The 55059-nt window shown below is 62.8% G+C and carries 56 protein-coding genes (2 of these 56 running past the window's edge); 28 read left to right on the forward strand and 28 right to left on the reverse strand.

Features of this window, described 5'->3' with window-relative positions; all coding sequences use genetic code 11:
- From cobJ to ACTJJN_RS01910, 4 genes are all read left to right on the forward strand, one after another.
- A protein-coding gene (gene cobJ / locus ACTJJN_RS01895) for a precorrin-3B C(17)-methyltransferase (RefSeq protein ID WP_440780840.1) crosses the window boundary here: on the forward strand, nucleotides 1-222 show its 3' end. It extends 1476 nt beyond the left edge of the window; the window shows 222 of its 1698 coding nt (coding positions 1477-1698); its start codon lies off the left edge, out of view; it ends in the stop codon at nucleotides 220-222.
- A 118-nt stretch (nucleotides 223-340) separates the two neighbouring features.
- Nucleotides 341-1024 (forward strand): hypothetical protein, encoded by a 684-nt coding sequence (locus ACTJJN_RS01900; protein ID WP_003249674.1) that lies wholly within the window; start codon nucleotides 341-343, stop codon nucleotides 1022-1024.
- A gap of 51 nt (nucleotides 1025-1075) precedes the next feature.
- Complete coding sequence (locus tag ACTJJN_RS01905; RefSeq protein WP_440780842.1) at nucleotides 1076-1765, forward strand: hypothetical protein; 690 nt, start codon at nucleotides 1076-1078, stop codon at nucleotides 1763-1765.
- The gene (locus tag ACTJJN_RS01910) at nucleotides 1758-2414 is read left to right on the forward strand and encodes a hypothetical protein (protein ID WP_014861021.1); all 657 of its coding nucleotides are present in this window, start codon (nucleotides 1758-1760) and stop codon (nucleotides 2412-2414) included. Before ACTJJN_RS01905 ends, ACTJJN_RS01910 begins: the two co-directional genes overlap by 8 nt.
- Before the next feature lie 10 nt (nucleotides 2415-2424).
- On the opposite strand, the gene ACTJJN_RS01915 is transcribed toward ACTJJN_RS01910, so the two are convergent.
- The 9 genes from ACTJJN_RS01915 to ACTJJN_RS01955 form a co-directional block, all read right to left on the reverse strand.
- Complete coding sequence (locus ACTJJN_RS01915; RefSeq protein WP_014592545.1) at nucleotides 2425-3021, reverse strand: MarC family protein; 597 nt, start codon at nucleotides 3019-3021, stop codon at nucleotides 2425-2427.
- Between the two features lie 75 nt (nucleotides 3022-3096).
- Nucleotides 3097-5868 carry a hybrid sensor histidine kinase/response regulator gene (locus tag ACTJJN_RS01920; protein ID WP_012053819.1) on the reverse strand — a complete coding sequence of 924 codons (2772 nt, stop codon included), beginning with the start codon at nucleotides 5866-5868 and terminating at the stop codon, nucleotides 3097-3099.
- Nucleotides 5869-6006: 138 nt separating this feature from the next.
- Nucleotides 6007-7299, reverse strand: a complete 1293-nt coding sequence (gene purD / locus ACTJJN_RS01925) for a phosphoribosylamine--glycine ligase (protein ID WP_012053818.1) — start codon at nucleotides 7297-7299, stop codon at nucleotides 6007-6009.
- Between the two features lie 146 nt (nucleotides 7300-7445).
- Nucleotides 7446-9053: a bifunctional phosphoribosylaminoimidazolecarboxamide formyltransferase/IMP cyclohydrolase gene (gene purH, locus ACTJJN_RS01930; RefSeq protein ID WP_003249687.1), complete on the reverse strand. Its 1608-nt coding sequence runs from the start codon at nucleotides 9051-9053 to the stop codon at nucleotides 7446-7448.
- Nucleotides 9054-9134: 81 nt separating this feature from the next.
- Entirely contained in the window at nucleotides 9135-9455 is a 321-nt protein-coding gene (fis, locus tag ACTJJN_RS01935; protein WP_003249693.1) for a DNA-binding transcriptional regulator Fis, read from the reverse strand.
- Entirely contained in the window at nucleotides 9452-10465 is a 1014-nt protein-coding gene (gene dusB, locus ACTJJN_RS01940; RefSeq protein ID WP_392492713.1) for a tRNA dihydrouridine synthase DusB, read from the reverse strand. The genes fis and dusB overlap by 4 nt, the downstream gene beginning before the upstream one ends.
- Nucleotides 10466-10672: 207 nt before the next feature.
- Complete coding sequence (locus ACTJJN_RS01945; RefSeq protein ID WP_440780845.1) at nucleotides 10673-12028, reverse strand: DUF3426 domain-containing protein; 1356 nt, start codon at nucleotides 12026-12028, stop codon at nucleotides 10673-10675.
- A 42-nt stretch (nucleotides 12029-12070) separates the two neighbouring features.
- Entirely contained in the window at nucleotides 12071-12949 is an 879-nt protein-coding gene (gene prmA, locus ACTJJN_RS01950) for a 50S ribosomal protein L11 methyltransferase (RefSeq protein ID WP_003249700.1), read from the reverse strand.
- A 116-nt stretch (nucleotides 12950-13065) separates the two neighbouring features.
- The gene (locus ACTJJN_RS01955) at nucleotides 13066-13521 is read right to left on the reverse strand and encodes a MaoC family dehydratase (protein WP_392492710.1); all 456 of its coding nucleotides are present in this window, start codon (nucleotides 13519-13521) and stop codon (nucleotides 13066-13068) included.
- 143 nt (nucleotides 13522-13664) lie between these two features.
- Between ACTJJN_RS01955 and ACTJJN_RS01960 the strand changes: the two genes are divergently transcribed.
- From ACTJJN_RS01960 to ACTJJN_RS01970, 3 genes are read left to right on the forward strand one after another with little or no spacing between them, the layout of a single operon-like run.
- On the forward strand, nucleotides 13665-14027 hold the full coding sequence (locus ACTJJN_RS01960; protein ID WP_012053815.1) for a CidA/LrgA family protein: 363 nt from the start codon (nucleotides 13665-13667) through the stop codon (nucleotides 14025-14027).
- Nucleotides 14024-14740, forward strand: a complete 717-nt coding sequence (locus tag ACTJJN_RS01965) for an LrgB family protein (protein WP_004576852.1) — start codon at nucleotides 14024-14026, stop codon at nucleotides 14738-14740. The genes ACTJJN_RS01960 and ACTJJN_RS01965 overlap by 4 nt, the downstream gene beginning before the upstream one ends.
- A 9-nt stretch (nucleotides 14741-14749) precedes the next feature.
- A complete protein-coding gene (locus ACTJJN_RS01970) occupies nucleotides 14750-15340 on the forward strand; it encodes an LON peptidase substrate-binding domain-containing protein (protein WP_003249708.1) in 591 nt (196 codons plus the stop codon).
- A gap of 111 nt (nucleotides 15341-15451) precedes the next feature.
- On the opposite strand, the gene ACTJJN_RS01975 is transcribed toward ACTJJN_RS01970, so the two are convergent.
- Nucleotides 15452-16768 (reverse strand): bifunctional DedA family/phosphatase PAP2 family protein, encoded by a 1317-nt coding sequence (locus ACTJJN_RS01975; RefSeq protein WP_440780847.1) that lies wholly within the window; start codon nucleotides 16766-16768, stop codon nucleotides 15452-15454.
- Nucleotides 16769-16770: 2 nt separating this feature from the next.
- Nucleotides 16771-17439 (reverse strand): DNA-3-methyladenine glycosylase, encoded by a 669-nt coding sequence (locus ACTJJN_RS01980; protein ID WP_010955424.1) that lies wholly within the window; start codon nucleotides 17437-17439, stop codon nucleotides 16771-16773.
- A gap of 254 nt (nucleotides 17440-17693) precedes the next feature.
- Between ACTJJN_RS01980 and ACTJJN_RS01985 the strand changes: the two genes are divergently transcribed.
- The 13 genes from ACTJJN_RS01985 (at nucleotide 17694) to ACTJJN_RS02045 (ending at nucleotide 30077) form a co-directional block, all read left to right on the forward strand.
- A complete protein-coding gene (locus tag ACTJJN_RS01985) occupies nucleotides 17694-18965 on the forward strand; it encodes a glutamate-5-semialdehyde dehydrogenase (protein ID WP_014754574.1) in 1272 nt (423 codons plus the stop codon).
- Nucleotides 18934-19626 (forward strand): nicotinate-nucleotide adenylyltransferase, encoded by a 693-nt coding sequence (gene nadD, locus ACTJJN_RS01990; RefSeq protein ID WP_010955423.1) that lies wholly within the window; start codon nucleotides 18934-18936, stop codon nucleotides 19624-19626. Before ACTJJN_RS01985 ends, nadD begins: the two co-directional genes overlap by 32 nt.
- A 43-nt stretch (nucleotides 19627-19669) precedes the next feature.
- Nucleotides 19670-20089 (forward strand): ribosome silencing factor, encoded by a 420-nt coding sequence (gene rsfS / locus ACTJJN_RS01995; RefSeq protein ID WP_009685825.1) that lies wholly within the window; start codon nucleotides 19670-19672, stop codon nucleotides 20087-20089.
- 10 nt (nucleotides 20090-20099) lie between these two features.
- Complete coding sequence (gene rlmH / locus ACTJJN_RS02000) at nucleotides 20100-20567, forward strand: 23S rRNA (pseudouridine(1915)-N(3))-methyltransferase RlmH (RefSeq protein ID WP_003249722.1); 468 nt, start codon at nucleotides 20100-20102, stop codon at nucleotides 20565-20567.
- Between the two features lie 16 nt (nucleotides 20568-20583).
- The gene (gene mrdA, locus ACTJJN_RS02005; protein ID WP_003249725.1) at nucleotides 20584-22473 is read left to right on the forward strand and encodes a penicillin-binding protein 2; all 1890 of its coding nucleotides are present in this window, start codon (nucleotides 20584-20586) and stop codon (nucleotides 22471-22473) included.
- Nucleotides 22474-22511: 38 nt separating this feature from the next.
- A complete protein-coding gene (gene rodA, locus ACTJJN_RS02010) occupies nucleotides 22512-23615 on the forward strand; it encodes a rod shape-determining protein RodA (RefSeq protein WP_003249727.1) in 1104 nt (367 codons plus the stop codon).
- A 17-nt stretch (nucleotides 23616-23632) separates the two neighbouring features.
- Entirely contained in the window at nucleotides 23633-24643 is a 1011-nt protein-coding gene (mltB, locus tag ACTJJN_RS02015) for a lytic murein transglycosylase B (RefSeq protein ID WP_003249729.1), read from the forward strand.
- Nucleotides 24643-25644: a septal ring lytic transglycosylase RlpA family protein gene (locus tag ACTJJN_RS02020; RefSeq protein WP_003249731.1), complete on the forward strand. Its 1002-nt coding sequence runs from the start codon at nucleotides 24643-24645 to the stop codon at nucleotides 25642-25644. Before mltB ends, ACTJJN_RS02020 begins: the two co-directional genes overlap by 1 nt.
- A 220-nt stretch (nucleotides 25645-25864) precedes the next feature.
- Nucleotides 25865-27025: a D-alanyl-D-alanine carboxypeptidase family protein gene (locus ACTJJN_RS02025; RefSeq protein ID WP_003249733.1), complete on the forward strand. Its 1161-nt coding sequence runs from the start codon at nucleotides 25865-25867 to the stop codon at nucleotides 27023-27025.
- 73 nt (nucleotides 27026-27098) lie between these two features.
- The gene (locus tag ACTJJN_RS02030) at nucleotides 27099-27374 is read left to right on the forward strand and encodes a DUF493 domain-containing protein (protein WP_003249736.1); all 276 of its coding nucleotides are present in this window, start codon (nucleotides 27099-27101) and stop codon (nucleotides 27372-27374) included.
- Nucleotides 27374-28021 carry a lipoyl(octanoyl) transferase LipB gene (gene lipB / locus ACTJJN_RS02035; RefSeq protein ID WP_003249738.1) on the forward strand — a complete coding sequence of 216 codons (648 nt, stop codon included), beginning with the start codon at nucleotides 27374-27376 and terminating at the stop codon, nucleotides 28019-28021. The genes ACTJJN_RS02030 and lipB overlap by 1 nt, the downstream gene beginning before the upstream one ends.
- Nucleotides 28022-28023: 2 nt before the next feature.
- The gene (lipA, locus tag ACTJJN_RS02040; RefSeq protein WP_003249742.1) at nucleotides 28024-29040 is read left to right on the forward strand and encodes a lipoyl synthase; all 1017 of its coding nucleotides are present in this window, start codon (nucleotides 28024-28026) and stop codon (nucleotides 29038-29040) included.
- A gap of 98 nt (nucleotides 29041-29138) precedes the next feature.
- Nucleotides 29139-30077 (forward strand): S66 peptidase family protein, encoded by a 939-nt coding sequence (locus tag ACTJJN_RS02045; RefSeq protein WP_088513259.1) that lies wholly within the window; start codon nucleotides 29139-29141, stop codon nucleotides 30075-30077.
- A 33-nt stretch (nucleotides 30078-30110) separates the two neighbouring features.
- On the opposite strand, the gene ACTJJN_RS02050 is transcribed toward ACTJJN_RS02045, so the two are convergent.
- From ACTJJN_RS02050 to leuS, 5 genes are all read right to left on the reverse strand, one after another.
- Nucleotides 30111-31427, reverse strand: a complete 1317-nt coding sequence (locus tag ACTJJN_RS02050) for a lytic murein transglycosylase (RefSeq protein WP_221099792.1) — start codon at nucleotides 31425-31427, stop codon at nucleotides 30111-30113.
- 60 nt (nucleotides 31428-31487) lie between these two features.
- A complete protein-coding gene (gene arfA / locus ACTJJN_RS02055; protein ID WP_003249747.1) occupies nucleotides 31488-31652 on the reverse strand; it encodes an alternative ribosome rescue factor ArfA in 165 nt (54 codons plus the stop codon).
- A gap of 217 nt (nucleotides 31653-31869) precedes the next feature.
- On the reverse strand, nucleotides 31870-32907 hold the full coding sequence (holA, locus tag ACTJJN_RS02060; RefSeq protein WP_003249749.1) for a DNA polymerase III subunit delta: 1038 nt from the start codon (nucleotides 32905-32907) through the stop codon (nucleotides 31870-31872).
- Between the two features lie 39 nt (nucleotides 32908-32946).
- Nucleotides 32947-33552, reverse strand: coding sequence for an LPS-assembly lipoprotein LptE (locus ACTJJN_RS02065; protein WP_012053804.1), 606 nt, complete (start codon nucleotides 33550-33552; stop codon nucleotides 32947-32949).
- Nucleotides 33553-33613: 61 nt separating this feature from the next.
- Entirely contained in the window at nucleotides 33614-36220 is a 2607-nt protein-coding gene (leuS, locus tag ACTJJN_RS02070; RefSeq protein WP_221099790.1) for a leucine--tRNA ligase, read from the reverse strand.
- A gap of 227 nt (nucleotides 36221-36447) precedes the next feature.
- Between leuS and ACTJJN_RS02075 the strand changes: the two genes are divergently transcribed.
- Nucleotides 36448-36762, forward strand: a complete 315-nt coding sequence (locus ACTJJN_RS02075; protein WP_012053802.1) for a hypothetical protein — start codon at nucleotides 36448-36450, stop codon at nucleotides 36760-36762.
- 134 nt (nucleotides 36763-36896) lie between these two features.
- Complete coding sequence (locus ACTJJN_RS02080) at nucleotides 36897-37658, forward strand: YdcF family protein (protein WP_017147976.1); 762 nt, start codon at nucleotides 36897-36899, stop codon at nucleotides 37656-37658.
- 145 nt (nucleotides 37659-37803) lie between these two features.
- On the opposite strand, the gene lnt is transcribed toward ACTJJN_RS02080, so the two are convergent.
- Genes lnt through ACTJJN_RS02100 form a run of 4 tightly spaced genes read right to left on the reverse strand, consistent with a single transcriptional unit; the run spans nucleotide 37804 to nucleotide 41659 of the window.
- The gene (gene lnt / locus ACTJJN_RS02085) at nucleotides 37804-39321 is read right to left on the reverse strand and encodes an apolipoprotein N-acyltransferase (RefSeq protein ID WP_003249759.1); all 1518 of its coding nucleotides are present in this window, start codon (nucleotides 39319-39321) and stop codon (nucleotides 37804-37806) included.
- An 8-nt stretch (nucleotides 39322-39329) separates the two neighbouring features.
- Nucleotides 39330-40169 carry an HlyC/CorC family transporter gene (locus ACTJJN_RS02090; protein WP_003249762.1) on the reverse strand — a complete coding sequence of 280 codons (840 nt, stop codon included), beginning with the start codon at nucleotides 40167-40169 and terminating at the stop codon, nucleotides 39330-39332.
- Between the two features lie 25 nt (nucleotides 40170-40194).
- Entirely contained in the window at nucleotides 40195-40668 is a 474-nt protein-coding gene (gene ybeY / locus ACTJJN_RS02095; protein ID WP_003249763.1) for an rRNA maturation RNase YbeY, read from the reverse strand.
- On the reverse strand, nucleotides 40661-41659 hold the full coding sequence (locus ACTJJN_RS02100) for a PhoH family protein (RefSeq protein ID WP_004576915.1): 999 nt from the start codon (nucleotides 41657-41659) through the stop codon (nucleotides 40661-40663). Before ACTJJN_RS02100 ends, ybeY begins: the two co-directional genes overlap by 8 nt.
- A gap of 232 nt (nucleotides 41660-41891) precedes the next feature.
- On the opposite strand from ACTJJN_RS02100, the gene ACTJJN_RS02105 reads away from it, so the two are divergent.
- Nucleotides 41892-42218 (forward strand): DUF1820 family protein, encoded by a 327-nt coding sequence (locus tag ACTJJN_RS02105; protein ID WP_003249769.1) that lies wholly within the window; start codon nucleotides 41892-41894, stop codon nucleotides 42216-42218.
- A 3-nt stretch (nucleotides 42219-42221) separates the two neighbouring features.
- On the opposite strand, the gene ACTJJN_RS02110 is transcribed toward ACTJJN_RS02105, so the two are convergent.
- The 4 genes from ACTJJN_RS02110 to ACTJJN_RS02125 all read right to left on the reverse strand — a co-directional run bounded on the left by ACTJJN_RS02110 (nucleotide 42222) and on the right by ACTJJN_RS02125 (nucleotide 45746).
- Nucleotides 42222-42767, reverse strand: coding sequence for a tetratricopeptide repeat protein (locus ACTJJN_RS02110; protein ID WP_004576914.1), 546 nt, complete (start codon nucleotides 42765-42767; stop codon nucleotides 42222-42224).
- A 244-nt stretch (nucleotides 42768-43011) separates the two neighbouring features.
- Entirely contained in the window at nucleotides 43012-44295 is a 1284-nt protein-coding gene (gene hemL / locus ACTJJN_RS02115) for a glutamate-1-semialdehyde 2,1-aminomutase (RefSeq protein ID WP_440780855.1), read from the reverse strand.
- 16 nt (nucleotides 44296-44311) lie between these two features.
- Nucleotides 44312-44935, reverse strand: a complete 624-nt coding sequence (gene thiE, locus ACTJJN_RS02120) for a thiamine phosphate synthase (protein ID WP_004576913.1) — start codon at nucleotides 44933-44935, stop codon at nucleotides 44312-44314.
- 13 nt (nucleotides 44936-44948) lie between these two features.
- Nucleotides 44949-45746 carry a hydroxymethylpyrimidine/phosphomethylpyrimidine kinase gene (locus tag ACTJJN_RS02125; RefSeq protein WP_440780858.1) on the reverse strand — a complete coding sequence of 266 codons (798 nt, stop codon included), beginning with the start codon at nucleotides 45744-45746 and terminating at the stop codon, nucleotides 44949-44951.
- 265 nt (nucleotides 45747-46011) lie between these two features.
- Here ACTJJN_RS02125 and ACTJJN_RS02130 point away from each other — a divergent pair, with 265 nt between their 5' ends.
- Nucleotides 46012-48000 (forward strand): sensor histidine kinase, encoded by a 1989-nt coding sequence (locus ACTJJN_RS02130; protein WP_221099787.1) that lies wholly within the window; start codon nucleotides 46012-46014, stop codon nucleotides 47998-48000.
- A 142-nt stretch (nucleotides 48001-48142) separates the two neighbouring features.
- On the opposite strand, the gene ACTJJN_RS02135 is transcribed toward ACTJJN_RS02130, so the two are convergent.
- Nucleotides 48143-48268 (reverse strand): diguanylate phosphodiesterase, encoded by a 126-nt coding sequence (locus tag ACTJJN_RS02135; RefSeq protein WP_196250024.1) that lies wholly within the window; start codon nucleotides 48266-48268, stop codon nucleotides 48143-48145.
- Nucleotides 48269-48343: 75 nt separating this feature from the next.
- Between ACTJJN_RS02135 and ACTJJN_RS02140 the strand changes: the two genes are divergently transcribed.
- From ACTJJN_RS02140 to ACTJJN_RS02150, 3 genes are all read left to right on the forward strand, one after another.
- Entirely contained in the window at nucleotides 48344-49996 is a 1653-nt protein-coding gene (locus tag ACTJJN_RS02140) for an acyl-CoA dehydrogenase family protein (RefSeq protein ID WP_088513256.1), read from the forward strand.
- Nucleotides 49997-50101: 105 nt separating this feature from the next.
- Nucleotides 50102-51565 (forward strand): AMP nucleosidase, encoded by a 1464-nt coding sequence (amn, locus tag ACTJJN_RS02145; RefSeq protein WP_003249782.1) that lies wholly within the window; start codon nucleotides 50102-50104, stop codon nucleotides 51563-51565.
- A gap of 6 nt (nucleotides 51566-51571) precedes the next feature.
- Nucleotides 51572-52204 carry a pseudouridine synthase gene (locus ACTJJN_RS02150; RefSeq protein WP_012053794.1) on the forward strand — a complete coding sequence of 211 codons (633 nt, stop codon included), beginning with the start codon at nucleotides 51572-51574 and terminating at the stop codon, nucleotides 52202-52204.
- Between the two features lie 77 nt (nucleotides 52205-52281).
- Here the strand turns inward: ACTJJN_RS02150 and ACTJJN_RS02155 are convergent, their stop codons facing one another.
- Together ACTJJN_RS02155 and ACTJJN_RS02160 are read right to left on the reverse strand one after the other, a co-directional pair.
- Nucleotides 52282-52485 carry a DUF2788 domain-containing protein gene (locus ACTJJN_RS02155; protein ID WP_003249787.1) on the reverse strand — a complete coding sequence of 68 codons (204 nt, stop codon included), beginning with the start codon at nucleotides 52483-52485 and terminating at the stop codon, nucleotides 52282-52284.
- A 54-nt stretch (nucleotides 52486-52539) separates the two neighbouring features.
- Entirely contained in the window at nucleotides 52540-53016 is a 477-nt protein-coding gene (locus ACTJJN_RS02160; RefSeq protein ID WP_003249795.1) for an Lrp/AsnC family transcriptional regulator, read from the reverse strand.
- 395 nt (nucleotides 53017-53411) lie between these two features.
- Here ACTJJN_RS02160 and ACTJJN_RS02165 point away from each other — a divergent pair, with 395 nt between their 5' ends.
- Nucleotides 53412-54248, forward strand: coding sequence for a DUF6515 family protein (locus ACTJJN_RS02165; RefSeq protein ID WP_440780862.1), 837 nt, complete (start codon nucleotides 53412-53414; stop codon nucleotides 54246-54248).
- Nucleotides 54249-54405: 157 nt separating this feature from the next.
- On the opposite strand, the gene ACTJJN_RS02170 is transcribed toward ACTJJN_RS02165, so the two are convergent.
- Nucleotides 54406-55059 carry the 3' portion of a cation diffusion facilitator family transporter gene (locus ACTJJN_RS02170; RefSeq protein ID WP_003249799.1) on the reverse strand. It continues 219 nt past the right edge of the window, so 654 of the gene's 873 nt are visible here — the last part of the coding sequence; its start codon lies off the right edge, out of view — the gene reads right to left on this strand; it ends in the stop codon at nucleotides 54406-54408.

Below are 55059 nucleotides of genomic sequence, written 5' to 3' on the forward strand. Positions count from 1 at the left end.
GTTGTGCGCCGCCACCGTGACGGGAACACGCCTGTAGTCCTTGGCCGTGACATCGGTAGGCCGGGGCAGACGCTGAAGGTAGTCGCCTTGGCCGAACTGCTGCCAGAAATGGTCGACATGCGCACCATGGTGCTGGTTGGGTCTTCCACTACCTGCACTTTCGACCGCGCAGCGGGTGGGGTTTGGGTCTATACCCCGCGCTGGTATGGCGCAAAGCCGTAAGCGGCGGCAGCGTGGGCAGATGAGGAACTGCTTCGTGGCAGATTGAGGTAAAGGTCACAGGTAGGTTTGCGGCTGGAGCTATTTGGCTCCAACCGTACCCTTCCTGGAGACCTTTCCCATGACGACCGATAAAGAGAAGCTGCAGCTTCAGGTTCTGCCGGACAAGAATCTGTTCGTGTTCCCCGACCTGATGGGTGAGCAAAACCGCGATGCTGCAAAGGCTTGTCATGCCCTGGCCACGCAAGGTGCCAACAAGCAGCATGACCCTATCCGTGAAACGCAACTCTGGTTCAAACACTACATTTACCTGATGTCCAAGATGGGCTGGGCGCCGACCAATGTCGATGTACAGCAGGTCACTGAACGCAATATGCGCCTTGAGATCAGCAACTTGCTGGGCAAGGGCCTGCAGGCGGCATATGGCGTTTTCACTGGCGATGTGGCAACCGCCCTGGACAATCTCGGCAAAACGGTTGTTTCAGCCTTGGCCGCCAGCACCAAAAACGTCGAGTTGCTCGACCGCAAGTCGGTCGAAGATGACCGAACCGGGCTGAGCCTTGCCAAGTGCGAGCAAACGGACGGCGGCCAAGTGGCGATGCTGGTCAGTGCGATCCAGACCGACGCCAAGCCTGACAAGGCTGCCAACTATCTGCTGGTCAAGTGGGAAAGCAACGGTACTTCCAACTTTGCTTGTGGTGCGGTGTTGAATTTCGATAAGCGCCAATACGACAAAGTTCGCGCCATTGTAGAAACCAAACTTGACGACAATGCCCTGCAGGTCCTGCTGGCACTGGAACTCTGACGATGAAGTTGGCCTGTCGACACGGCGTCGACGGGCCTGGAGGGCATACTGATGCACGCCAATTACACGTTGTGGTTGAACGGCAACAGCCTGGTATTGATCGACAACAATGTCAGTGCTTCACGAGCAGAAGCACTGTTGGATGTTCAGCTGGCAGCCTACCTGACCGCTAGCAAGGGTCACGCCCTTCAGGACGCTGAGTGGCACAAGGAATATCTGCGAATTCAGGGTAACTTCGGCTGCACTGTCGCGACCTTGCATTCCGGCGCTGTGCCTGCTGCACCCGCAGTGGCCTGTGAACCGTGGAGCATGTTGCGGGCCAAGCTCTTGGCAGGTGTGCCCAGCGCCCTGCAGGGGCCGGTAGCCACATGCCTCGACGCCTATTCCGCCCAACCCGACGGTGCCATAGAACAGTTGTTATGGGCCGAATGTGTTCGGCCCCCGGACGATAAAGGCATGAGCCATGTACGTATGGAGTTGCGCCTGATACTGGCCGATTCAGGCGTCATCAGTACCGAGTTGGGCTTTAGCACAGCAGAGCATCTGGCGATGGATTGGCTGTGGCAGCCGCTGAATCTTTCAAGTGCCCAGGCCGCTCAGCAGTTCGATGCCAATTATTTCACCCATGAAAAAGTGATCAGTTCGATAGGTCCGGGCTTGCATGACGCTATCAAGGTCAAGCAATTGCAGTACCGCAGCCAGGTCAAACTTGCGACAACATCAGGAGTCGAAAATGAGTGAGATCAATCAAGGTGCCGCCAGTGGCAAACTCGTCCACAGCAGCCTGCTGTCATTCTTGCCAGGTGTTAGCCGCGAAGCCCGTGACGACATCCTGTTGGCCAATGCGTTTGCCCAGCAAGTAGCCTGGGGGGACTTCAACGAAGGCCTGGAGCCGGACTGGTTCAGGAACTACTGGCGTAACCTTGCGTTTCTGGGCTTTGATGGCAAGCTCGCGCCCACGGCGACTCGACCGGGGCCGGACAGGGCCAGCCTTGCCGATCAGGCGCTTGCCCAGATTCGCCAGAAAGGCTCCGCCGGCCATTATCAATCTGCGCAGTCGTCGCTTCAGGCGCTGCGCAATGACAGCCAGGCACTGACCGCGTTTGAATCCAGGGCAGTCTCCAAAGCGGTCGGGCGCTTTCAGTTGCTGCCTTGCTCACAGCAGTCGAGCGGCTTCATCGACATGGTGTTGGTTCACATGGAAATGTCGATGAAAAAGACCTCCAAGGGCTTCTTGTTCATGCAGTTGAACAGTGAAGTAAAACTCCTGGACATGCGAGTCGAAGTGATCCACTTCAACTTGCAGGGGTTCCGCGAAGACTACCGCAAGCGGGCCCAGGCCAGTGTCGACAAGCAAAATGGCAAGGCTATCCTTGAGCTGCAGTTGTAGGCTCTGCACCCTAGGGCAGCAGGTAACCGCGAATCCCAGTAAAGATGATCTGTGCTGCCAGGGCACAGACGAATAGCCCCATCAGGCGGCTGACGATTTGCAAACCCTGGTCACCGAGCAGGCGCTCGATACCGTGCGATAGATACAGCACCAGCCCTACGGTAAAGCTGGCCAGGGCAATGCTGACGATGGCCAGCAGTTTTTCATCCCAGTGCGGCTGGCTCACCCCCATCACCAACAGGGCACCGATGGTACCGGGGCCAACGGTCAGCGGAATGGTCAGCGGTACGATGGTCACATCCTGCTGCACGTTGTCGGCCTGTACCGCCGGCTTGCCCTGGGCCATGCCCAGGGCTGAAATGAACAGCACGCTGCCGGCACCGATGCGGAAGGCATCGGCGGTGATGCCGAAAATGCCGAAGATCGCGCGCCCGAACAGGTACAGCATCACGCTGGCGACCAAGGCTGCGAACGCGACCTTCCAGGCCAGTTGCTTGCGCTCCTTGCTGGAGTGGCCGCGGGTCAGGCTGATGAAACACGACAGCACGAAGAACGGGCTGTAGAGCACGAGCATTTTCAGGTAGACGCTGAACAACTCATGGAGCATGAGCAGTGTTCCTTGGGTGTATGCCGGCGCGGCCTTGTGTCGCGAGGCCGCTCCTGCAAGAGCATTGGATATCGGTCAGGACGTATGTGCCGGGTCCACCTTGGCTTCCCGGTGATTGGCCCAGTATTGAATCAGCTCGCGCAACTGCGACAACTCCACTGGCTTGGCCATGTGTCCGTCCATGCCTGCCAGCCGCGCGCGTTCCTTGTGTTCGGCCAGGATGTGCGCAGTCAGTGCCACTACCGGCGTGCGCTGGCGCTGGTTGTCAGCTTCCCAGGCACGCAACTGCTGAGTGGCCGAGAAGCCGTCCAGTATCGGCATCTCGCAGTCCATCAACACCAGGTCATAATGCTGCGCTTTCATCGCCTGCAAGGCCTCTTCGCCATTGCAGGCGGTATCGGGCTTGAGGTTGAGCTTGCCAAGCATGCTGCGGATCACCTTGGTCGAGATGCTGTTGTCTTCGGCGACCAGCACGCGGAAGTCGCCTGGCAGGTCCAGCGCCTGCGGGATGCCAGGCAGGCTGGCAGGTATCGCCTGTTCGCGGCCGCGCTGGGCCAGCTCCTCGGCCAGGGTGGTCTTCAACGTATAACCGGCCACCGGCTTGGCCAGTATTCGCTTGACCCCTGCGTTGCGCGCGATGACTTTGCTCGGCGCATTGCTGATGCCGGTGAGCATCACCACCAGAATGTCGTGGTTCAGGCTCGGGTCTTCCTTGATCTTGGCGGCCAGCTGCATGCCGGTCATGCCGGGCATGTTCTGGTCCAGCAGCACCGCGTCGAAGTAGTCGCGCAGGTGCGCCTTGGTGCGCAAAAGGGCCAGAGCCTCCTTGCCCGACGGCACCGCGCTGACGTTCATGCCCCAGGCGCTGCACTGCTGTACAAGCACCTTGCGGCACGTGTCGTTGTCGTCCACTACCAGCACGCGGGCATCGCGCAGCGGGCTGTCGAGGTCCGCCGGTGGCTGTTCCAGGCGTGAAGGGTCCAGCGGCAAGGTCAGCCACAGGGTGTTGCCCATGCCGGTGTTGCTCTTGATGCCGAACTCGCCCTGCATCAGACCGATCAACTGTTTGGCGATGACCAGCCCCAGGTGGCCGCCCAGCTTGTTGCTGGAAAGGAAGTGGTGGCTGTGCAACTCGGCCTGCAGCAAGGCTTCACGGTCGGCAGCGGGCAACGGTTCACCGCTGTCCTGCACGGCGATACGCAGGCGTGGCACCTCGCCGCGTTGATCCAGCGCCACCACCAGCAGGATCTCGCCCTGGTCGGTATTTTTCAGGGCGTTTTCCAGCAGGCTCGACAAGGCCTGGCGCAGGCGCGTCGGGTCTCCGCTGATAACCCGCGGTACTTGTGGCTGGGTGAAGCTGATCAGCTCGATGTTCTGTTGCTCGGCCTTGGCGCGGAAGATGTTCAGGCAATCCTCGATCAGCGCGTTAAGGTCGAACTGCACATCATCCAGCTCGATTTGCCGGGATTCCAGCTTGGAAATGTCCAGAATTTCGTTGATCAGCGTCAGCAGCTCGTTGCCGGCGCTGTGGATGGTCTGCACATAATCACGTTGCTTCACCGACAGCGGTGTGCCCAGCAGCAGTTCAGTCATGCCTAGCACGCCGTTCATCGGGGTGCGGATTTCGTGGCTGATCTTGGCCAGGAACTCGGCTTTGGCGTTGATTTCCGCATCGCTGGCGGCCAGTGCACGGCTGGCGCTGAAACGCTCCTCGCTTATGCGCCGCAGCCGTTCACTGACCGCCAGGTTGAGCAGCAGGCCACTGACCACGGTCAGGCCCAGCAGGATACACAGCAGCCAGGGTGTCGAGGTGCGTGTCAGACCCAGCAGGGCTGGCAGCAGTACCAGGCCTCCGAGGTTGAACACCACCATGGCCAGGCTGAACAGGCGTCCGGGTGCATAACCCTTGAACCAGTGGTAGCTGCTGACCAGCAGCATGCTCACGCTGCCCAGCGCCATCAGGGCGTAGGTCATCAGGTTCAGTGGCAGAGTATCGACGAACAGCAGCACCAGGCCACTGAGCCCGACAATCAGCATCTCACCTTGCAGCAGGCGGTTAAGCCGTGGCGAATTGCACGGCGAAAAGAAATGTTGGGTGAAGTACAACCCGGACAGGCCGGCCAGGACCAGCGTCAGATAGGCGGCAGGCGTTTGCGCACTGTGCCACACATGCCACCAAGGGCCGCTGAGGTTCAACAGGATCAGGCCGCTGAGCAGCATCAGGCCGTGGTACAGCGCCAGGATCAGGGTGGTGCTGGAGCGGGTGTAGAGGAAGCGGATCAGGTTGTGCATGATCAGCATGATCAGGCCGCCGAACAGCATGCCAAACAGCAGCGGCTGGCGTTGATCCGAGGCTGCCTCGGCCGCAGGCTCAAGGCTGATGGCCGGACGCAGCTGGTGCTCTGAGACCAGGCGCAAGTAGATGTCCAGCGGTTGCCTGCTGTTGGGCAGGGGCAATACATGGTCGCTGCCACGCAGGGTCGGGCTGGCATTGCCGGCCTGGCGCCCGTGGTGCAGCTGACGCAGAAGTTGTTCGCCTTCGAGGGCGTAGAGGTCCAGGCCAGAAAGGTCCGGGGCAAATACCCGCAGCAGCTGCTCCTGGTCACCTGGTGCCAGACGATAGTGCAGCCACAAGGCCTGTCCAGCCGGGGCAGCATCAAGGTCGGCGAGAGGCAGTGGGCTGAACTGGTTGCGATAGCGCTCGGAGCGCACATCGCTCAGTTGCAGGTTGGCCTGTTCGTCGAGCAGAACGGTCCAGCCTCCGTCATGTTCGGCCGCAGCCGGAATCATGCAGAGCAGGGTCAGCAAGCTGACGATCAGAGCTGAGGCAATCCGAAGCCGACGCACTACGAAATCCCTTCTTGGCCGATGTGCCGGGTACTCACTATGCGCGGCGCGCCAAGTCGAAGGCAAGGCCCATTCCGGGCCCTGTCGACGAGCCGGATGCCGCAGGCTGAAACCGCTACGGCATACCGGTAGTACTTACTACTGGTGCTCACCGCGCTCGCGGGCGATGGCCCGATAGCCGATGTCGGAACGGTAGAAGCTGCCGTTCCAGCTGACTTCCTTGGCCAGGCGATAAGCCTGCTGCTGCGCGTCGGCAACGGTGCTGCCCATGGCGGTGGCACACAGCACGCGCCCGCCGTTGGTGGTTACCTTGCCATCCTTGAGCGCAGTACCGGCATGGAATACCTTGCCTTCGATCTTGGCGGCAGCGTCCAGGCCGTTGATCACGTCGCCCTTGGCGTAGTCGCCCGGGTAACCGCCCGCTGCCAGGACCACGCCCAGGCTCGGGCGCGGGTCCCACTGCGCTTCGACCTTGTCCAGTGCCTTGGCGAATGCAGCTTCCACCAGCAGTACCAGGCTCGACTCCAGGCGCAGCATGACCGGCTGGGTTTCCGGGTCGCCGAAGCGGCAGTTGAACTCGATGACCTTGGGGTTGCCCGCCTTGTCGATCATCAGGCCGGCGTAGAGGAAGCCGGTGTAGACGTTGCCTTCCTCGGCCATGCCGCGCACGGTTGGCCAGATCACCTGGTCCATCACGCGCTGGTGCACGTCGGCGGTAACCACCGGGGCAGGGGAGTAGGCGCCCATGCCGCCCGTGTTCGGGCCGGTATCCTGGTCGCCGACGCGCTTGTGGTCCTGGCTGGTGGCCATGGGCAGCACATTGTGGCCGTCGACCATGACAATGAAGCTGGCTTCTTCGCCGTCGAGAAACTCTTCGATCACGACACGCGAACCTGCTTCACCGAAGGCGTTGCCAGCCAGCATGTCACGCACGGCGGCTTCGGCTTCTTCCAGCGTCATGGCGACGATCACGCCCTTGCCGGCCGCCAGGCCATCGGCCTTGATCACGATTGGCGCGCCTTTTTCCTGCAGATAGGCCAGCGCTGGCTCGATCTCGGTGAAATTCTGGTAGTCGGCGGTCGGGATCTTGTGACGTGCCAGGAAATCCTTGGTGAAGGCCTTGGAGCCTTCCAGCTGGGCCGCGCCCTTGGTTGGGCCGAAGCAGTCCAGGCCGCGGCTGCGGAACAGGTCGACCACGCCGATAACCAGCGGTGCTTCCGGGCCGACGATGGTCAGGTCGACGTTTTTCTCGGCGAAGTCGGCCAGTTGCTCCAGGGCACACACGTCGATGGCGACGTTCTCGCACTTGGCTTCAATGGCGGTACCGGCGTTGCCCGGTGCAACGAAGACTTTCTCGACGCGTGGGTCCTGGGCGACTTTCCAGGCCAGGGCGTGCTCGCGGCCGCCGCTGCCGATGATCAAAACTTTCATGTCAAAACCTCGATTCAAGTGATCCCGTGGCTTGCGCCGAACGCTGTGGGAGCGGGCTTGCCCGCGAATGCGGCGGTGAATCCACCATCGTATTCGCGGACAAGCCCGCTCCCACAGGATCTCGACTCGCCTCGGGACCCGCGTAATTAGTGGCGGAAGTGGCGCATGCCAGTGAAGACCATCGCGATGCCGGCCTCGTCGGCAGCAGCGATGACTTCAGCATCACGCATCGAACCACCCGGCTGGATCACGGCGCTGATACCCACTTTAGCTGCATTGTCGATACCGTCACGGAACGGGAAGAATGCATCCGACGCCATGACCGCGCCCTGCACCTGCAGGCCAGCGTGCTCGGCCTTGATTGCAGCGATGCGGGCGGAGTTGACGCGGCTCATCTGGCCGGCGCCGACGCCGATGGTCTGGCGCTGCTTGGCGTAGACAATGGCGTTGGACTTGACGAACTTGGCCACTTTCCAGGCGAATACCAGGTCGTGGATCTCTTGCTCGGTCGGGGCACGCTTGGTGACGATCTTCAGGTCATCGGCGGTGATCATGCCGATATCGCGGCTTTGCACCAGCAGGCCACCGTTGACGCGCTTGAAGTCCCAACCGGCAGCGCGCTCGGCTGGCCACTCGCCGCACTCCAGCAGGCGTACGTTCTGTTTGGCAGCCACCACGTCGCGGGCGGCCTGGGAGATTTTCGGGGCGATGATCACTTCGACGAACTGGCGGTCGACAATGGCCTTGGCGGTTTCGCCGTCCAGTTCACGGTTGAATGCGATGATGCCGCCGAACGCCGATTCGGTGTCGGTCGCGTAGGCCAGGTCGTAGGCTTTGCGGATGCCGCCTTCGTCTTCCGGTACTACCGCCACGCCGCACGGGTTGGCGTGCTTGACGATGACGCAGGCCGGCTTGACGAAGCTCTTTACGCATTCCAGTGCGGCGTCAGTGTCGGCCACGTTGTTGAATGACAGTTCCTTGCCTTGCAGCTGGACAGCGGTGGAAATGCTGGCTTCGCCTTTCTTGGCTTCTACATAGAACGCCGCGCTCTGGTGCGGGTTCTCGCCATAACGCATTTCCTGTGCCTTGACGAACTGGCTGTTGAAGGTGCGCGGGAATTCGCTGCGCGCCTCGGTGCTCAGGGTGTCCTTGGCTTGGTCGATGGTGCCCATGTAATTGGCGATCATGCCGTCGTAGGCGGCAGTGTGCTCGAACGCCTTGAGCATCAGGTCGAAGCGCTGGGCATAGGTCAGGCCACCGGCCTTGAGGCCTTCGACGATGCCGGCGTAGTCGCTGGCGTTGACCACGATGGCCACGTCCTTGTGGTTCTTGGCTGCCGAACGGACCATGGTCGGGCCGCCGATGTCGATGTTCTCGATGGCGGTCGGCAGGTCACAGCCAGGCTTGGAAATGGTGGCTTCGAACGGGTACAGGTTGACCGCAACCAGGTCGATCGGCTTGATGCCGTGCTCGTTCATGATGGCGTCGTCGGTGCCACGACGGCCGAGGATACCGCCGTGGATTTTCGGGTGCAGGGTTTTGACCCGGCCATCCATCATTTCGGCGAAGCCGGTGTAGTCGGCCACTTCCACCGCGTTTACGCCGTTGTCCTTGAGCAGCTTGTAGGTGCCGCCGGTGGACAGGATCTCGACACCGAGCTGCTGCAGCTCACGGGCGAATTCGAGGATACCGGTCTTGTCGGAGACGCTGATCAGGGCGCGGCGGACTGGCAGGCGGGTAGTCTGGTCGGTCATTTCGGGTTCCAATAACGCGGTGGAGTCAGCAAAAAAGGCGCCTCTGTTCAGGGAGTCGCCTTTTCTGGATGGGATTCTGGCTTACAACAAGTCGTACTGCTTGAGCTTCTTGCGCAGGGTGCCTCGGTTCAGCCCGAGCATCTCGCTGGCCTTGGTCTGGTTGCCCTTCACGTAGTTCATCACGCTTTCGAGCAGGGGCGCCTCGACTTCGGAGAGCACCAGGTTGTACACGTCCGTCACGGTCGCGCCTTCCAGGTGGGCGAAGTAGTTGTGCAGCGCCTTCTCGACGCTGTCGCGAAGGGTCTGGCCCTCTTCGCTCGGCGTGTTGAGGTGCTGTTTCAGGTTGGCGTTGTCGCTCACGGGCGTTGTTCCACTCACAAAATTCTCGGTCATCATCGTCATGCGGCCACCCCTTGTCCGTCCTCTGTCTCAAGGCTCTGTCGACGTTCGCTGAAAAACGCGCGAACGTTGGCGCACTGCGCTTGTGTGTCTTCCAAAGCGTTGAACCGGGCGCGAAACTCCTTGCCGCCGGGTCGTGTTGCCAGGTACCAGCCAACGTGCTTGCGGGCGATACGTACGCCCATCACATCGCCATAGAAGGCATGCAGCGCGGCCAGATGCTCCAGCAGGATGCGTTCCACTTCGTCCAGTTGCGGCGCTGGCAAATGTTCGCCAGTGCGCAGGTAATGCTCGATCTCGCGAAAGATCCATGGCCGCCCCTGGGCAGCCCGGCCGATCAACAGGCCATCGACCCCGGTGGTTTCCAGCACCTCCCGGGCCTTTTCTGGCGAGGTGATATCGCCGTTGGCAAAAACCGGGATTGACACCGCCTGCTTGATGGCAGCGATGGTGTCGTATTCGGCTTCGCCGGTGTACAGATCGGCACGTGTGCGGCCATGCACCGCCAGCGCCTGGATGCCAGCCTGTTCGGCGATCTTCGCCACGTTCAGGCCGTTCTTGTTCGCCCGGTCCCAGCCGGTGCGGATTTTCAGGGTCACCGGTACGTCCACAGCGCTGACCACGGCGTGGAGGATCTCGCTGACCAAGGCTTCATCTCTCAATAAAGCAGAGCCTGCGGCTTTGTTGCAGACTTTTTTTGCCGGACAGCCCATGTTGATGTCGATGATCTGGGCACCCGCTTCGACATTGGCCTTTGCCGCCGCTGCCATCATCTGCGCATCACCGCCGGCGATCTGCACCGAGCGTGGCTCGGGATCACCTTCATGGATGCGGCGCAGGCTCGACTTGCGGCTGTTCCACAGGCTCATGTCGCTGCTAACCATTTCCGACACCACCATACCGGCGCCCAGGCGCTGGCAAAGTGTACGGAAAGGCTGGTCCGTGACCCCGGCCATGGGCGCGAGGATCAGGTTGTTACGTAGTGTGTATTGGCCGATGCGTACCGCCGACATAGGTGATCCCTGTTGTGGGGCCGAATCTTGGAGTTCGAAAAAGGGTTGGCATGATACCCGCTCTCGATGACTGGATAAAGATGGATTTGGATAAAATCTGAACAGTTGTCGGCTTATGCCTTTGCGCTTCAAGCAGCAGGCGACAGGACGAAAAGCAGTCGCGGTTGGGGCTTCTTGTCTTGTCGCTCGCTGCTGGCCGCTTGTCGCCTACTCCGGCGAACGGAAGCTCAGGCTGTAATTCACGGCCTTCGGCCCAGGGTCGAGGATGTCCAGGGCAATGTGGATTGGCGTCTGGCTGGGCATTTCACCACGCCCTGCCAGTTCGCCCGACAGGTACTCGCTGGGCTTGAAGCGACGGCTGGCGATCAGTTGGCCATTGAGGTCGGCGAAGCGCAGCTCCAGCAACGGGAATGGCTGGGCGAACGGCGCGCGGTTGTAGATGATCGCGTCGACAATCAGCGCGCCCTTGAAGTCCGGGTGGCTGCGTACCACCAGATTGCTGCTCTTGATGCGTGCAATATCGACGCGGGTAGGCACCTGGCAACCGACCATCGGGCAGATCTGCTGGAAAATCGGCCGATACTGGTCCTGGCGGGCCATTTCGTCGAAGTGGAACCACACGTACTGGAACGCGAGCAGGCCGGCAGCCAGCAGGGTCAGAAAGCCCCACAGCAGGCGCTTGCCCCAGTTGGGTGCGGGTTTTTCCCAGCCTAGCTGCAAGGGGTCGTCGACCACATCGACCAGCGGCTCCTTGCGCGAGGGGCGCTCGGGTTTGCCGGCAAGGCCTGGTTCCAGGCGCTCTCCGGGCAGCGGCTCGACGGGCTCGTCGTCATGCGCCGACAGGCGCAGCGCCAGTGGTTCGTCGTCGCGGGCGCTCAGGCCTTTTTCCGGGGTTTCGTCATCGCTGATGCGCAGCGGTTCGCTGAATGCGGGCTGGTCATCGCGTTCGGCCGCTCGGTGCACAGGCGGCTCGCCATCGATGTCCAGGTCAAGGTTGCTGCCCAGGGTAGGCTCGGTACGCTCGCCGGGGGCAGGCTCCAGGTCCAGCTCCAAAGGTTCCGGTTCCAGTAGCACCGGGGTAGGCTCTGCCGGTTCCTGCGGCGCGTAGGGCTCATCGGTAGCCGTACCGAAAAGGTCTTCTGCGTGTTCGTCCGGGTGAAGTTCATCGCGCCGTGCCTGCAGCTTCTCATCCTTGCTGGCCGGGTGGGCCGGGGCCGGTTGGCCGCGACGCTCCAGGCGCTCCAGTTCCTTGTCGAGGTCGAGCTCGTCCAGCGCCTGGGCAGTCAGCGCCCAGTCCTGGTCAGGAGGGGTGCCGCGTACGCTGTCGGCGGGCTCTTGCGCCGGCTCGGCCAGCGGCGCGGCAGGCGCTGGAGGTACCGGTGCCGGCACCACGGGGGCGCTGGTGGTAGCTGCGCGGTTTTGCTCCAGCAGCTGCTTGGCGGCATTGAATACCTGCAGGCAGTGACCGCAGCGCACCACGCCACGCGCCACGCCCAACTGGTGGTGGGTGACGCGAAAGCTGGTCTGGCAATGCGGGCACTGGGTGACGAAACTGTCGGTCATGCGGCAATCCGGGAGCTGTGCAGAAAAGTATTCTAGGCCCGCTTAGCGACGCCGACCACTGATGCGCACCCAGCCGTCGCGCACGACGATCGGGTCCAGTTCAAAGTCGGCGGCATAAGCGGCGGCCACGTCTTCACCTTGCTCGGCGAGGATGCCAGACAGCGCCAGCAGGCCACCTGGGCGAACCAGGCCGGACAACTGTGGCGCCAGCGACACCAGCGGGCCGGCGAGGATGTTGGCAACCAGCACGTCGGCCTGCATCGCCGGCATGTGTTCGGGCAGGTACAGCGCCAGTTTCTCGTCGGCAATGCCGTTGCGTTGGGCGTTGTCGCGCGAAGCCTCGATGGCCTGCACGTCGATGTCGGTGCCTACCGCTTCGCGGGCGCCCAGCAGCAGCGCAGCGATGGCCAGGATGCCCGAACCGCAGCCAAAGTCCAGCACCTGGGTGCCTTCAAGCTGCTGGCCGTCGAGCCATTCCAGGCACAGGGCCGTGGTGGGGTGGGTGCCGGTGCCAAAGGCCAGGCCCGGGTCGAGCAGCAGGTTCACGGCGTCCTTTTCCGGGGCATCGTGCCAGCTGGGCACGATCCACAGGCGGCGGCCGAAGCGCATCGGCTGGAAGTTGTCCATCCAGCTGCGCTCCCAGTCCTGGTCCTCGATCACCTCGGCCTGGTGTTCGGGCAGCTCGGCGCCGGTCAGCAGGCGCAGGTGGGCGAACACCTGTTCAGGGTCGGCATCGGCCTCGAACAGCGCCAGCAGGTGAGTGTGCGACCACAGCGGGGTGGTGTTGAGGTCGGGTTCGAAGATCGGTTGATCTTCGGCATCCATGAACGTGACCGAGACGGCGCCTACTTCAAGCAGCGCATCTTCATAGGTTTCGGCTTGTTCCGGGCTGATGGCCAGGCGTACTTGCAGCCAGGGCATGGCGGGCACCTTTGATAAATCGACAGGGGCAGCCCTAGGCTGCGCGAAGGCTGGCAGTTTACGCGAGTGCGGGGGATTTGTGGATCGGGGGCTGCACTGCAGCCCCCGGGCATGTATCAGACAAAACAGAGCGACAGCGACTCGGCTATATAAGCAGGCTTCTCTTCACCCTCGATCTCCAGCGTGGCAATCGCCTTGAGTAGCCACTGCCCCGGTTTTTTCTCGGTCACCTCGCCCAGCGTTACCTTCAGCCGAACCCGGCTGTCGACCTTTACCGGCTGAATGAAGCGCACGCTGTCCAGCCCGTAGTTCACCACCATCTTCAGCCCTTGTGGCAGAACGAGGATGTCCTCGATCAGCTTGGGGATCAGCGACAAGGTCAGGAACCCATGGGCAATCGTGCCGCCAAACGGGGTTTTTGCTGCCTTCTCAGGGTCGACATGGATGAACTGGAAGTCGCCGGTCGCCTCGGCGAACAGGTTGATGCGCTGCTGGTCGATCTTCAACCACTCCGAGTGGCCCAGCTCCTTGCCAACGTACTGCGAAAGCTCTGTAACCGGTACATGGGGCATCGCGGACTCTCCGGGTTGTCAGTTGGTACGAAAGTACAAGATCAGCACGGCGAACCGTTTCAGTCAAGTTGCCCGCTTTTCGGCGAATATCGGTCTGAAGCTGTGCGTGCTTATAATGGCGGCCATGCCCGAGGGAGATGCTTATGCTGTTGCGTGGTTTGACCTGGCTGGTACTGTTCCAGCTGCTGGGGACGGCGATCAATCACCTGTTTGTGCCGTTTTTGCCCGGGCCGATCATCGGCCTGTTGTTGCTGCTGCTCTTTCTCATGGCTCGCGGTGAGGTCGGCAAGCCGCTGAACGAGGCCGCCAGCAGCTTGCTGCGCTATCTCCCGCTGCTGCTGGTACCGCCGGCAGTCGGGGTGATGGTATATGCCAAGGACATTGCCGCCGACTTCTGGGCGATTGTCGGGGCCTTGCTGATCTCCTGCCTGGTGACCCTTGTGTTCGTCGGTGTGCTGATGCAAAAGCTCATCCAACGCCAAGGCAAGCGTGAGGAGCAGCCATGATGCTCGACTGGCAGGGCGCACTCGATGCAGTCATTCACCACCCATTGTTCGGTATTGGCATCACGCTGGGGGCCTACCAGGTAGTGCTGGCAGCCTACGAGAAAACCCGCTGGATCTTCTTGCAACCTGTATTGGTATCGATGCTGCTGGTGATCGGTGTGTTGCTGCTGTGCGGCATCGATTACAGCGAATACCGCAAAAGCACCGAAATCATGAACATCCTGCTGGGGCCTGCTACGGTGGCCCTGGCTGTGCCGCTCTACCTCAACCTGCGGCGTATCCGTCAGCTGTTCTGGCCTACATTTACTACGCTGGTAGTCGGAGGCCTGTTCGCCACGCTCTGCTGCCTGGTGCTGGGCTGGTGGTTCGGTGCCGAGCACATGATCCTGATGACCATGGCGCCGAAGTCCGTCACCTCGCCGATCGCCATGCTGGTGGCTGAGCAGATTGGCGGCGTGGCGGCCCTGGCGGCAGTGTTCGTGTTGATTACCGGGGTGATTGGGGCGATCTTCGGCCCGGCATTGCTGAGCCGCTTCGGCGTGCACAGCCCTGAGGCGCGCGGCATGTCGCTGGGCGTGACCGCACACGCAGTCGGCACTTCGGTGGCCCTGCAGGAAAGTGACGAATGCGGCGCCTTTGCCGCGCTGGCGATGAGCCTGATGGGGGTGGCTACAGCGGTGTTCCTGCCGCTGGCAGTCAGCCTGGTGGCTTGAGGAATTGTGATGACGCTACCGCTGTTTCCGCTCAATACCGTGCTGTTTCCTGGCTGCTTTCTCGATTTGCAGATTTTCGAGGCGCGCTACCTGGACATGATCGGGCGCTGCATGAAGCAGGGCGAAGGATTTGGGGTGGTGTGCATCCTTGAGGGCGAACAAGTCGGCAAGGCGCCGCCGGTGGTCGCCTCGATCGGCTGTGAAGCGGTGATCCGCGACTTCGTGCAGCAGGATAACGGCTTGCTGGGTATTCGCGTCGAGGGCGTGCGGCGCTTCAATCTGGAAAGCTCCGAGGTGCAGAAGGACCAGCTGCTGGTGGGCCAGGTGCAATGGCTGCCGGAGCAGGCAGACAGCCCGTTGCTGGAGGCCGATGACGATCTGCTGGCGCTGTTGGTGGCCCTGGGTGAGCACCCCATGGTCGAAGCGCTGGGCATGCCGCGCCCGGTGGACGGGCGTCAGGCGCTGGCCAATCAGCTGGCGTATCTGTTGCCGTTCATGGAAGAGGACAAGCTGGACCTGCTGACCCTCGATTCGCCGCAGCAGCGGCTGGGGGAAATCCAGAAGCTGCTGGAGCGGATTCAGGGTGAGTTGTTCGCCTGATGGTTCTGTATTGCCTGTTCCGGCCCCTTCGCGGGTAAACCCGCTCCTACGACAAGCGCGATACCCAATGTAGGAGCGGGCTCACCCGCGAATAGGCCGGCACAGGCAACATCAATACTGATACCTGACCAACGCCTGCGGCAACGCATGCATGGCGAAGAACGCCAGCAGCGCCACGCATGCCGGCAACACCAGCCACCACACCCGCAGCGGCAGGGCTGGCAGGGTCTGCTGGCGTTGCACCAGTGTAAGGCTGAGTGCGCACACACAACAGGCCAGCAGGGCCCCAGCCAGGATATCGGTTGGCCAGTGCGCCCCCAGGTACACCCGCGACAGGGCAATCGCCAGCGCTGGAATGCACCCCAGCATGACCCAGGTCAGGCGCATCCGTGGTGGCTGCCCACGCCCTGCCAGTACGGCCATGACCAGGAAGAACGCGAACGATGCCGAGCTGTGCCCGCTGGGCATGCTGTAGCTGGTCAGTGGGTCGGTCAGTACTTCCGGCCTGGCCCGGGCAAATAGCCATTTCAGTGTGCCGTTGGCGATCGCCGTGCCCATCAACGCGCCCGCCGCGAAAAATGCGTGTCGCCACTGACGGGCAAGCAGCAGCAGGCCGGTCAGCAGGCCGCCGAGGAACAACTGGGTGCGGAAATCGCCTAGCCGTGTCACCAGCACCACGGAGCTGTCTATGGCCTGGCTGCGATGCTCCTGGACCAGTGTCATCACGCCTTGGTCGAACTCATGGAGGTAGGGCCAGCCGAGGAATACACCGGCCAGGGTGATGAAACTGAGCGCGGCAACCAGCCGGGTGCCGTGGCGCTGGTCACGCAGGCTGGTATTCAGGCTCAGGCCGATCAGCACCGCGAGGGCGCCGGCGATGATCCCGGCGTCCAGCCAGAAGCCTTCCGGCAGGGGCAGGCGCATGGCGGCGCCGGTGGCCCAGCCGGGTAGCAGGTAGGCGACCGACCAGCCGGCGCCCGCCAACAGGCTGACGGCGATGAAGCGCGGCAGGGGCATGTCGAACATGCCGGCGACCATTGGCAGCATCGGCCGCAGCGGGCCGATGAAGCGGCCTACCAGCAGGCTGGCGATGCCATAACGCTGGAAGTAGCTTTCGGCGCTGCCGATCCATTCCGGATGGTGGCGTAGCAGCGGCAGCCGGCGAATGTTCTGGTGGAAGTACTTGCCCACTGTGTAAGACAAGGCGTCGCCCAGCAGGCCGCCGAGAAAGCCGAGGAGCAGCGTTTCGCCCAGGCTGAACGTGCCACTGCCGGCCAGTACCGCAACGGCGAACAGCAGTACGGTGCCCGGCACGATAATGCCGGCGATGGCCAGGCATTCGATGCAGGCCACCAGGAAAATCGCCAGGCCAAGCCACTGCGGGTTGGCGCTGAGCCAGCCGGTCAGGCTGTCGAGCCATTGGCCCATGTTCAGCTTCCTTGTTCGAGAATGAAGAAATCACGGCCTTCGACTTGGCCGCGGCGTAGCGGGTTCCGTGTGCAGAAACGGGCGTACTCGGCATCGACGAAGCGGTACGGCAGGTGCTCGTCGCGCCCGTGCGGAATGCCCAGGCGAGCGGCCTGGATCACCCGGGGCACGGCGTTGCCGCAGTCCTCGACGTACAGGCGTTCGGCGTCGAAACGCTGGGCGTCCCAATGCGGCACTTTCAGGCCCAGGGCCCGGCAAAGCAGGGTCTGGCCGGCGCACAGACGCTCTTGCGGGCGGATATTGCCGCTTGCATCGGGGTTGTTCAGTTGCATCTGCGCCAGGCTGTCGGGCCCCGAGAGGGTGTCCTGCCAAGGATAGGCAGACTTGATCAGCACCGCGTTGCCCGGCCCGTGGGCGCTGAAGTTCAGCGAGTCGCCGCCGCGGGCGTAGTACATGTAGATATGCCCCCCATCCAGGAATAGCGCCTTGCGTTTTTCGGTGTAGCCGAGCGAAGCGTGGCTACCTTTGTCGGAAAGGTAGTAGGCCTCGGTCTCGATGATCCGCGCGGCCAGCCACAGGTCGCCGTGGCGGTGACGGATGACCTTGCCCAGCAGGGCCTTGGCCAGGGTCTGGGCGTCGCGGTCGAAAAAGCTGTCGGGCAGGGCTGGCATGCGGGCAGTTCGTGGCTGGAGAGGCGGGGATGATAGCAATGAATGGCTTAATCGAGGCTGAATTGGAGGGTGATGTTGGCAATGCCGGCCCTTTNNAAAGGGCCGCAACAGGCGATGGAAATCTCGATAACCCCGGTTACATCTTTCCTACACATTGCCCCATCCATTTTCTACCATCCGCCACCCGCCGCTGGGCGTACACCTGCGCGGCAGTTATAATCAGCCGATTTCCCCTTCGCCAAGACACCGAACCCATGACTGAGTCCGTTCTTGACTATATGACCCGCCTGGGTCGCGCTGCCCGTGAGGCTTCCCGGGTGATCGGCCGTGCCAGCACCGCGCAGAAGAACCGCGCCCTGCAAGCCGCCGCCGACGCGCTGGACGCTGCCCGTGCCGAACTCGCCGCTGCCAACGAACTGGACCTGGCCGCCGGCCGCGCCAGTGGCCTGGAGCCCGCACTGCTCGACCGTCTGGCGCTGACCCCGGCGCGTATCGACGGCATGATCACCGGCTTGCGCCAGGTGGCCAGCCTGCCGGACCCGGTCGGTGCCATTCGCGACATGAGCTACCGTCCATCGGGCATTCAGGTAGGCAAGATGCGTACCCCGCTGGGGGTGATCGGGATCATCTATGAATCGCGTCCGAACGTGACCATTGATGCCGCCAGCCTGTGCCTCAAGTCGGGCAATGCAACCATCCTGCGGGGCGGTTCCGAAGCCATACACTCCAACCGCGCCATTGCCACCTGCATTCAGCGTGGCCTGGCCGAAGCCGGCCTGCCGGCGGCGGTGGTGCAGGTGGTCGAAACCACCGACCGCGAAGCCGTGGGCGCGCTGATCAGCATGCCGGAATTCGTCGATGTCATCGTACCGCGCGGAGGCCGTGGCCTGATCGAGCGCATCAGCCGCGATGCCCGCGTGCCGGTGATCAAGCACCTGGACGGCATCTGCCACATCTATGTCAGCCAGCATGCCGACCTGGACAAGGCCTGGAATGTGGCTTTCAACGCCAAGACCTACCGCTACGGCATCTGCGGTGCCATGGAAACGCTGCTGGTCGACCAGCAAGTGGCTGAGCGCTTCCTGCCAGAAATGGCCCGCCGCTTCGTGGAGAAGGGCGTGGAGCTGCGCGGTTGCGAGCGTACCCAGGCTATCATCAGCGCCAAACCGGCCACCGAAGCCGACTGGCACACGGAATACCTCGATGCGATCCTGTCGATTCGCGTGGTCGACGGCCTGAACCAGGCCATCGAGCACATCAACCACTATGGCTCGCACCACACCGACTCGATCATCAGCGAACACCAGGGTGAAGCCCGTCAGTTCATGGCTGAGGTCGATTCGGCGTCGGTCATGCTCAACACCCCGACCTGCTTTGCCGATGGCTTCGAGTACGGCCTGGGTGCGGAAATCGGTATTTCCACCGACAAGCTGCATGCCCGCGGCCCAGTCGGCTTGGAAGGCCTGACCTGCGAGAAGTATGTGGTGATCGGCGATGGCCAGTTGCGCGGCCAGGGGTCCTGCTGAGTTGAGCAAGGCCCAGGCAGTCCGGCGTATCGGCATTCTAGGTGGTACCTTCGACCCCGTGCATATCGGCCACTTGCGCAGCGCGCTGGAAGTGGCCGAGTTCATGGGGCTGGATGAGCTACGCCTGTTGCCCAATGCCCGGCCGCCGCACCGCGACACGCCACAGGTGGCCGCGCAGGATCGCCTGGCCATGGTCCGTGAAGCGGTGCAGGGCGTCGCTTGCCTGAGTGTCGATGCCCGCGAGCTGGAACGTGACAAGCCGTCGTACACCATCGATACGCTGGAATCGATCCGCGCCGAGCTGTCCGGCCACGACCAGCTGTTCCTGGTGCTGGGTTGGGATGCCTTCTGTGGCCTGCCCGCCTGGCATCGCTGGGAAGAATTGCTGCAACACTGTCACATCCTGGTACTGCAACGTCCGGATGCCGACGTAGAACCCCCTGACGAGTTGCGCAACCTGTTGGCTGCGCGCTCGGAGAGCGATCCCACCGCCATGTCCGGCCCGGCGGGAAATATTTCGTTCGTCTGGCAGACGCCGCTTGCGGTGTCGGCTACACAGATCCGACAGCTGCTGGCCAGCGGCAAATCGGTGAGGTTCCTGGTGCCGGACGCCGTACTGGCCTATATCGAGGCGCACGAACTGTATCGTGCGCCCAACTGACGGTGCCTCTGGCGCCTCATCCAACGAGTTGAACGAGTTTTATATGACCAAGCAGAAAATTTACGGCGAAGAACTGGTCGCAGTGACCAAGGCAGCGCTGGAAGACGTCAAGGCCCAGGACATCCAGGTCATCGACGTGCGCGAGAAGCACAGCCTGACCGACTACATGATCATTGCCACCGGTACCTCCAACCGCCAGATCAACGCGATGGCCGAAAAGGTCCGTGAAGCCGTCAAGGCCAAGGGCGCCCAGCCACTGGGTGAAGAAGGCAAGGGCGACAGCGACTGGGTGCTGCTGGACCTGAACGACGTCATCGTGCACATGATGACCGCCGCTGCCCGCCAGTTCTACGACCTTGAGCGCCTGTGGCAGGGTGCCGAGCAAAGCCGTGCCGCCGATGGCAAGCACCACAGCCCGGACCATGCCCACGAGTACTCCGACAAGCTCAAAGACCGCGAATAAGGAAAGCGCTGTGCGTCTGCGCCTGATTGCGGTCGGCTCGCGCATGCCGAAGTGGGTCGAGGAAGGCTGGCATGAATATGCCAAGCGCCTGCCCGCCGAGCTGTCGCTGGAGCTGGTGGAAATCCCGCTGAATACCCGTGGCAAGAATGCCGACGTCGCCCGCCTGATCCGTCAGGAGGGCGAAGCCATGCTGAGCAAGGTGCAGCCTGGGGAACGCATTGTCACCCTCGAGGTCCATGGCAAGCCCTGGAGTACCGAACAGCTGGCCACCGAGCTGGACCGCTGGCGCCTGGATGCGCGCACGGTGAATTTGATGGTGGGCGGCCCGGAGGGCCTGGCGCCTGAGGTTTGCGCGCGCGCCGAGCAACGTTGGTCGCTGTCGCCGCTGACTTTGCCGCACCCGTTGGTAAGGATACTCATCGGCGAGCAGATCTACCGCGCCTGGACCGTGTTGTCCGGGCACCCTTACCACAAATGAGCCTGTAAGCAGTCCGATGTCGCAGCCGATCCGTCTCAAGGACCACGAGAAAGACGCCCGCCTGGTGCGCAACCGCGTCGTGGTCGGCGCAGTGGCGATCATGCTGCTTGTGTGCGTGTTGATCGCACGGCTGTACTACCTGCAGATCATCCAGTACGACTACCACTCCACGCTGTCGGAGAACAACCGGGTGCATGTGCAGCCGATCCCGCCGACCCGCGGGTTGATCTTCGACCGCAACGGGGTGATCGTTGCCGACAACCGGCCCAGCTTCAGCCTGTCGATGACCCGCGAACGTGCGGGTAACTGGCAGGAAGTGCTGGATACCATCGTCGAAGTGCTTGAGCTCACCGCTGACGACCGTGCCCTGTTCGAGAAGCGCATGCGCCAAGGCCGCCGGCCATTCGAGCCGGTGCCGATTCTGTTCGAGCTCAACGAAGAGCAGATTGCCCGCGTGGCGGTAAACCAGTTCCGCCTGCCGGGTGTCGAGGTGGTGGCCCAGCTGGTGCGGCATTACCCGCAGGGTGCGCATTTTGCCCATTCGGTGGGTTATGTAGGGCGGATCAACGAGAAAGAGCTGAAAACGCTCGACCCGGTGAACTACAGCGGTACCCACCATATCGGCAAGACCGGCATCGAGCGCTTCTACGAGGCCGCCCTGCACGGTCAGGTGGGTTACGAGGAAGTCGAGACCAACGCCCGTGGCCGTGTGCTGCGGGTGCTCAAGCGCACCGACCCGAAGCCGGGCAAGGACATTGTGCTGAGCCTGGACATCAAGCTGCAGGAGGCCGCTGAAGCCGCCCTGGGAGGCCGGCGTGGTGCAGTGGTTGCGCTCGACCCGCGCACCGGCGAGGTACTGGCGATGGTGAGTCAGCCTAGCTTCGACCCCAACCTGTTCGTCACCGGCATCAGCTTCAAGGCCTATGCCGAATTGCGCGATTCGATCGATCGGCCGCTGTTCAACCGCGTGCTGCGTGGCCTGTACCCGCCGGGGTCGACCATCAAGCCGGCGGTGGCTATTGCCGGTCTGGACAGTGGCGTCGTGAATGCCAGCAGCAGGGTGTTCGACCCTGGCTACTACCAGTTGCCCAACTACGACCATAAATACCGTAACTGGAACCGTTCCGGTGATGGCTGGGTCGACCTGGACACCGCCATCATGCGCTCGAACGACACCTACTTCTATGACCTTGCGCACAAGATGGGCATCGATCGGTTGTCCAGCTACATGAACAAGTTCGGTATCGGCCAGCGGGTTTCCCTCGATATGTTCGAGGAATCTGCCGGGTTGATGCCGTCGCGCGAATGGAAGCGTGCCACCCGTCGCCAGGCCTGGTTCCCTGGCGAAACCCTGATTCTCGGCATCGGCCAGGGCTATATGCAGGCTACGCCGCTGCAACTGGCCCAGGCCACTGCACTGATCGCCAACAAAGGTGTGTGGAACCGCCCACACCTGGCCAAGACCATCGAAGGCCTGCCGCCGGTGGACGACAACCCCATGGAAGACATCGTGCTGCGTGACAAGTCCGACTGGGCCAAGGTCACCCATGGCATGGAACAGGTGATGCACAACGCCCGCGGTACCGCGCGCAAGGCAGCTGCCGGTGCCCAGTACCGCATTGCCGGCAAGAGCGGCACCGCCCAGGTGGTGGCGATCAAGCAGGGCGAGAAGTATGACCGCAACAAACTCCAGGAGCGCCACCGCGACCATGCCTTGTTCGTCGCGTTTGCCCCAGCCGAAGCCCCGAAAATCGTGGTTTCGGTGATGGTCGAGAACGGTGAGTCCGGCTCGGGTGTCGCCGCTCCGGTGGTTCGCCAGATCATGGACGCCTGGCTGCTCGACGAAAACGGCCGGCTCAAACCCGAGTTCGCGCCCGCCACCGTTACCCAGGAATCGGCCCTGTGATGAACAATTTCGATCGCATGCTCTCCAGCGAGGATGTGATGCGTCGGCGTGCGAGCTTTCTGCAACGCATTCATATCGACGGCCCCTTGCTGATCATTCTGCTGACCCTTGCGGCCGGCAGCCTGTTCGTACTGTATTCGGCCAGTGGCAAGAACTGGGACCTGCTGCTCAAGCAAGCCACCTCGTTTGGCATCGGTCTGGTGTCGATGTTCGTCATCGCCCAGCTGGAGCCGCGCTTCATGGCGCGTTGGGTGCCGCTGGCCTACCTGGCCGGGGTGCTGTTGCTGGTAGTGGTGGACGTGATGGGCCACAACGCCATGGGTGCCACGCGCTGGATCAACATTCCGGGGGTGATCCGCTTCCAGCCCTCGGAATTCATGAAGATCATCATGCCGGCGACAATCGCCTGGTACCTGTCCAAGCGCACCTTGCCGCCCCATTTGAAGCACGTGGCGATCAGCCTGGTGCTGATCGGCGTGCCGTTCATGCTGATCGTACGTCAGCCCGACCTGGGGACTGCGCTGCTGATCCTGGCCTCCGGTGCCTTCGTGCTGTTCATGGGCGGCTTGCGCTGGCGCTGGATCCTCAGCGTGCTGGCGGCAGCCGTGCCCGTCGCGGTGGCCATGTGGTTCTTCGTCATGCACGACTACCAGAAGCAGCGGGTATTGACCTTCCTCGACCCTGAAAGCGACCCGTTGGGCACCGGTTGGAACATCATCCAGTCCAAGGCGGCGATCGGCTCGGGCGGGGTGTTTGGCAAAGGCTGGCTGCTTGGCACGCAGTCGCACCTGGACTTTTTGCCGGAAAGCCACACCGACTTCATCATCGCCGTGCTCGGCGAGGAGTTCGGCCTGGTTGGCATCTGCCTGCTGCTGATTGTTTACCTGCTGCTGATCGGCCGTGGTCTGGTGATCACCGCCCAGGCGCAGACCCTGTTCGGCAAGCTGCTTGCGGGCAGCCTGACCATGACTTTTTTTGTATACGTGTTCGTCAATATCGGAATGGTAAGTGGCCTTCTGCCCGTGGTGGGCGTGCCGCTACCTTTCATCAGCTATGGCGGAACATCGTTGGTGACGCTGCTGTCAGCGTTTGGCGTTTTGATGTCGATCCATACGCACCGCAAATGGATCGCGCAGGTTTGAATAAGGTGAACAATTTCATGCAAGCAGTGCGTAACTGGGCTGCCCGTTGTGCGCCTTGGATCGGTGCGGTGGGCCTGTTCGGCGCTGTACAGCTGGCCCATGCCGGCGAATACGACGGCTCGCCCCAGGTAGCCGCGTTCGTTGGCGAAATGAGCCGCGACTATGGTTTTGCGCCTGAGCAACTGATGGGTGTGTTCCGTGAGGTACAGCGCAAGCAGTCGATCCTCGACGCCATATCGCGCCCGGCCGAGCGGGTCAAACCGTGGAAGGACTATCGGCCGATGTTCATCACCGATGCACGTATCGCTCGCGGTGTGGATTTCTGGCGTCAGCACGAGGCTGTATTGGCACGTGCCGAGCAGGAGTACGGCGTACCTGCGCAGTACATTGTCGCAATCATCGGCGTGGAAACCTTTTTTGGCCGCAATACCGGCAACTACCGGGTGATCGACGCCCTGTCGACGCTGGGCTTCGACTACCCGCCACGGGCCGAGTTCTTCCGCAAGGAGCTGCGTGAGTTCCTGCTGCTGGCCCGGGATGAGCAGCTCGACCCCTTGACGCTCAAGGGCTCGTACGCTGGCGCCATGGGGCTGCCGCAGTTCATGCCAAGCAGCTTCCGCAACTACGCGGTGGACTTCGACGGGGACGGCCACATCAATATCTGGAACAACCCTGACGATGCCATCGGCAGTGTGGCCAGCTACTTCAAGCGCCATGGCTGGGTGGCCGGCGAGGGTGTTGTCAGCCGCGCCTGGGTGGAAGGCATGCGTGCCGACGAAGGCCTGACCACCGGCATCGAGCCGGTGAAAACGGTAGGGGAGTTGCGTACGCTTGGCTGGTCGGTTCATGATTCGCTGCGCGATGATCTGCCGGTTACCGCCTTCCGTCTCGAGGGCGAGAGCGGCCCCGAGTACTGGATGGGCCTGAAGAACTTCTACGCGATCACTCGCTACAACCGCAGTGTGATGTATGCCATGGCGGTACATCAGCTTGCGGAACAGCTGGTTCAAGTACGGGGCGTCAAGTAATGCGCGCAATCATCTCTGGCAACGCTTTCAAGCTGCTCACCTGCCTCGCCGTCGGTGTGGCGCTGGCCAGCTGCTCTTCCAACCGCCCGGCCCCGAAAAGCAGTGGTAACGTCGTGCGCAGCCAGCCGGGCCTGGACATCAACCGGGCGCACAAGGACGGCGCACCGTGGTGGGACGTGGATGTGAACAAGATCCCCGATGCCACCCCGACCGTGCACACCGGTAACTACAAGGCCAACCCGTACACGGTGCTTGGCAAGACCTACTACCCGATGCAGGACTCGCGCAACTACCGCGCCGAGGGTACGGCGTCGTGGTACGGCACCAAGTTCCATGGGCAGAACACCGCCAATGGCGAACTGTACGACCTGTATGGCATGAGCGCGGCTCACAAGACCCTGCCTCTGCCGGCCTACGTCAAGGTGACCAACCTCGCCAATAACCGCAGCGTGATCCTGCGGGTCAACGACCGTGGCCCGTTCTATTCTGACCGCATCATCGATTTGTCCTACGCTGCGGCAAAAAAGCTCGGTTATGCCGAGATCGGTACCGCGCACGTGCGCGTCGAGGGCATCGACCCGCAGCAGTGGTGGGCCCAGCGTGGCCAGACCCCACCTATGGTGCTGAAAGAGCCGCAAGTGGCCCAGACCCAGGCAATACCGGCCAGTACCGGGCGTGTCGAGCAATGGACCCCGCCGCCACAGCAGCACGCCGCGCCCGTGGTACCCGTCCAGGTGGGTGGCAACAACGTGCCCGGCGGTAGCGGTGGCAGTTTCTTGCAGGTAGGCGCGTTCGCCAACCCGGACGCTGCCGAGTTGCTGCGCGCCAAGCTCAGCACCATGGTCAATGCACCCGTGTTCATCAGCTCGATCGTGCGTAACCAGCAGACCCTGCACCGCGTGCGCCTGGGGCCGATCGGCAGCCAGGGCGAGATCCAGCAAGCACAGGACAGCATTCGCCTGGCGAACTTGGGGCAGGCAAAGCTGGTCACAGCAGACTGACTGTGGGGGCGGGCGCGCCTGCGAAGACGGCAACACCAAACTATCGGTTTTGTCATGAATTGCCGGTCGCGGCCATGTACAATGACCGCTTTTGCCCGCAGCGACATAAAGCCGCACGTCCGCGGGCCAGGCCAACGGCCATAAAACTAGACTGACTGGCGCTGGGCACATGATCTTGCCCAGGGAACATCTCAGACCATTAGCGATTTTCGAGAGACGGATGAACATCACCAACCTTGCCAAACGACTTTGCCTGCCTGTACTGCTGCTGATCACGCCTGCCGCCTTCGCGGCGGAGCAGATGACGCCTGCGCCACCCCAACTGGCAGCCAAGTCCTACGTACTCATGGACGCGTCCAGCGGCAACGTGCTGGTCGAGAACAACGGTGACGAGCGCCTGCCGCCAGCCAGCCTGACCAAGCTGATGACCGCCTACATCGCCACCCTGGACATCCGCCGCGGCCAGATCGGTGAAAGCGACCCGGTTACTGTCAGCGAAAACGCATGGCGTACCGGCGGTTCGCGCATGTTCATCAAGGTTGGCAGCCAGGTCACGGTCAGCGACCTGCTGCACGGCATCATCATCCAGTCCGGTAACGACGCCTCGGTCGCCTTGGCCGAGCACATCGCCGGCAGCGAAGACGCCTTTGCCGACATGATGAACAAGACGGCTGCCGACCTGGGCATGACCAACAGCCACTTCATGAACCCGACCGGCCTGCCGAACCCCGAGCACTACTCGTCGGCGCACGACATGGCAACCCTGGCCCGTGCGATCATCAATGTCGACCCGGCCCACTACGCCATCTACTCGCAGAAAGAGTTTTTCTGGAACAACATCAAGCAGCCTAACCGCAACCTGCTGCTGTGGCGCGACAAGACCGTCGATGGCCTGAAAACCGGTCACACCGACGAAGCCGGCTACTGCATGGTGGCTTCGGCCGTTCGTGACGGCCAGCGCCTGATCGCCGTGGTGTTCGGTACCAACAGCGAACAATCGCGTGCTGCCGAAACCCAGAAGCTGCTGACCTACGGTTTCCGCTTCTTCGAAACCCAGACCTTCTACCAGAAGGGCACCGAGCTGACCCAGGCCCCGGTCTGGAAGGGCGCTACCAGCCAGATCAAGGCTGGCCTGGCTGACGACCTGACCATGACTATGCCTAAAGGCCAATTGAAGCGCCTGCAGGCTTCGATGACCATGAACCCGCAGCTCACCGCACCGATCGCCAAAGGTGACGTGATCGGCAAAGTGGAAGTCAAACTGGACGAGAAAGTGGTTCACAGCGCCGACCTGATTGCCCTTGATGGCGTCGAGGAAGGTGGTTTCTTCCGCCGTATGTGGGATAGCATCCGTCTATTCTTCTACGGGTTGTTCAACTGATACGTGACCTGCATGCCCCCGCGCCTACCGCGGGGGTGTTGTTGTTGCCACGGCTTACGAGGCCGTTTCCGCCATGAGCGAACCAGACGTCAAGTCGCACAAGATCGAATTCCCTTGCGACGATTACCCGATCAAGGTCATCGGTGACACCGTTGTCGGTTTCAAGGACACGGTCATCGAGATTCTCAGCAAGCACGCCAAAGTCGACCTTTCCACCCTGGCCGAACGCCAAAGCAAGGAAGGCAAGTACACCACCGTGCAATTGCACATCGTTGCCGAAAGCGAGAACCAGTTGCACGATATCAACAGCGCCCTGCGCGCTACCGGCATCGTGAAAATGGTGCTTTGATGTCCGCCTGCCTCGGTTTTCGCGAGCTTGGCCTGCAGCCCTATGAACCGGTGCTGGAGGCCATGCGTCGTTTTACCGAGCAGCGCAGCCCGGACAGCCAGGATGAAATCTGGCTGGTCGAGCACCCTGCGGTCTTCACCCAGGGGCAGGCCGGCAAGGCCGAGCACCTGCTGGTGCCGGGCGACATCCCGGTGGTGCAGACCGACCGCGGCGGCCAGGTCACCTACCATGGCCCCGGGCAGCTGGTGGCCTACCTGCTGCTGGATGTGCGCCGGCTGGGCTTTGGCGTGCGTGAGCTGGTCAGCCGTATCGAGCTGGCCCTCATCGACCTGCTCGCCAGCTATGCTGTTCAGGCGTCTGCCAAGCCCGATGCCCCGGGTGTCTATGTCGACGGAGCGAAAATCGCCTCCCTCGGCCTGCGAATTCGCAACGGCCGTTCGTTTCACGGCCTTGCCCTGAACGTGGACATGGACCTTGCGCCATTCCGCCGAATCAACCCCTGCGGCTATGCGGGGCTGGCGATGACCCAGCTGCGCGATCTGGCAGGTCCGATCGAACTCGACGAGGTCAGGACAAGGCTGCGCGGACAGCTGGTCAAGCACCTCGACTACGCTGAGCAGACGACCCTCACGGGCGGAATCGACTGAATATGACAACTGTGCAAGAAGCCGTGCCGAACCTGATACCTACCCAGGATGCCACCCCGCGCCCAGCGCCGAAGAAGGTGGAAGCTGGGGTCAAGCTGCGTGGTGCCGACAAAGTCGCGCGCATCCCGGTGAAGATCATCCCTACCGATGAGCTGCCAAAGAAGCCCGACTGGATTCGCGTGCGTATCCCGGTGTCGCCCGAGGTAGACCGCATCAAACAACTGCTGCGCAAGCACAAACTGCACAGCGTATGCGAAGAGGCCTCCTGCCCGAACCTGGGCGAGTGCTTCTCGGGTGGTACCGCCACCTTCATGATCATGGGTGACATCTGCACCCGTCGTTGCCCGTTCTGCGACGTTGGCCATGGCCGACCGAAGCCGCTGGATCTGGACGAGCCGAAAAACCTGGCGGTTGCCATTGCCGACCTGCGCCTGAAGTATGTGGTGATCACCTCGGTGGACCGCGACGACCTGCGTGACGGCGGTGCCCAGCACTTTGCTGACTGCATCCGGGAAATCCGCGCGCTGTCGCCGGGCGTGCAGTTGGAGACCTTGGTGCCGGACTACCGTGGCCGTATGGACGTTGCCCTGGAAATCACCGCGCAAGAGCCACCAGATGTGTTCAACCACAACCTCGAGACCGTACCGCGCCTGTACAAGGCCGCGCGCCCGGGCTCGGACTATGACTGGTCGCTGGACTTGCTGCAGAAATTCAAGCAGCTGGTGCCACACGTACCGACCAAGTCCGGCCTGATGCTCGGCCTGGGCGAAACCGACGAGGAAGTGATCGAAGTGATGCATCGCATGCGCGAGCATGACATCGACATGCTCACCCTTGGCCAGTACCTGCAGCCGTCGCGTAGCCACTTGCCGGTGCAGCGTTTCGTTCACCCGGACACCTTTGCCTGGTTCGCCGAGGAAGGTTACAAGATGGGCTTCAAGAACGTTGCCTCTGGCCCGCTGGTGCGTTCTTCGTACCACGCCGACCAGCAGGCCCACGAAGCCAAGATCAAGCTCTGAGCTATGCGCTAGCCTAGAGCAGAGCCACAGATGCCGATGCGCGCCCAAGGGCGGCATCGGCATTTTTGTTTGTGTCCCATGCGCTGCAAGGAGTCGCGATGTATTGCGCCAAAACCTTCCAACCCACCCTGCCAGCCGCGCTGCCGGCCAACGCATGTTTTGCCATTGTCGCCCCGGCGGGCGCGGCGCGGCTTGATGCGCAGAAGGTTAGCCAGTGGTTCGTTGACCGCGGCTACCGGTGCCGTATCTACCCGGGTGCCCTGCAGGCGCAGGGCTACCTGGCGGGGCCGGACCAGCAGCGCCTGCAGGACTTGCATGCAGCGTTTGCCGATCCGGCCATGGACGCCATTCTGTGCATGCGTGGGGGCTACGGCAGCATGCGCCTGCTTGACCAGCTCGACTTTGAACTGATCCGGCGCAACCCCAAGCCGCTGATCGGCTACAGCGACATCACCGCGCTGCATACGGCGATCTACCGGCATGCCGGGCTGCTGACCTTCCATGGGGGGATGCTCAATGCCGACCTGTTGGGGGCCAAGTTGCCACCGACCGAGTCGTCGTTGCTGGCGCAACTGGGTGGGCATGTGAGGGCAGGCGAGCAGGTCGCGCACCCGGCGGGCTTCGCATTGGACTGTGTGCTGCCGGGGGTGGCCAGCGGACCGCTGCTGGGTGGCAACCTGTCGATGCTGGGGGCGACCATGGGGACCCTTGCCGAGCTGGATACCCAGGGCTGCATCCTGTTCATCGAGGACGTCAACGAGCCGTTGTACAGGGTGGATCGGCTGCTGACCCAGTTACGCCTGGCAGGCAAGCTGGAGGGGATCAAAGGCGTGTTGGTGGGCGACTTTGCCGGGATTACCACAGCGGCGCTGACGCCGTTGCTGGAGGATACGTTTGCACCGTTGGGTGTGCCGGTGCTGGCGGGTTGGCGCAGCGGGCACTGCGACCCGAATGTCTGCTTGCCCCTGGGGGCTCGGGTGAGGCTGGACAGTGTTCAGCAAACACTGGTGCTGGAGCAGGATCTGTTCAGGGTGTGAGATTACCGGGGCCGCGCAGCGGCCCCGAAATGCTTACTGCTGCCGCAGGCTCTCAAGCAGCTTATGGGTCGGGTAGCCATCCGCCGGCCAGCCCAGCCCTTGCTGGGCATTGCGGATCGCCTTGCGGGTATTGGCCCCGATAATGCCATCGGCATTACCCGCATCATGCCCGCGGCTGTTCAACAGGTTCTGCAACTCCATGCGCTCGCTGCGGCTGAGCGGCAGGTCCTCTTTCGGCCAGCTGCCGGCAATGAAGCCCCAGCCGCTGAAGCGATCCCCGAGCAGGCTCACCGCCAGGGCATAGGACGACGAGTTGTTGTACTTGAGGATGGCGCGGAAGTTGTCCAGCACCAGGAACGCCGGGCCGCGTGCACCGGCCGGCAGCAGCAGGGCGGCAGACAGCTGGTTGCTACCTGGCGGCAGCTGGGTACCCGCTGGCAGTTTCACGCCCATCGCCAGCCATTCACTCACCGGTTTGCGCAGTGCACCATCGGCCTGCCAGAAGTCGAAGCCGGACGGCACCTGTACCTCGAAGCCCCACGGTTGGCCGCGTTTCCAGCCCGAACTCTGCAGGTAGTGCGCTGTTGAGGCCAGGGCGTCTGGTGTGCTGTTCCAGATGTCGCGGCGGCCATCGCCGTCGAAGTCCACGGCATGGGTGTTGTAGGTGGTCGGGATGAACTGGGTCTGGCCCATGGCGCCGGCCCACGAGCCACGCATGGCTTCAGGCTGGATGTCACCGTGCTGGATGATCTGCAGCGCGGCAATCAGTTGATCCTGGGCGAACTGGGGGCGGCGGCCCTCATAGGCCAAAGTGGCCAGCGAGCGGATCACCGACTTGCTGCCCTGGAACTGGCCGAAGTTGCTTTCCATGCCCCACACCGCGACCAGCACCTGGCGGTCCACGCCATAGCGTTGCTCAAGGCGAGTCAGCAGCTCGGCGTTCTGCTCCAGCAGCTTCTTGCCGTTGCGCACACGCAGGGGCGACAGGGCGCCTTCGAGGTATTCCCACACCGGGCGGGTGAACTCTGGCTGGCTGCGGTCTGCCTTGATCACGTCCAGGTCGGGGGTGACACCGAGGAAGGCACGGTCGAAGGTGCTCGGCGAAATACCGGCTTGCAGTGCCTGCTCGCGGAAGCCTGCTTGCCATTGGGCGAAGGTTTGCAGGGGCTGGATGTCAGTGCTGACGTCGGGCGTTGCGCCGGGCACGGTCACCACGGGATTGGGTTGGGCAGGGGCCAGCGGCAGCGCGTCGGCGGCGGTGGGCTTTTCCGCACAGGCCACGAGCAGAATGAAGCTGGAGGCCGCGATCAGCTGGCGGGTTTCCCAGCGGGGGATAAGACGGAAGAGCATGCACAGATCCAGAGTTGCAGGTCAGGTGACGACCATATCATGCCTGCGCTTGCGATGCTTTCATGCAGCCAAAAAGTAGGAAGCCTCCCAATCTCTCGATTGGAAGGCTTCGCGGCGGTAGCTGCCTTTGCCCTTGTTCGGTTGTTCCTGGCGGCAGCGGAACAGTGGCTGGGCAACGATGGACTTGGCCTTGTTGGGGCCGTGCTTTTTCGGCTTTTTGCTCATGGTGGGCTTCCCGGGTTGGGTGAGTTTCGGGCGCACTGTAGGCTCCCCGAAGGGTGGGGGCCAATTGATTGTGTATATGGTCGAGGCACTGGTGCCTATGTGTAGGAGCGGGTTTGCCCGCGAATACGGTGGCGGCGGCAACGGTGAACGGCGGGTGGAGATTGGTTAGCAGGTCCGGCCCTTTCGCGGGTAAACCCGCTCCTACCAGTGGCCGCAGTTACTCGGGAGGGAGGGCCAGGCGCTGGCCAGCCATCAACAGCGACAGCCGCGCCAGGCCAATCCACGGCGAACCTTCAGCCTGCCCTTTGATCTGCGCATCGATTCGCTGGGCATCCTGCAGCAATTGCGCCCAGCGTTGCGCCGAGAGGCGCTGCAGGGCTTTGCTGACCAGCGGTCGGCGTTTGTCCCAGATGGGCGGGCGGGCCTGGCTGAACGCCTTGTCCAATGGCACGCCTTGGCTGAACTGCTGGGCTAGCCCCGCCAGTTGGCGCAGCTCACGGGCCAAGGCCCAGAGGATGACTGGCGGCTCCACACCTTCACCGCGCAAGCCTTCGAGCATGCGCAGGGCATGCGCAGCCTCGCCGTTGAGGATAGCATCGACCAGGCCGAAGACATCGAAGCGGGCGCTGTCGGCGACGGCAGCCTGCACGGTTTCCACGGTGATCTGGCTGCCTTCGGCCAGTAGCTTGAGTTTTTCGATTTCCTGCGCGGCTGCCAGCAGGTTGCCTTCCACGCGCGCGGCAATCAGGTCGACGGCGTCACGCTGGGCTGACAGGCCGGCCTGTTGCAGGCGCTGGTTGATCCACTGCGGGAGCTGGTGCACATCCACCGGCCAGATCTGGATGAACTGGCAATGGGCGCCTTCGATCAATGCCTTGCCCCACTTGGTCTTCTGCGCACTGCTGTCGAGCTTGGGTAGGCTGATCAGCAGCAGCGTGTCTTCGGCGGGGTTGGCGCAGTATTCCATCAGCGCGGCGGCACCCTTGTCACCGGGCTTGCCCGAGGGCAGGCGCAGTTCCAGTAGGCGACGCTGGGCGAACAGTGACAGGCTTGCACCGGCCTGGAGCAGGGTGCCCCAGTCGAAGTTGGCGTCGGCACTGAATACCTGGCGTTCATCGAAACCTTGCTGACGCGCGGCATTGCGGATGGCGTCGGCGGCTTCCTGGCACAGCAGCGGGTCGTCGCCGCTGACCACGTAGACCGGTGCCAAGGCGCCTTGCAGGTGCTTGTTGAGTTGGGCGGGGGCAAGTTTCATGGGGAACAGGTGGGGCGCCCGAGGGCGCCCCTCGCGGGCTTAGTTGCCCGGTACTTCCAGTGGCGATTGCTGAGGCGTCTCGGCTTGCTGGCGGCGGGCAGCCTCCAGCGCGGCAGCTTCGGCTTTGGCGCGCTCGTCGGCTTTACGCTGCAACTCATCCAGCTGGGATGGGGACAGCATTTGCAAACGTACGACCATGGCGTTGACCAGGTCGCGGCGCATTTCTTCGCGGGCGCGTTTGGCTTCCTGCTCGGAGCCGGTGATGTTCGAGCCGTCACGCACGTAGACCTTGCGCACCTCCAGCTTGTCGCTCATCAGCTCCAGGTTGTTCAGGCCCAGGATGCTGTAATCCAGCTTGGTGGTCAGCTCGTACTCGGCGGTACGGTTGCCGCTGTTGTAGGTAGCCGAGCGCTCGCGCTCCTGTTCGTTGGTCAGCACCAGGCGATACGGTGCGCCGGTGTGCACGTTGACGCCGCTACGTTCCAGCACTTCACGCAGCTGGACCACGGTCGGGCCATAGGCATTGCGCGCGCTGACGTCCATTTCCTTTACGCTCAGCTCGGTGGAGCCGGTGCCGCGCAGCTGGAAACCGCAGGCGCTGAGCATGACCGCCAGGCCGATTACCAGCAAATTGCGTTTGATCATGTTGTTGCTCCCTTTTGGGCCTGTTCCGCCCACCCGCAGCCAATGCGGGTGGGCGTTTTCATCAGTTGGCGACGATGTTGACCAGCTTGCCCGGTACCACGATGACCTTGCGGATGGTCAGGCCATCGATGAAGCGCAGGACATTCTCGTTGCTGCGGGCAGCGGCTTCGACTTCTTCGCGGCTGGCAGCAGCAGGCATCTCGACCTGGCCGCGCAGTTTACCGTTGACCTGAACCACCAAGGTAATGGAGTCCTGCACCAGCGCCTGTTCGTCGACGCTTGGCCAGGCGGCATTGATCACCGAGCCTGCGTGGCCCAGGTGCTGCCACAGCGCGTGAGAGATGTGCGGAGTGATCGGCGCCAACAGCAGTGTGACGGCTTCCAGGCCTTCCTGCAGCAGGGCGCGGTCCTGTTCGGTGGCTTGCGGGGCCTTTTCCAGCACGTTCATCACGGTCATCACCTGGGCGATGGCGGTATTGAACTTGTGGAACTGGCCCACATCGGTGCTGGCCTGCTTGATGGCCGCATGAATGGCGCGGCGGATGACCTTTTGCGCGTCGTCCAGGGCGGCAACATCCAGCTTGCCTGGCAGGCCCTGGCTGACGTGAGCCTGAGCCAGGCGCCAGACACGGCGCAGGAAGCGGCTGGCACCTTCGACGCCGGAGTCGGACCATTCCAGGCTCATGTCGGGCGGCGAGGCGAACATCATGAACAGGCGGCAGGTGTCGGCACCGTAGGCTTCGATCATGGACTGCGGGTCTACGCCGTTGTTTTTCGACTTCGACATCTTCTCGGTGCCACCGATTTCCACCGGCAGGCCGTCGGTCTTCAGGCGGGCGCCAATGATCTTGGCTTTGGCATCACGCTCGATTTCGACATCGGCCGGGTTGAACCAGTCCTTGCCGCCGTTGCTGGCAACGCGGTAGTAGGTCTCGGCGACCACCATGCCCTGGGTCAGCAGGTTCTTGAATGGCTCGTTCGAGGTGACCAGGCCTTCGTCACGCATCAGCTTGTGGAAGAAGCGCGCGTACAGCAGGTGCAGGATCGCGTGTTCGATACCACCGATGTACTGATCTACCGGCAGCCAGTGGTTGGCGGCTTTGGGGTCGACCAGGCCTTTGTCGTAGTTTGGCGAGGCGTAGCGGGCGAAGTACCAGGACGACTCGACGAAGGTGTCCATGGTGTCGGTTTCGCGCTTGGCCGCAGCACCGCATTTCGGGCAGCTGCATTCGTAGAATTCAGGCATGCGCGCCAGTGGCGAACCAGCGCCGTCCGGCACCACGTTCTCCGGCAGGGTGACCGGCAGCTGGTCTTCCGGCACCGGGACGTCGCCGCAGGACGGGCAGTGGATGATCGGGATCGGGCAGCCCCAGTAGCGCTGGCGGCTGATACCCCAGTCGCGCAGGCGGAACTGGGTACGCGATTTGCCCAGTTCCTTGCGGATCAGGGCCGCTTCGATGGCGTCGAAGGCACCAGCAAAGTCCAGGCCGTCGAACTCGGCGGAGTTGATCAGCTGGCCGTGCTCGCCATAGGCGGCCTGCCACTCGCTGCCGACTTCATCGCCAGCGCTGGTGCGCACCACAGCCTTGACTGGCAGGTTGTACTTGTGGGCGAACTCGAAGTCGCGCTCGTCGTGGGCCGGCACGGCCATGACCGCGCCATCACCGTAGTGCATCAGCACGTAGTTGGCGACCCATACTGGCAGCTTCTCGCCAGTCAGCGGGTGCTCGACCAGCAGGGAAGTGGCCATGCCTTTCTTCTCCTGGGTGGCCATGTCGGCTTCGGCAACGCTGCCGCTCTTGCACTCATCGATGAACGCCTGCAGCGCCGGGTTGCCCTGCGCAGCCTGGGTGGCCAGCGGGTGCTCGGCGGCGACGGCGACGTAGGTGGCGCCCATCAGCGTGTCCGGACGGGTGGTGAAGACCTTGAGGGTGCCTTCGTGGCCGATGCTGGCCTGGTCGTACGGGAACTGGACTTCCATGCCGCGCGATTTGCCAATCCAGTTGCGCTGCATGGTCTTGACCTGCTCAGGCCAGCCCGGCAGCTCGTCGAGGCTCTCCAGCAGCTCGTCGGCGTAATCGGTGATGCGGAAGTAGTACATCGGGATTTCGCGCTTTTCGATCAGCGCGCCCGAACGCCAGCCACGGCCGTCGATGACTTGTTCGTTGGCCAGTACGGTCTGGTCCGCCGGGTCCCAGTTCACGGTACCGTTCTTGCGGTAGATGATGCCTTTTTCGAACAGGCGGGTGAACAGCCACTGCTCCCAACGGTAGTAGTCGGGTTTGCAGGTGGTGACTTCACGTGCCCAGTCGATGGCCAGACCCAGGCTCTTGAGCTGGGTCTTCATGTAGTCGATGTTTTCGTACGTCCACTTGGCCGGGGCGACGTTGTTTTTCATCGCCGCGTTTTCCGCGGGCATGCCGAAAGCGTCCCAGCCCATCGGCTGCAGGACGTTCTTGCCCAGCATGCGCTGGTAGCGGGCAATCACGTCACCGATGGTGTAGTTGCGCACGTGGCCCATGTGTAGCTTGCCGCTCGGGTACGGGAACATCGATAGGCAATAGTAGGTGTCTTTGCCTGGCTGTTCGGTAACAGCGAACGATTGTTGCTCGTCCCAGAACTTCTGGGCGGCGGCTTCGATATCACGGGGCGTGTATTGTTCGTGCATGGCTACTTTTGGCTGAGAGAGAAGAGACCTTGTTCCAGGCAGCGGAACCTCGCTGCGTCCGGCACTCCGGTGTCGTTTAGAGTGAACGCCGTAGCATACAGCAGCGCCGCGCATCGTGGGAAACCTTCGTTGCGAATGGCCGCTGGTCGCGGCGCACGGCTGCTTTTTGCAGCGACGCTAAGCTCAGGTGTGGGGGGAGATATTCTTACCTTCAATGAGGTGAACGGATGGGAGAGACGCAGCTACCCGCAATCAGACCGGAGCTTTACGAGCGCCTGATCGACCGGCTTGGCCTGGCACTGGAAACGGCCAGGACCTCGGTGCGATTGCGCGACGAGATGCCAGCTGAGCTTGAGTTGCGTGGCCTGAGCCACGCGGAGTTCGAAGTGATCAAGGCCTACCTGGAATCCCTTCCGGAGCGCCACAATGCCGCTGTCGGCAGTTACCCACAAGCGGAGCCGACATCGGCCAAGATCATCTGGCTCAAGGACAAGAAACGCCCCGCCAGTACGGCGAGATCCAGGACGCTGCCACATCGCTAGCCGTTCAGGACGCCAGGCGCAGGCTATCGCGCGCCGGTTCTTCACTATCACACAACTCAAGATCGACGCCGGTACGCACTTGTTGACCGGCGTCGATCCTTCTAGGCTGCACGCCTGCCAAGGAGGTGTGGCCGATGCCGATCCGATTCTTCATCAAACAATGGCTGATGCCGCCGGGCGTGCTGTTTTTGCTGCTGCTTGCGGCATGGTGGCTGCGTACGCGGCGGCCACGGTTGGCGGCGCTTTGCTTTAGCGTAGGGCTGGGTGGCCTGTGGTTGATGAGCCTGCCGCTGGTGGTGCAGGAAACCGCCCGTGTGCTGGAAAGTGAGCCGCCGCTGGCCGTGAGCGACTGGGCCGGCCTGGCGAACCGGGCGGATGCCATTGTGGTGCTGGGCGCCGGGCGCGAGCGCGGGGACCCGGCCTGGGGTGGCAGTGACCAGCCCACGGCCACGGCACTGGAACGTATGCGCTTTGCCGCGCGGCTGGCCAAGGCCTCGGGCCTGCCAGTGTTGACCAGTGGTGGGTTGCATTACGGCACGCCGCCCAGCGAGGCGAGGCTGATGGCGGAACGCCTGCATGAAGATTTCGCGGTCGAGGTGAAATGGCGCGAAGAGGCCAGCCGCACGACCTGGGAAAATGCTCAGCTCACGGCCAAGGTGCTGCAGCCTTTGGGGTTTCGCCGGGTGGTGCTGGTGACCCAGGCCTGGCATATGCAGCGTTCCCGCTGGAGTTTTGAAAAGGCGGGTTTTGAGGTGGTGCCGGCGCCGGTGGGGTTTCTTGGGCGCGATCATGCGCGGCCGTTTGGCGGTCTGCTGCCAGAGAGCCGGGCGATGTGGCAGAGCGGGCAGTTGTTCAATGAAGTGGTGGGGTTGGTGGGGTATCGGGTGTTCTACTGATTCACCGGCTTACATAATCCCCTGTAGGAGCGGGCTTGCCCGCGAAAGGGCCTGCCCTGCCGGCCAATCTCCACCCGCCGTTCACGTTGCCGCGACTACCGTATTCGCGGGTAAACCCGCTCCCACAGTGGCCGCGTATCGCCAATCAGACGGTTTTTGCAATACGCCCTGCCAGCAACGCCCAGCCCAGCAGCAACGCACAGACAATTGCCAGCGGCCATGAGCGCCATTGCAGGTAAGGCGTCAGCTGCTGCATCGGCACCACCTCGCCATACAGCACGGCCTGCTGGAACTGCGGAACCTGCGTGGTAATGCGGCCAAACGGGTCGATCAGCGCGGTCACGCCGTTGTTGGTGGCGCGGATCATCCAGCGGCCGGCTTCCAGCGCGCGCATCTGCGCCATCTGCAGGTGCTGCAAGGGGCCGATCGATTTGCCGAACCAGGTGTCGTTGCTGATGGTCAGCAGCAGGTCGCTACGCGCAGCCAGGCCGGCGGCGAACTCGGGGTAGACCACCTCGTAGCAGATGTAAGGCGCAATCTGGTAGCCCTTGGCCTGCAGCAGCGGCTGATCTTCCGGGCCGCGGGCGAAGTCCGACATGGGCAGGTTGAAGAACTCGATGGCCCCACGCAGCACGTCTTGCAGCGGCACATACTCGCCAAATGGCACCAGCTTCTGCTTGAGGTAGGTGCCATCGCCTTCGCCAGTGACGGTGATGCCGTTGTAGTAGCGGCGCTGGTGGTGCACTTCTTCACGCACCGGCACGCCCGTGATCAGTGCCGAATGGCGCTCGGCAGCGAAGCGGCCCATCACGTCGATGTAGCCCTGGGCCTGGTCCTTGAGCACCGGAACGGCGGTTTCCGGCCACACCAGCAGGTCCACCGGCCTGGAACTGAAGCTCAGGTCGCGGTATAGCGCCAGTTGCGCGTCGATGTGCGCGGGGTCCCATTTCAGGTCCTGCTCGACGTTGCCCTGGATCGCTGCCACTTTCAGCGGCTCGCCTGCCGGAATGGTCCAGGCATGGCCCTTGAGCGCCAGGCCCAGCCCCCAGGGGGCCAGCAACAGCACACTGGCCACGGCCAGAAACGAGGGGCGGGTGCGCAGGCGGTGCAGGTTGCACAGCAGGGCGGCGGTGAGGGCGAGGGTGAAGGAAATCAGCCAGACGCCGCCCAGCGGCGCAAGGCCGGCCAACGGGCCGTCCAGTTGGCTATAGCCGGCGTAGAGCCAGGGGAAGCCGGTCAGGAACCAGCCGCGGAAGGCCTCTTGCAGTAACCAGAGGGCGGCGAAGCACAAGGCGTCGGCCAGTGGTGCTTCGTTGCGGCGTAGCCAGCGCGCCCATAGCCAGGTGGGCAGGGCGAAGAACCAGGCCAGTGCGGCGAAGAACGCCAGCAGCAACACGATTGCCAACAGCGGCGAGGCGCCGCCGTAGGTGTTCATGCTGACGTAGATCCACCAGGTGCCGGCGCCATACAGGCCGAACCCAAACCACCAGCCACGCCACATGGCCTGGCGCGGGCTGAGCTCGCGCAGGCCAAGGTAGAGCACTGCGATGGACAGCACCGCCAACGGCCAGATGTCGAACGGCGCCAGGGCCAGGAGGGTGGAAGCACCGGCCGCCAGGGCCAGCAGGTTACCGGGCCAGCCGGGGCGGGTGATCCAACGCATGTTTGTCCTTAACGGGTGATCGGGGTCAGGCGCAGCAAGTGTATCCGCCGGCTGTCGGCGTTGAGAATACGGAACTTGTAAGACCCGATCTCAGTGGTTTCGTTGCGCTTGGGCAGGTGGCCAAAGGCGCTCATCACCAGGCCGCCGACCGTGTCGAACTCGTCATCGGAGAACTCGCTGTCGAAGAACTCGTTGAAGTTCTCGATCGGGGTAAGCGCTTTGACCAGGAAATCACCGCTGGGCAGTGGTTTGATGTAGCTGTCTTCCTCGACGTCGTGCTCGTCTTCGATATCGCCGACGATCTGTTCCAGCACGTCCTCGATGGTGACCAGGCCCGCCACGCCGCCATATTCGTCGATGACGATGGCCATGTGGTTGTGGTTGGCGCGGAATTCACGCAGCAACACGTTCAGGCGCTTGGACTCGGGTACGAAGGTGGCCGGGCGCAGCAGGTCCTTGATGTTGAAGCTGTCGCCGTTCTCCTTGAGGATCAACGGCAGCAAGTCTTTGGCGAGCAGGATCCCGAGCACATCGTCATGGCTTTCGCCGATTACCGGGTAGCGCGAGTGCGCGGCGTCGATCACCGCCGGCAGGAACTCGCGAGGCGACTGGCCGGCCTTGATGCTGTTCATCTGCGAGCGCGGCACCATGATGTCGCGAACCTGCAGGTCGGCGACCTGAATGGCGCCTTCGACGATGGTCAGCGCTTCGCTGTCCAGCAATTTGTTCTGATGGGCTTCGCGCAGCAGCTCAAGCAGCTCCTGGCGGTTTTTCGGCTCATGGGCAAAAGCCTGGGTCAGTTTACCCAGCCAGGACTTCTGCCCGTTGCTCGATCGATCTTCGCTCATGGCGGTTCTCGTGATCCTTCGTGTATCAGTGTGTGATTGAGTCGGTTTCATCATCGGCATACGGGTCAGGGTGACCCAGTTCTGCCAGCAATTCCCGTTCCAGGCTTTCCATTTCCTCAGCCTCCTCATCTTCGATGTGGTCATAGCCGAGCAAGTGCAGGCAACCGTGGATGACCAGGTGTGCCCAGTGCGCTTCCAGCGATTTGCCTTGTTCGGCCGCTTCGCGCTCGACCACCGCTACACAGATGACCAGGTCGCCCAGCAGCGGGATATCGAGCAGCTCATCGGGCACATCGGCCGGGAACGACAACACATTGGTCGCGTAGTCCTTGTGCCGGTAGGTATGGTTCAGCTCCCGGCCTTCGGCTTCGTCGACCAGGCGAATGGTCATTTCCGAGTCGGCGCTGCGCTGGCGCAACGCCAATTCACACCAGCGGCGCAAGGCGGCGTCTTCTGGCGTGGCAGCATCCGTGGCCCGTTGGATATCAAGTTCAAGCATCTTTGCCGGGCGCCTCGGGCTTGGACTGGCGGGCTTCGAAGCGGTCGTAGGCTTCGACGATACGCTGAACCAGTGGGTGACGAACCACATCCTTGGGTTGGAAATGGGTAAAGCTGATCCCCGGAACGTCCTTCAGCACCTCGATCACGTGCGCCAGGCCCGACTTGGTGCCACGGGGCAGGTCGACCTGGGTGATGTCACCGGTGATCACCGCGGTAGAGCCGAAGCCGATGCGGGTCAGGAACATCTTCATCTGCTCAAGCGTGGTGTTCTGGCTTTCGTCGAGGATGATGAAACTGTTGTTCAGGGTGCGGCCACGCATGTAGGCCAGAGGGGCGATTTCGATCACCTGGCGTTCGATCAGCTTGGCCACGTGTTCGAAGCCGAGCATTTCGTACAGGGCGTCGTAAAGCGGGCGCAGGTACGGGTCGATTTTCTGTGCCAGGTCGCCGGGCAGGAAACCGAGCTTTTCACCCGCCTCGACCGCCGGGCGCACCAGCAGGATGCGGCGCACCTGTTCGCGCTCCAGCGCGTCCACGGCGCAGGCTACGGCCAGGTAGGTCTTGCCGGTACCGGCCGGGCCGATGCCGAAATTGATGTCGTTGGCCAGGATTTCCTTGACGTAGCGCTGCTGGTTGAGCCCGCGCGGGCGAATGTTGCCCTTGCGCGTGCGCAGCGACACGCTGACCTCGTTGACGGCCGGGTTGTCGATGTTTTCGACAGCCGATTCCTGCAGGTACAGGTGCACGGTTTCCGGTGACAGGTCGGTGGCCTTGGTCTCGCGATAGAGACGGCGCAGCAGCTGTTCGGCAGCGGAGGTGGTCCTGGGTTCGCCGATCAGTTCGAACTGATTGCCGCGGTTGCGGATCTCGATGGCCAGGCGCTGTTCGATCAGGCGCAGGTGCTCGTCGAACTGGCCGCACAAGTTGGCGAAACGGTGGGCCTCGAAGGGTTCGAGGATGAAGCGATGGGGTTCTATGGGTGCGTTCAAGGTCGTTTTTAGCCGCTCGACGGCGATGGAGTTGAACTCAAGAATAACCCTTGAATGGCAGTGGCGAAAGCACTGAAACGTTCAACGGTATGTACGGGCTGTTCTGGCCTCCCCGCGGGTCAACCCGCTCCGGCAAGGCCGGTGGGGATCCTGTGGGCGCGGGTTCACCCGTGAACAGGCCAGAACAGGTATCATGCCCACCTTTTCTTACGCATGTGTTATCTGGCCGAACATGAGCAAACGCGAACCCGCCATCTATAAAGTGATCTTCCTGAACCAGGGTCAGGTCTTCGAGATGTACGCCAAGCAGATCTACCAGAGTGACCTGTGGGGCTTTCTGGAAATCGAGGAGTTTGTGTTCGGCGAGCGCTCGCAACTGGTAGTGGACCCGAGTGAGGAGAAGCTCAAGAGCCAGTTCGACGGAGTGGTCCGCAGTTTCGTGCCGATGCACTCGATTGTGCGCATCGATGAGGTGGAGCGCCTGGGCACGGCGAAGATCAGCGAGGCCAAGGGCGGCGGCAATGTGATGCCGTTCCCGATGCCAATGCCGGAAAAGTGACCTTCAGGGAAGCGGCGAGAACGGCGTGCGCCCTTCGGCGTTCTGCAGTTCGAGCAGGTACTTGCGGAAAATCTGGCCGAGCACCTGGGTGGCATGCTCCAGTTCGTCACGGGGCATTTGCTCGGTCACTTCGTCGGCCATGTCCAGCGCATCTTCGGCGCCGTTGACCGCAGCCATTTTCAGCAGGATGTAGGCCTGTACGTTGTTGGCCTTGACCCCTTCGCCATGGAAGAACATGGCACCCAGACGGTATTGGGCGTCGGCTTGGCCTTGCAGCGATGCCTTCTGGAACCAGTCCAGGGCTTTGCCCAGGTTTTTTGGCGTTTGCGTGTAGTAATACTCGCCCAGTTCGAATTGCGCCTGGGCATCCCCCGCAGTCGCCGTCTGCTCGCAGGCCTTGAGGGCGTTTGCCAGGTCTTCAGGCTGAACGTTCAAGGTGCAGCGGCCCGTCGCCGGAATCAGCAACGAGTTACCGCCCTCCGCCAGGGCCAGCAGGGGCTGAAGAAGCAACAGGCAGCCCAGGGTCAGGGCGCGGCCGGTGCGGTTCATGGGGATCGACTTACCTCTGCAAAGCTGCGGCCAATGTCTCTGGTGGCACATTATGGGATAAGCAGCGCCAACCTTACAAAGTTTTACTCGAATTTCTGCTTGGTTGGGGAAGTCAGCTGATTGTGCGTGCGTAATTATTGCCTGTACCGGCCTCTTCGCGGGTGAACCCGCGCCTACAAGGGGGCGTCGCTTTCATGAGTGTAGGCGTGGGTTTGCTCGCGAAGAGGCCGGTACAGGCTGGCCATCACTTCAGGGCAGCAAAGGCTTTCTCAGCCGCATCCAGGGTGATCTGCAGCTCCTTGTCGCCATGGGCGATGGAGGTGAAGCCCGCCTCGAATGCGCTCGGTGCCAGGTACACGCCACCGTCGAGCATCAGGTGGAAGAAGCGCTTGAAGCGCTCGGCATCGCTGGCCATCACGTCTTCGAAGGTGACGATATCGTCGGCGCCGCTGAAGTACAGGCCGAACATGGCACCGGCCTGGGTGGTGACGAATGGCACACCAGCGGCATCGGCGCGTTGCTGCAGGCCGTCAAGCATGCGGCTGGTGTAGTCGGTCAGCTCGGCGTGGAAGCCTGGGCGGCTGATCAGCTTGAGGGTGGTCAGGCCGGCGGCCATGGCCAGCGGATTGCCCGACAGGGTGCCGGCCTGGTAGACCGGGCCGAGCGGGGCGATGCAGCCCATGATTTCACGCTTGCCGCCGAAACAGCCGACCGGCATGCCGCCACCGACGATCTTGCCGAAGGTCGACAGGTCCGGCTTGATGCCGTAATGGCCCTGGGCGCCGCCGAGCGAGACGCGGAAACCGGTCATCACTTCGTCGAAGATCAGCACCACGCCATGCTTGTCGCATTGCTCGCGCAGGCCCTCGAGGAAACCCGGTGCCGGTGGTACGCAGTTCATGTTGCCGGCCACTGGCTCCACGATGATGCAGGCCACGGTCTGGCCAACGTCGGCCAGGGTCTTCTCGACGGCGGCGATGTCGTTGAACGGCAGGGTCAGGGTGTGCTTGGCGAAGTCCGCTGGCACGCCTGCCGAACTTGGCACGCCTTGGGTCAGCAAGCCGGAGCCGGCTTTTACCAGCAGGCTGTCGGAGTGGCCGTGGTAGCAGCCTTCGAACTTGATGATGGCATCACGGCCAGTGTAGCCACGTGCCAGTCGGATGGCACTCATGGTGGCTTCAGTGCCCGAGCTGACCATGCGCACCATTTCCATCGACGGGACGATCGAGCAGACCAGGTCGGCCATCTCGGTTTCCATGGCGGTCGGCGCGCCGTAGGACAGGCCATGCTCCAGCTGCTTGCGTACCGAGTCCAGCACGTCCGGGTGGCCGTGGCCGAGAATCATCGGGCCCCAGGAGCCGACGTAGTCGACGTAGCGTTTGTCGTCCTCGTCAACGACATAGGCGCCTTCGGCATGCTTGAAGAACAGCGGCGTGCCGCCAACGCTCTTGAAAGCGCGGACTGGCGAGTTGACACCGCCAGGGATGTGCTTCTGGGCTTGGGCGAACAGGGCTTCGGAACGGGACATGGCAGTATCTCTCGAATCAGGATGCGAACAAGGCGTTGAAGGCGCGGGCGCGGCGGGTGACTTCCTGCGCGCTGTCGGCACCGAACAAGCCGTGGATCACCGCCAGCAGGTCGGCACCGTGGGCGACCAGCGGGGCGGCGTTGTCGAGGGTGATGCCACCGATCACGGCGATCGGCAGTTTCACCTGGGCGCGGGCCTGCTCAAGCAGGCCGACATTGGCAGCGGGCGCGCCCGGCTTGGTGACAGAATTGAAAAAGCGGCCAAAGGCCACGTAGCTGGCGCCTTCGCTGGCAGCCTGGGCGGCCAGTTCGAGGCTGGCGTGGCAGGTGGAGCCGATGATTGCCTGACGGCCGAGCAGTGCGCGGGCCGGGGTCAGCGGGCCGTCGGTCTGGCCCAGGTGCACGCCGACACCCAGGCGGGCGGCCAGTTCGGCGTCATCGTTGATCAGCAACTGGGTGCCGTAACGCTCGCAGAGCTTCATCAGCCCTTCGGCTTCACGCAGGCGGCGCGCTGCATCGTCGCTCTTGTCGCGGTACTGCAGCAGGCACACGCCGCCTTCCAGGGCCGCCTCGACATGGGACAGGAAACGGCCGGCGAGCAGCTGGCTGTCGGTGATGGCGTACAGACCGCGTAGCTTCATTGAAGGCCTCGTATCAGGAGCAGAAGTCCAGGGGCAGGCGGCGCGGCACGTACTGGCCCTTGCCCAGTTGCTCGGCGTCACGCAGGGTGCGCCAGGTGTAGTCCAGGGCGGTGCGCACGGCGCTTTCCAGCTGCTCGCCGAGCGCCAGGCGGCCGGCCAGGGCGCTGGCCAGGGTGCAGCCCGAGCCGTGGTAGCTGCCTGGCAGGCGCTGGCACGTCCAGGTGAAGTGCTGGCCGTCCTGGGTGTACAGGCGGTTGTGGATTTCGTCTTCGTCGCCGTGACCGCCGGTAATCAGCAGGTGTCTACAGAACGGCAACAGTTTCTCGGCACATTCGTCAGCGCTGCCTTCGGGCAGTTCGGCGAGGATGCGTGCTTCGGGCAGGTTCGGCGTGGCGATGGTCGCCAGCGGCAGCAGGCGTTCGCGCAGGGCATAGCCCACTTCGTCCTTGCCCAGGCGGCCACCGCCACCGGCACGCAGCACCGGGTCGCAGACCAGCGGCAGGTGGGGGTGGGCGGCCAGCAGTTCGGCGACGGTGTCGACCATCTCGATCGAGCCGAGCATGCCCAACTTGACGGCGGCCACCGTGGAGTCGGCCAGCACGGCGTTGGCCTGGGCCAGCACCCACTCGCGCTCGAGCACGCGGAAGTCGGAAACGTTGACGGTATCCTGCACGGTCAGGGCGGTCACTGCAGGTGCAGCGTGGCAGCCTTGGGCGATCAGGGCTTCGATATCTGCCTGCAAGCCGGCGCCGCCACTGGGGTCGTGGCCGGAGAGACAGAGGACAACGGGGCGGGAGCTGTAGGTATTCATGGTCGGCGAGCTTACCACCAAACCTGTTTGGGCGGATCGTCCGACAAACGAGTTTTACTGATCGATCGGTCAGGTTACTGATTGGTTTTCTTTTGAAAGCATTGATTTAGAGCCTTTTCTTTGTGTTTTTATGTGGCCGATTGCCAGGTTGTGAGGCTATGCTAGAGTGCTCGGATAACTCGACAAACGGGTGCTGCAGGATCACGTCGTCTCAAACGGATGGGAGGCTACCGCGACGCGACCGGGCAGGCCATGCTGGGGCTGTATGCGCTATTTGCTGATTGTGCTTATGGGTTTGCTGCCCGTGCTGGCCGGAGCGGTCGATTTCGACGACGCTACCCGGCATCTCCCACTGGGCAAGGCCATGCAGGTTTATGAAGACCCCGATGGCAATGCCAGCATCGCTCAGGTCAGTGCCCCCGGGTTTGCCAAATACTTTCAGCCCCACCGTGAGGATGTGCTGAACGCCGGTTACTCCACCTCGGTGTTCTGGCTCAAGGTCGAGCTGCGCCCCGTTGCCGTGCCCAGCGCAGCCCCGCGGCAATGGCTGCTGGAGCTGGCCTACCCGCCGCTGGATCACCTCGAACTGTATTTGCCTGACAGCAGCGGCTTGTACCGCCTGGCGCAGCGCACGGGCGATGCCTTGCCCTACGACAGCCGACAGATCCGGCAGAACAACTACTTGTTCGAACTGCAACTGCCACCTGGCAAGGTGACCACCGCGTACCTGCGACTGCAAAGCCAGGGTTCGGTGCAAGCGCCGCTGGCACTATGGTCCCCTGAAGCCTATCTGGAAGAGCAGCCCACGCGCCTGTATGTGCTGGGGATGATCTACGGCGTGTTGCTGGTGATGCTGGTGTACAACCTGTTCATCTACCTCAGCGTGCGTGACGTCAGCTACCTCTATTACATCCTTTACATCGCTTCGTTCGGCCTTTACCAGGTCTCGGTGAACGGCGCCGGTGTAGCCTATTTCTGGCCAGACAGCCCTTGGTGGGCGAATGCCTCCACGCCTTTGTTCATCGGTGCAGCCGGCCTGTTCGGTTGCCAGTTCGCCCGGCACTTCCTGCAATTGGGCAGCATCAGCCGTGGTTTCGACCGCCTGTTGCAACTGCTGATGCTGGGTGGCGCGCTGGTCATGGTACTGGCGGTGAGCATGCCCTACGGCATTGCGCTGCGCATGGCCACGCTGCTGGCGCTGCTGTTCACCATAAGCGTTTTCAGCGCCGGCCTTTATGCCTGGTGGCGCGGCTTTCGAGTGGCGCGCTGGTTCATCATCGCCTGGACGGCGTTCCTGCTGGGTGGTCTGGTCAACACCTTGATGGTGCTGGGCTACCTGCCGAACGTGTTCATCACCATGTATGCCAGCCAGCTCGGTTCGGCCTTGGAAGTGGCTTTGCTGTCGCTGGCGCTGGCCGACCGCATCAACAGCCTGCGCGAGCAGCAGGCACAGACCTTGCGCGACACTGGGCGTACGCTGGAGCAACTGAACCTGCAACTGGCCAGGAGCAATCGTCTGAAGGACGAGTTCCTGGCCAGCGTGACGCATGAACTGCGCACCCCGATGAATGGGGTGATTGGCTCGCTCGAGCTGATGCACACCCTACCGATGGGGGCTGAAATGGCTCAGTACCATCACACGGCAGTGGGGTCTGCCCAAGGCATGATGGATATGGTCGATGCCATTCTTACCCTGTCCGAATTGCAGGCCGGCCGCCTGCGGGCGCAGCCGGCACCGTTCAGCCTGCGCGCCCTGTTGCAAGGCTTGCGCGCCGGTTATGCCGGGCAGGCGCTGGGCAAAGGCTTGTACCTGAGCCTGGATATTCCGGCCGACCTGCCGGACGGGTTGCTCGGTGACGGGCAGAAACTGGCGCACTGCCTGGGTTGCCTGGTGGACAACGGTTTGAAGTTCACCCATCAGGGCGGTGTGATGATCCAGGTGCGCGGCCGCCGGGTGGGGCCGGATGATCTGGCGTTGACCTTTACCGTCAGCGACAGCGGTATCGGTTTCGATGATCTGGAGCAGTCGACCCTGTACCAGCGGTTCTTCCAGGTCGACGGTTCGATGACCCGGCGGTATGGCGGTTTGGGGATTGGGTTGTCGATTTGCCGGCAGATGGGAGAGTTGCTGGGGGCCAGATTGGCGCATGAATCGACGCGCGGGTTGGGCAGCCGCTTCGAGTTGAGTTTGAATGTGGCGATTTCGCAGGTGCAGATGAGCCCGAACCTGCTGCAGGTGCGGCGCTCGCTGTAGCGCACAGCCTGTAGGCGCGGGCTTGCCCGCGAAAGGGCCGCGCCTGCTGGCCAGTTTCCACCCGCCGTTCACCGTTGCCGCCACCACCGTATTCGCGGGTAAACCCGCTCCTAAACATGCACAGGTCGTTGTAGGAGCGGGTTCACCCGCGAAAGGGCCGGGTCTGCTGGCCGATATCCAGCCGCCGTTCACCGTTGCCGCCGCCACCGTATTCGCGGGTAAACCCGCTCCTACGCGCGCGCACGCCTGCAACCACACGTTTAGTCATTAATACCCCTTTGACTACCCCGCAAGCAGTGCTTCACTGGGTCTTTCAAGCCTACCCGGATCCAGGAGCCCCCCGATGAGCCTGCACCAGTACGCTGAAACCCACGAAGTCACCAACCAGCCGCCGCCGCTCGACGGTGCCAACCTGTACCGCCTCGACCTGCCATTGCAAGAATGGTCAAGGCGTTTTGGCGCGGGCTGGGCCGAGTCGCGGATCGACGCCTATGGTGCCCTGGCCGGCGGCCCGCTGATGCAGGCAGGCTTCCTGGCCAACGCGCACAAACCCGAGTTCAGCAGCCACGACCGCTATGGCCATCGCATCGACCTGGTCGAGTTCCACCCGGCCTACCATGAGCTGATGCGTACCGCCGTCGAACATGGCCTGCCGTCTTTGCCATGGGCCGAGCCCCGTGCTGGCGCCCATGTTGCACGGGCTTCGATGACCTACCTGCACAGCCAGGCCGAGGCCGGCACCGGCTGCCCGCTGACCATGACCTTTGCCGCCGTGCCGGCATTGCGCCTGCAGCCTGAGCTGGCTGAATACTGGCTGCCAAAGGTCCTTGCCTGCGAATATGACCCGCGCAACATTGGCGACCGGCACAAGGCCGGGGTCACCCTGGGCATGGCCATGACCGAAAAGCAGGGCGGCACCGATGTGCGCGCCAACACTACCCGGGCCTATCCGGTCGGTGCGCCAGGCCCGGGGCAGGCTTATGAGCTGGTTGGCCACAAGTGGTTCTGCTCGGCGCCGATGTGCGACGCTTTCCTGACCTTGGCACAAACCGAAAAAGGCCTGAGCTGCTTCCTGCTGCCGCGCCATCGCCCCGATGACAACCGCAACCAGTTCTATATCCAGCGTCTGAAGAACAAGCTGGGCAACAGCTCCAATGCCTCCAGCGAGGTGGAGTTCCGCGGTGCGCTGGCGTGGATGATTGGCGAAGAGGGCCGCGGCGTGCCGACCATCATCGAGATGGTCGCCATGACCCGGTTCGACTGCATGGTCGGCTCCAGCGCACTGATGCGCCAGGCGTTGACGCAGGCGGCCCACCATTGCGCGCATCGCAAGGTCGGCGGGCGGGTGCTGAACGAGCAGCCATTGATGCAGAACGTGCTGGCCGACCTGGCCCTGGAAAGCGAGGCTGCGCTTGCCCTGAGCTTGCGCATGGGCCAGGCGCTGGAGCAACTGGACGACCCGCAGCAGGCGCATTTCGCCCGGCTGGTCACGGCGGTGGGCAAGTACTGGATCTGCAAACGTGCGCCGGCCATGATCAACGAGGCCGCCGAATGCCTGGGTGGCGCGGGTTATGTGGAAGACAGCATTCTGCCACGGCTGTACCGCGAGGCACCGGTCAACTCGACCTGGGAGGGCTCGGGCAACGTGCAGTGCCTGGATGTGCTGCGGGCCTTGTCCAAGGAGCCGGGCGTACTCGATGCACTGTTTGTCGAGCTGGGTGACGGGCATGGCGACCCGCGCCTGGCGGCGCATATCGGCAACCTCAAGGGTGCGTTTGCCGACACCGGTGACATGCAGTACCGCGCGCGGCAACTGACCGAGGATATTGCCCTGGCATTGCAGGCCAAGCTGCTGCTGGAGGCGGGGAATACAGAGGTCAGTGATGCGTTTATCGGCAGCCGCTTGGCCGGTGGTGGCCGGGTGTACGGGGCGCTGCCTCGAGGTGTGGATGTGGCGGCATTGGTATCAAGGGCTACACCAGCCTGGCCGCTGTAGCAGCGGGCTTGCCCGCGAATGCACCCAACACCGATCAATGGGGGTGTATTTAACCAAGAAGGCAGGCAAGATGGATCACATGCATGTCCAGACAGGAAGCACAGTGTGAGCCACGCTTTTGTAGTCGTTGATACCCCCGAACAGGCCGTCGACCGTCTGGCGGCCTTGCATGAACAGGCCACAGGTGCCCTGAGTCAGGCCCTGAAGCGTTACCTGAAGGACCGTACCGAGCCCGATACCGATGAGCGCGACCTGTTCCGCTACCCGGCACTGCGCCTGACCTACTACAGCCATGGCGAAGTCGCCGCCACCACCCGCGCTTATGCCAAGGTCCAGGTTGCCGGCACCTACAGCGTCACCGTCACTCAGCCCGCTGCGTTCCGTGGCTACCTGCTGGAGCAACTGCGCCCGCTGATGCATGACTACACCGTTACGGTAGAAGTCGGCGTCAGCGAGCAGAACATCCCTTACCCCTATGTGGTCGACCAGGGCGACGAATTGGCTGGCAGCGGCATTACTGCTGCGCAGTTGGCGCGGGTGTTCCCCAGCACCGACCTGTCGGCGGCCACCGACAACATCGCTGATGGCCTGTACGACTGGGACCATGCTGAAATCATGCCACTGGCATTGTTCGATGCCGCGCGGGTCGACTTCTCGCTGCGCCGCCTGGTGCACTACACCGGCAGCGACTGGCGCCATGTACAGCCGTGGATCCTGCTGACCAACTACCACCGCTATGTCGACCAGTTCATCAGCCATGGCCTGGAACAGCTGCGTGACGACTCGCGCTTCGTGCGTATGGTGCTGCCGGGCAACGTCGTGATCGAAAAGGGCATGGACCATGGCGAAACCCAGGCTCTGGTGGCCAGCGTGGTCTGGCACCGCTTCCAGATGCCGGCCTACCACCTGATCGCCGCCGACGGCAATGGCGTTACCTTGGTCAACATTGGTGTCGGCCCGTCCAACGCCAAGAACATCACCGATCACCTGGCCGTGCTGCGCCCGCATTGCTGGCTGATGATCGGCCACTGCGGCGGCCTGCGGCAGTCGCAGACCATCGGCGACTACGTGCTGGCACACGCCTACATGCGCCGTGACGGCATTCTCGACCGGGTCGTGCCGCCGAATATCCCGATCCCGGCCCTGGCCGAAGTGCAGATGGCCTTGCAGGAGGCTGCCGCACAGGTCACTGGCGAGCGTGGCGAGCAGTTGAAAAAGCGCCTGCGCACCGGCACCGTGCTGACCTACGACGACCGCAACTGGGAGTTGCGCTGGGCCCAGGAACGCCCGCTGATCAACCTGTCGCGTGCCGTGGCGGTGGACATGGAAAGCGGCACCATTGCTGCCCAGGGCTACCGTTTGCGCGTGCCTTACGGCACCTTGCTGTGTGTGTCCGACAAGCCGCTGCACAGCGAGATCAAACTGCCAGGTTCGGCCAACGCCTTCTACAACCGGGCGGTCAGCCAGCACCTGAAGATCGGCATTGCCGCCCTCGACCTGCTGCGCACCGAGCTGAACTCGCTGCACTCGCGTAAACTGCGCAGCTTCGATGAGCCGCCGTTCCGCTGAGGATTCATGTCACTGCCACCCCGTAACAAGCCGCGCCGCCCCCAGGCGCGGCCTGCCGCCGGCCCACGTCGCCAGGCCAAGGCGCCACCTGCTGAGCCTCGCCTGATCCTGTTCAACAAACCGTTCGACGTGCTGACCCAGTTCAGCGACGGTGAAGGGCGCGCGACGCTCAAGGACTTCATCGACATCCCGGGCGTGTACCCGGCCGGGCGGCTGGACCGTGACAGTGAAGGCTTGCTGTTGCTGACCAACGATGGCGGGTTGCAGGCGCGGATTGCCGACCCGAAGCACAAGCTGGCCAAGACCTACTGGGTCCAGGTGGAAGGCGAACCGAGTGACGAGCAGTTGCAGCGTTTGCGCGATGGTGTGGCGCTGAATGATGGGCCGACCTTGCCGGCTGAGGCGCGGCGCCTGGAAGAACCCGAGCTGTGGCCGCGTAACCCGCCGGTACGCTTTCGCAAGAGCGTGCCGACCAGCTGGCTGGAGCTGGTGATTCGCGAAGGGCGTAACCGTCAGGTGCGGCGGATGACGGCAGCAGTGGGCTTGCCGACCTTGCGCCTGGTGCGCGTGCGCATTGGTGACTGGGCGCTGGATGGGCTGGGGCAGGGTTGCTGGCGGGAGGTCCCTGCCAAGCTTTAGTTCAGGTCAGGGCCTGTTCGCGGGCACGCCCGCTCCCACANGGGAGCGGGCGTGCCCGCGAATGGCCCTGAAATGTTTTATACGCCTTCCAGAAAGCCCACCACCACGCTCTTGATGATAAAGGCCAGCACCCCAAGCCCCAGCACAAAGAACAGGATCAGCGTGCCGAACTTGCCTGCCTTGGACTTTTTCGCCAGGTCCCAGACGATGAAGCCCATGAACCCGATCAACACGGTGACCAGGATGATCATCATCCATTCTTCGAATACGGCGGGATCCATCGATGTTCTCCAGGCGGGTTGAACGTCCGATTATACGCCGGCTGGCGTGAGCACTTAACGCAGGTGGGTCAATGGCAGCTCGGTGCTGGCCAACACCTGGTTGAGCACGAAGCTCGAACGCACGCTGGTGACGCCTTCGATACGCGTCAGGCTGCCTAGAAGCAGTTTCTGGTAGTGGTCCATGTCCGGCACCACCACTTTCAACTGATAGTCCGCATCCATGCCGGTGACCAGGCTGCATTCGAGCACCTGTGGCAGGTTGCGGATGGCGGCCTCGAATGTTTCAAAGCGCTCCGGGGTGTGGCGGTCCATACCTATCAACACATAGGCGGTCAGGCTCAGGCCCAGCTTCTTGCGGTCGAGCAGGGCCACCTGGCGCGAAATGTAGCCATCGTCCTCCAGTTGCTTGACCCGACGCGAGCATGGCGATGGCGACAGGCCGATGCGTTCGGCCAGTTCCTGGTTGGAAATGCGCGCATCGCGCTGCAATTCGGCGAGGATGCTCAGGTCGTAGCGGTCAAGTTTGCTCATGGCATTTGCCTTTTCTGTTCGGATTGCTGCGAATTATCAATCGAGGGTGAAAAATTGCGCAAGTGCTATTTATCTGAGCAATATTCGCAATCCTCTGTCGCAACCCGTCCGGTATCTTTATCACCAGAATCACTGCCCGGACATCAGTCCACGGCGACGCGCCCTAGGCGGGCGGTTGCGGCCAGCCATCCAACAGGATCTGCAGGCCCCCGGGCTACACACCTTCCAGAAGACGGTGTGAGGTGAGCCGGCGCCACAAGTGCCGAGCACGGACGACAATTCCTGAAGGGAGGCCCTGTGGCCTCCCTTTTTTCATGTCGGGAATTTTAATTTGCCTGTGTGGTGGGCGCGGTAGACTGGCGTTGGTTGCAGTTTTTTCTACCGAGAGGAACACCATGACGTCGCGCATCTGGCAGTTGGCAGGTGTTGGTTTGCTGGGTTTGAGCATCAGCCTTGGGGCCTTGGCTGAAGGGCCCGGCGAAGGGCCCGGTGAACGTGGCCAGCAGGTGCAAGGTGAGGGTGGGCCGGGGCGCTCGCTCAACTCGCGCGACGAAGTGCGCCAGACCCAACCGCCGCGCCAGGGGTATTACCAGGACATTCCCCGCCGCCACGGTGATGATCACCACTGGCAAGCCGGTGGCCCGGGGCAACGGCCCGGTGGCGACTGGCACGGGCGCCCGGATGGCCACGGCAATGGCTGGGGGCCTGGGCCGCAGTATCGCCCGGGGCACACGGTGGACCATTTTTCTGACCGCTACTGGAAAGTACCCTACCGGGGCGCTGATTATTTCTACTCGGGGGGGTACTGGTACCGCCCGCACGGGGGCAGTTACATCGTGGTGACCCCGCCGTACGGCGTGCGGGTCAATTACCTGCCACCTTATGCGCGGGAAGTGTGGTTGGGTGGTGCGCTGTTCTTTCTGGTGGCCGATACCTATTACCAGTACCTGGCAGACAGCCAGGAATATGTGGTGGTCAATCCGCCGGTCGGCGTGCCGTCGCCCGTGCCGGTGGCCCCGGCAAATGGCGGGTATGACGTGGTGGCCTATCCGATGTATGGCCAGGGTCAGGAACAGCAGGAGCAGGACCGCTACCAGTGCCATCGCTGGGCGGTGAGCCAGTCAGGCTTCGACCCGGCGACGACGACGTACGCACCGGCGGCAACTGTGCTCAGCCACTACCAGCGGGCGCTGGGGGCTTGCTTCAGTGGTCGAGGTTACAGCATCAACTGAACCCTGCACGGAACTGTGTAGGAGCGGGTTTACCCGCGAATACGGTAGCGGCGGCAACGGTGATCGGCAGGTGGAAATTGGCCAGCAGCCCAGGCCCTTTCGCGATGAACCCGCGCCTACAAGGGATTGCGTAATCGGTGGGGCATGGGGGGTTACCTCATACCGGGTCGGCGTGCACCATCACGTCCGCCTGTGGGTAACGCTGGCGGATCACCCGCGAGGCCTCCACGCACAAACTATGTGCCTCATGCAGCGGCAGTTGCCCCGGCAGCTCCAGGTGCAGTTGCACAAACCACTGGTTGCCCGACACGCGCGTGCGCAGGTCATGCACGCCTTTCACGCCTGCAACGGCCAGCACCAGCGCGGCCATGTCCTCGCCAACGTCGCCGGGTAACGCTTTGTCCATCAGAATCGCCGTACTTTCGCGGGCAATTTGCAGCGCGCTCCAAAGGATGTAAAAGGCGATGCCAAGGCCGAACAGCGCATCCAGCTGCGGCCAGCCAAAACGCGCCAGCAACAGGGCCAGCAGAATGCTGCCGTTGAGCAACAAGTCAGAACGGTAGTGCAGTGAATCTGCCCGTACCGCAGTAGAGCCGGTGAGCCGGATTACCTTGTACTGCAGCGCCAGCAGGGCGACCGTCAGCACCAGCGACAGCAGCATCACCGCGATTCCGATTGAGGTATCACCCAGCGGTTGCGGGGTGGACAGGCGCTCGACCGCCTGCACCCCGATCAGCACCGCACTGCCACCGATGAACAGCGCCTGCGCCATACCGGCCAAGGCCTCGGCCTTGCCATGGCCGAACCGGTG

It is taken from the genome of Pseudomonas sp. 22515 (genome assembly GCF_052044625.1).
Lineage (GTDB): Bacteria > Pseudomonadota > Gammaproteobacteria > Pseudomonadales > Pseudomonadaceae > Aquipseudomonas > Aquipseudomonas alloputida.

Bases quoted from the DNA above. Each gene is read 5' to 3' on its own strand.
- ACTJJN_RS02045 (WP_088513259.1), top strand. From the start codon at position 29,139: ATGTATTGCGCCAAAACCTTCCAACCCACCCTGCCAGCCGCGCTGCCG.
- ACTJJN_RS02135 (WP_196250024.1), bottom strand. From the start codon at position 48,268: ATGACTAAACGTGTGGTTGCAGGCGTGCGCGCGCGTAGGAGCGGGTTT.
- ACTJJN_RS02080 (WP_017147976.1), top strand. From the start codon at position 36,897: ATGCCGATCCGATTCTTCATCAAACAATGGCTGATGCCGCCGGGCGTG.
- holA (WP_003249749.1), bottom strand. From the start codon at position 32,907: ATGAAACTTGCCCCCGCCCAACTCAACAAGCACCTGCAAGGCGCCTTG.
- lipA (WP_003249742.1), top strand. From the start codon at position 28,024: ATGACAACTGTGCAAGAAGCCGTGCCGAACCTGATACCTACCCAGGAT.
- ACTJJN_RS02105 (WP_003249769.1), top strand. From the start codon at position 41,892: ATGAGCAAACGCGAACCCGCCATCTATAAAGTGATCTTCCTGAACCAG.
- ACTJJN_RS02140 (WP_088513256.1), top strand. From the start codon at position 48,344: ATGAGCCTGCACCAGTACGCTGAAACCCACGAAGTCACCAACCAGCCG.
- leuS (WP_221099790.1), bottom strand. From the start codon at position 36,220: ATGCACGAACAATACACGCCCCGTGATATCGAAGCCGCCGCCCAGAAG.
- ACTJJN_RS02125 (WP_440780858.1), bottom strand. From the start codon at position 45,746: ATGAATACCTACAGCTCCCGCCCCGTTGTCCTCTGTCTCTCCGGCCAC.
- ACTJJN_RS02155 (WP_003249787.1), bottom strand. From the start codon at position 52,485: ATGGATCCCGCCGTATTCGAAGAATGGATGATGATCATCCTGGTCACC.
- ACTJJN_RS02150 (WP_012053794.1), top strand. From the start codon at position 51,572: ATGTCACTGCCACCCCGTAACAAGCCGCGCCGCCCCCAGGCGCGGCCT.
- rodA (WP_003249727.1), top strand. From the start codon at position 22,512: ATGCGTCGGCGTGCGAGCTTTCTGCAACGCATTCATATCGACGGCCCC.
- prmA (WP_003249700.1), bottom strand. From the start codon at position 12,949: ATGCCCTGGCTGCAAGTACGCCTGGCCATCAGCCCGGAACAAGCCGAA.
- lipB (WP_003249738.1), top strand. From the start codon at position 27,374: ATGTCCGCCTGCCTCGGTTTTCGCGAGCTTGGCCTGCAGCCCTATGAA.
- ACTJJN_RS02075 (WP_012053802.1), top strand. From the start codon at position 36,448: ATGGGAGAGACGCAGCTACCCGCAATCAGACCGGAGCTTTACGAGCGC.
- purD (WP_012053818.1), bottom strand. From the start codon at position 7,299: ATGAAAGTTTTGATCATCGGCAGCGGCGGCCGCGAGCACGCCCTGGCC.
- ACTJJN_RS02050 (WP_221099792.1), bottom strand. From the start codon at position 31,427: ATGCTCTTCCGTCTTATCCCCCGCTGGGAAACCCGCCAGCTGATCGCG.
- purH (WP_003249687.1), bottom strand. From the start codon at position 9,053: ATGACCGACCAGACTACCCGCCTGCCAGTCCGCCGCGCCCTGATCAGC.
- ACTJJN_RS01975 (WP_440780847.1), bottom strand. From the start codon at position 16,768: ATGGGCCAATGGCTCGACAGCCTGACCGGCTGGCTCAGCGCCAACCCG.
- ACTJJN_RS01980 (WP_010955424.1), bottom strand. From the start codon at position 17,439: ATGCCAGCCCTGCCCGACAGCTTTTTCGACCGCGACGCCCAGACCCTG.
- lnt (WP_003249759.1), bottom strand. From the start codon at position 39,321: ATGCGTTGGATCACCCGCCCCGGCTGGCCCGGTAACCTGCTGGCCCTG.
- hemL (WP_440780855.1), bottom strand. From the start codon at position 44,295: ATGTCCCGTTCCGAAGCCCTGTTCGCCCAAGCCCAGAAGCACATCCCT.
- mrdA (WP_003249725.1), top strand. From the start codon at position 20,584: ATGTCGCAGCCGATCCGTCTCAAGGACCACGAGAAAGACGCCCGCCTG.
- ACTJJN_RS01910 (WP_014861021.1), top strand. From the start codon at position 1,758: ATGAGTGAGATCAATCAAGGTGCCGCCAGTGGCAAACTCGTCCACAGC.
- thiE (WP_004576913.1), bottom strand. From the start codon at position 44,935: ATGAAGCTACGCGGTCTGTACGCCATCACCGACAGCCAGCTGCTCGCC.
- fis (WP_003249693.1), bottom strand. From the start codon at position 9,455: ATGACGATGATGACCGAGAATTTTGTGAGTGGAACAACGCCCGTGAGC.
- ACTJJN_RS02165 (WP_440780862.1), top strand. From the start codon at position 53,412: ATGACGTCGCGCATCTGGCAGTTGGCAGGTGTTGGTTTGCTGGGTTTG.
- ybeY (WP_003249763.1), bottom strand. From the start codon at position 40,668: ATGCTTGAACTTGATATCCAACGGGCCACGGATGCTGCCACGCCAGAA.
- dusB (WP_392492713.1), bottom strand. From the start codon at position 10,465: ATGTCGGCGGTACGCATCGGCCAATACACACTACGTAACAACCTGATC.
- arfA (WP_003249747.1), bottom strand. From the start codon at position 31,652: ATGAGCAAAAAGCCGAAAAAGCACGGCCCCAACAAGGCCAAGTCCATC.
- rsfS (WP_009685825.1), top strand. From the start codon at position 19,670: ATGACCAAGCAGAAAATTTACGGCGAAGAACTGGTCGCAGTGACCAAG.
- ACTJJN_RS02030 (WP_003249736.1), top strand. From the start codon at position 27,099: ATGAGCGAACCAGACGTCAAGTCGCACAAGATCGAATTCCCTTGCGAC.
- ACTJJN_RS01900 (WP_003249674.1), top strand. From the start codon at position 341: ATGACGACCGATAAAGAGAAGCTGCAGCTTCAGGTTCTGCCGGACAAG.
- ACTJJN_RS01915 (WP_014592545.1), bottom strand. From the start codon at position 3,021: ATGCTCCATGAGTTGTTCAGCGTCTACCTGAAAATGCTCGTGCTCTAC.
- ACTJJN_RS01945 (WP_440780845.1), bottom strand. From the start codon at position 12,028: ATGACCGACAGTTTCGTCACCCAGTGCCCGCATTGCCAGACCAGCTTT.
- ACTJJN_RS02020 (WP_003249731.1), top strand. From the start codon at position 24,643: ATGCGCGCAATCATCTCTGGCAACGCTTTCAAGCTGCTCACCTGCCTC.
- ACTJJN_RS01905 (WP_440780842.1), top strand. From the start codon at position 1,076: ATGCACGCCAATTACACGTTGTGGTTGAACGGCAACAGCCTGGTATTG.
- ACTJJN_RS02160 (WP_003249795.1), bottom strand. From the start codon at position 53,016: ATGAGCAAACTTGACCGCTACGACCTGAGCATCCTCGCCGAATTGCAG.
- ACTJJN_RS01965 (WP_004576852.1), top strand. From the start codon at position 14,024: ATGATGCTCGACTGGCAGGGCGCACTCGATGCAGTCATTCACCACCCA.
- ACTJJN_RS02025 (WP_003249733.1), top strand. From the start codon at position 25,865: ATGAACATCACCAACCTTGCCAAACGACTTTGCCTGCCTGTACTGCTG.
- ACTJJN_RS01970 (WP_003249708.1), top strand. From the start codon at position 14,750: ATGACGCTACCGCTGTTTCCGCTCAATACCGTGCTGTTTCCTGGCTGC.
- ACTJJN_RS01955 (WP_392492710.1), bottom strand. From the start codon at position 13,521: ATGCCCCATGTACCGGTTACAGAGCTTTCGCAGTACGTTGGCAAGGAG.
- ACTJJN_RS01960 (WP_012053815.1), top strand. From the start codon at position 13,665: ATGCTGTTGCGTGGTTTGACCTGGCTGGTACTGTTCCAGCTGCTGGGG.
- ACTJJN_RS02130 (WP_221099787.1), top strand. From the start codon at position 46,012: ATGCGCTATTTGCTGATTGTGCTTATGGGTTTGCTGCCCGTGCTGGCC.
- ACTJJN_RS01985 (WP_014754574.1), top strand. From the start codon at position 17,694: ATGACTGAGTCCGTTCTTGACTATATGACCCGCCTGGGTCGCGCTGCC.
- ACTJJN_RS02090 (WP_003249762.1), bottom strand. From the start codon at position 40,169: ATGAGCGAAGATCGATCGAGCAACGGGCAGAAGTCCTGGCTGGGTAAA.
- ACTJJN_RS02110 (WP_004576914.1), bottom strand. From the start codon at position 42,767: ATGAACCGCACCGGCCGCGCCCTGACCCTGGGCTGCCTGTTGCTTCTT.
- ACTJJN_RS02065 (WP_012053804.1), bottom strand. From the start codon at position 33,552: ATGATCAAACGCAATTTGCTGGTAATCGGCCTGGCGGTCATGCTCAGC.
- mltB (WP_003249729.1), top strand. From the start codon at position 23,633: ATGCAAGCAGTGCGTAACTGGGCTGCCCGTTGTGCGCCTTGGATCGGT.
- nadD (WP_010955423.1), top strand. From the start codon at position 18,934: ATGGCCAGTTGCGCGGCCAGGGGTCCTGCTGAGTTGAGCAAGGCCCAG.